53 protein-coding genes and 2 tRNA genes (1 of these 55 cut by a window edge) are annotated in these 55,769 nt (G+C 60.4%); 18 read left to right on the forward strand and 37 right to left on the reverse strand.

The features are described 5' to 3' along the window. Positions 1 to 147: 147 nt before the first annotated feature. The 6 genes from BV106_RS32325 to BV106_RS32350 form a co-directional block, all read right to left on the reverse strand. A complete protein-coding gene (locus BV106_RS32325; protein WP_038171834.1) occupies positions 148 to 519 on the reverse strand; it encodes a hypothetical protein in 372 nt (123 codons plus the stop codon). Between the two features lie 31 nt (positions 520 to 550). Next, positions 551 to 1,024 (reverse strand): hypothetical protein, encoded by a 474-nt coding sequence (locus BV106_RS32330; RefSeq protein ID WP_038171835.1) that lies wholly within the window; start codon positions 1,022 to 1,024, stop codon positions 551 to 553. Positions 1,025 to 1,287: 263 nt separating this feature from the next. Continuing rightward, positions 1,288 to 1,941 carry a prepilin-type N-terminal cleavage/methylation domain-containing protein gene (locus BV106_RS32335; protein WP_038171837.1) on the reverse strand — a complete coding sequence of 218 codons (654 nt, stop codon included), beginning with the start codon at positions 1,939 to 1,941 and terminating at the stop codon, positions 1,288 to 1,290. 101 nt (positions 1,942 to 2,042) lie between these two features. Continuing rightward, positions 2,043 to 3,323: a type II secretion system F family protein gene (locus tag BV106_RS32340; protein ID WP_038171839.1), complete on the reverse strand. Its 1,281-nt coding sequence runs from the start codon at positions 3,321 to 3,323 to the stop codon at positions 2,043 to 2,045. A gap of 124 nt (positions 3,324 to 3,447) precedes the next feature. Further along, positions 3,448 to 5,118 carry a GspE/PulE family protein gene (locus tag BV106_RS32345; protein ID WP_038171841.1) on the reverse strand — a complete coding sequence of 557 codons (1,671 nt, stop codon included), beginning with the start codon at positions 5,116 to 5,118 and terminating at the stop codon, positions 3,448 to 3,450. A gap of 108 nt (positions 5,119 to 5,226) precedes the next feature. Continuing rightward, a complete protein-coding gene (locus tag BV106_RS32350; RefSeq protein ID WP_038171844.1) occupies positions 5,227 to 6,882 on the reverse strand; it encodes a GspE/PulE family protein in 1,656 nt (551 codons plus the stop codon). Positions 6,883 to 7,059: 177 nt separating this feature from the next. Between BV106_RS32350 and BV106_RS37850 the strand changes: the two genes are divergently transcribed. Further along, positions 7,060 to 7,458: a DUF3500 domain-containing protein gene (locus BV106_RS37850; RefSeq protein ID WP_051946717.1), complete on the forward strand. Its 399-nt coding sequence runs from the start codon at positions 7,060 to 7,062 to the stop codon at positions 7,456 to 7,458. Further along, a complete protein-coding gene (locus BV106_RS37855; RefSeq protein ID WP_265596310.1) occupies positions 7,409 to 8,119 on the forward strand; it encodes a DUF3500 domain-containing protein in 711 nt (236 codons plus the stop codon). The genes BV106_RS37850 and BV106_RS37855 overlap by 50 nt, the downstream gene beginning before the upstream one ends. 106 nt (positions 8,120 to 8,225) lie before the next feature. Here the strand turns inward: BV106_RS37855 and BV106_RS32360 are convergent, their stop codons facing one another. Continuing rightward, positions 8,226 to 9,125: a peptidylprolyl isomerase gene (locus tag BV106_RS32360; protein ID WP_038171846.1), complete on the reverse strand. Its 900-nt coding sequence runs from the start codon at positions 9,123 to 9,125 to the stop codon at positions 8,226 to 8,228. A gap of 91 nt (positions 9,126 to 9,216) precedes the next feature. Here BV106_RS32360 and BV106_RS32365 point away from each other — a divergent pair, with 91 nt between their 5' ends. Continuing rightward, positions 9,217 to 10,278 (forward strand): D-alanyl-D-alanine carboxypeptidase family protein, encoded by a 1,062-nt coding sequence (locus BV106_RS32365; RefSeq protein WP_051946723.1) that lies wholly within the window; start codon positions 9,217 to 9,219, stop codon positions 10,276 to 10,278. Positions 10,279 to 10,335: 57 nt separating this feature from the next. Here BV106_RS32365 and BV106_RS32370 read toward each other — a convergent pair whose 3' ends face one another. Next, positions 10,336 to 11,013 carry a YggS family pyridoxal phosphate-dependent enzyme gene (locus BV106_RS32370; protein ID WP_081892516.1) on the reverse strand — a complete coding sequence of 226 codons (678 nt, stop codon included), beginning with the start codon at positions 11,011 to 11,013 and terminating at the stop codon, positions 10,336 to 10,338. A gap of 52 nt (positions 11,014 to 11,065) precedes the next feature. Here BV106_RS32370 and BV106_RS32375 point away from each other — a divergent pair, with 52 nt between their 5' ends. Next, complete coding sequence (locus BV106_RS32375) at positions 11,066 to 11,947, forward strand: LysR family transcriptional regulator (protein ID WP_038171849.1); 882 nt, start codon at positions 11,066 to 11,068, stop codon at positions 11,945 to 11,947. Between the two features lie 17 nt (positions 11,948 to 11,964). After that, positions 11,965 to 12,909, forward strand: a complete 945-nt coding sequence (locus BV106_RS32380) for an endonuclease/exonuclease/phosphatase family protein (protein WP_081892517.1) — start codon at positions 11,965 to 11,967, stop codon at positions 12,907 to 12,909. Positions 12,910 to 12,914: 5 nt separating this feature from the next. Here BV106_RS32380 and BV106_RS32385 read toward each other — a convergent pair whose 3' ends face one another. Continuing rightward, positions 12,915 to 13,592 carry a DUF1080 domain-containing protein gene (locus BV106_RS32385; protein WP_038171853.1) on the reverse strand — a complete coding sequence of 226 codons (678 nt, stop codon included), beginning with the start codon at positions 13,590 to 13,592 and terminating at the stop codon, positions 12,915 to 12,917. Between the two features lie 54 nt (positions 13,593 to 13,646). Here BV106_RS32385 and BV106_RS32390 point away from each other — a divergent pair, with 54 nt between their 5' ends. The 3 genes from BV106_RS32390 (at position 13,647) to BV106_RS32400 (ending at position 15,828) form a co-directional block, all read left to right on the forward strand. Then, positions 13,647 to 14,330, forward strand: a complete 684-nt coding sequence (locus BV106_RS32390; RefSeq protein WP_081892531.1) for a L,D-transpeptidase — start codon at positions 13,647 to 13,649, stop codon at positions 14,328 to 14,330. Between the two features lie 34 nt (positions 14,331 to 14,364). Continuing rightward, entirely contained in the window at positions 14,365 to 15,657 is a 1,293-nt protein-coding gene (locus BV106_RS32395) for a 4-hydroxy-3-methylbut-2-enyl diphosphate reductase (protein ID WP_038171855.1), read from the forward strand. A 96-nt stretch (positions 15,658 to 15,753) separates the two neighbouring features. After that, a tRNA-Val gene (locus BV106_RS32400) sits at positions 15,754 to 15,828 on the forward strand. Positions 15,829 to 15,930: 102 nt separating this feature from the next. Here BV106_RS32400 and BV106_RS32405 read toward each other — a convergent pair. Further along, positions 15,931 to 16,326, reverse strand: coding sequence for a MerR family transcriptional regulator (locus BV106_RS32405; protein ID WP_038171857.1), 396 nt, complete (start codon positions 16,324 to 16,326; stop codon positions 15,931 to 15,933). Between the two features lie 64 nt (positions 16,327 to 16,390). On the opposite strand from BV106_RS32405, the gene BV106_RS32410 reads away from it, so the two are divergent. Then, on the forward strand, positions 16,391 to 17,383 hold the full coding sequence (locus BV106_RS32410) for an aldo/keto reductase (protein WP_051946726.1): 993 nt from the start codon (positions 16,391 to 16,393) through the stop codon (positions 17,381 to 17,383). Positions 17,384 to 17,539: 156 nt separating this feature from the next. Next, positions 17,540 to 18,346, forward strand: a complete 807-nt coding sequence (locus BV106_RS32415; RefSeq protein ID WP_081892518.1) for a thioredoxin family protein — start codon at positions 17,540 to 17,542, stop codon at positions 18,344 to 18,346. Between the two features lie 71 nt (positions 18,347 to 18,417). Here BV106_RS32415 and BV106_RS32420 read toward each other — a convergent pair whose 3' ends face one another. The 6 genes from BV106_RS32420 to BV106_RS32445 form a co-directional block, all read right to left on the reverse strand. Further along, a complete protein-coding gene (locus BV106_RS32420) occupies positions 18,418 to 18,657 on the reverse strand; it encodes a type III secretion system chaperone (RefSeq protein ID WP_038171860.1) in 240 nt (79 codons plus the stop codon). Between the two features lie 291 nt (positions 18,658 to 18,948). Further along, positions 18,949 to 19,803 carry a class I SAM-dependent methyltransferase gene (locus tag BV106_RS32425; protein WP_038171862.1) on the reverse strand — a complete coding sequence of 285 codons (855 nt, stop codon included), beginning with the start codon at positions 19,801 to 19,803 and terminating at the stop codon, positions 18,949 to 18,951. A 25-nt stretch (positions 19,804 to 19,828) separates the two neighbouring features. Next, entirely contained in the window at positions 19,829 to 21,160 is a 1,332-nt protein-coding gene (locus BV106_RS32430) for a leucine-rich repeat-containing protein kinase family protein (RefSeq protein ID WP_038171864.1), read from the reverse strand. 67 nt (positions 21,161 to 21,227) lie between these two features. Then, a complete protein-coding gene (locus BV106_RS32435) occupies positions 21,228 to 22,481 on the reverse strand; it encodes a Gfo/Idh/MocA family oxidoreductase (RefSeq protein WP_038171867.1) in 1,254 nt (417 codons plus the stop codon). 72 nt (positions 22,482 to 22,553) lie between these two features. Further along, positions 22,554 to 22,964 (reverse strand): OsmC family protein, encoded by a 411-nt coding sequence (locus BV106_RS32440; protein ID WP_038171870.1) that lies wholly within the window; start codon positions 22,962 to 22,964, stop codon positions 22,554 to 22,556. Between the two features lie 33 nt (positions 22,965 to 22,997). Next, entirely contained in the window at positions 22,998 to 24,674 is a 1,677-nt protein-coding gene (locus BV106_RS32445; protein WP_265596311.1) for a nucleotidyltransferase family protein, read from the reverse strand. A gap of 145 nt (positions 24,675 to 24,819) precedes the next feature. Here BV106_RS32445 and BV106_RS32450 point away from each other — a divergent pair, with 145 nt between their 5' ends. The 4 genes from BV106_RS32450 to BV106_RS36600 are packed head-to-tail and all read left to right on the forward strand — an operon-like array spanning position 24,820 to position 28,551. Beyond that, positions 24,820 to 25,251 carry a PqqD family protein gene (locus BV106_RS32450; RefSeq protein ID WP_038171873.1) on the forward strand — a complete coding sequence of 144 codons (432 nt, stop codon included), beginning with the start codon at positions 24,820 to 24,822 and terminating at the stop codon, positions 25,249 to 25,251. 8 nt (positions 25,252 to 25,259) lie between these two features. Beyond that, the gene (locus BV106_RS32455; protein ID WP_265596312.1) at positions 25,260 to 26,348 is read left to right on the forward strand and encodes a hypothetical protein; all 1,089 of its coding nucleotides are present in this window, start codon (positions 25,260 to 25,262) and stop codon (positions 26,346 to 26,348) included. A gap of 5 nt (positions 26,349 to 26,353) precedes the next feature. After that, positions 26,354 to 27,445, forward strand: coding sequence for a glycosyltransferase family 4 protein (locus BV106_RS36595; protein ID WP_051946730.1), 1,092 nt, complete (start codon positions 26,354 to 26,356; stop codon positions 27,443 to 27,445). Then, positions 27,442 to 28,551, forward strand: coding sequence for a glycosyltransferase family 4 protein (locus BV106_RS36600; protein WP_051946733.1), 1,110 nt, complete (start codon positions 27,442 to 27,444; stop codon positions 28,549 to 28,551). The genes BV106_RS36595 and BV106_RS36600 overlap by 4 nt, the downstream gene beginning before the upstream one ends. 7 nt (positions 28,552 to 28,558) lie before the next feature. Here the strand turns inward: BV106_RS36600 and BV106_RS36605 are convergent, their stop codons facing one another. From BV106_RS36605 to BV106_RS32520, 11 genes are all read right to left on the reverse strand, one after another. Further along, on the reverse strand, positions 28,559 to 29,287 hold the full coding sequence (locus tag BV106_RS36605) for a glycosyltransferase family A protein (RefSeq protein WP_051946736.1): 729 nt from the start codon (positions 29,285 to 29,287) through the stop codon (positions 28,559 to 28,561). Positions 29,288 to 29,353: 66 nt separating this feature from the next. Then, a complete protein-coding gene (locus tag BV106_RS32475) occupies positions 29,354 to 30,310 on the reverse strand; it encodes a hypothetical protein (protein ID WP_038171878.1) in 957 nt (318 codons plus the stop codon). Positions 30,311 to 30,355: 45 nt separating this feature from the next. Beyond that, positions 30,356 to 31,525, reverse strand: coding sequence for a twin-arginine translocase subunit TatC (gene tatC, locus BV106_RS32480; RefSeq protein ID WP_038171880.1), 1,170 nt, complete (start codon positions 31,523 to 31,525; stop codon positions 30,356 to 30,358). Positions 31,526 to 31,584: 59 nt separating this feature from the next. Beyond that, complete coding sequence (locus tag BV106_RS36610; protein ID WP_051946739.1) at positions 31,585 to 32,904, reverse strand: NUDIX domain-containing protein; 1,320 nt, start codon at positions 32,902 to 32,904, stop codon at positions 31,585 to 31,587. Between the two features lie 65 nt (positions 32,905 to 32,969). Further along, positions 32,970 to 34,337, reverse strand: a complete 1,368-nt coding sequence (argH, locus tag BV106_RS32490) for an argininosuccinate lyase (RefSeq protein WP_038171883.1) — start codon at positions 34,335 to 34,337, stop codon at positions 32,970 to 32,972. A gap of 65 nt (positions 34,338 to 34,402) precedes the next feature. Then, positions 34,403 to 36,952: a DEAD/DEAH box helicase gene (locus BV106_RS32495; RefSeq protein ID WP_038171885.1), complete on the reverse strand. Its 2,550-nt coding sequence runs from the start codon at positions 36,950 to 36,952 to the stop codon at positions 34,403 to 34,405. Positions 36,953 to 37,022: 70 nt separating this feature from the next. Next, entirely contained in the window at positions 37,023 to 38,027 is a 1,005-nt protein-coding gene (locus BV106_RS32500) for an OmpA family protein (protein ID WP_038172052.1), read from the reverse strand. A 57-nt stretch (positions 38,028 to 38,084) separates the two neighbouring features. Then, the gene (locus BV106_RS36615) at positions 38,085 to 39,032 is read right to left on the reverse strand and encodes a hypothetical protein (protein WP_051946745.1); all 948 of its coding nucleotides are present in this window, start codon (positions 39,030 to 39,032) and stop codon (positions 38,085 to 38,087) included. Between the two features lie 243 nt (positions 39,033 to 39,275). Then, positions 39,276 to 39,974, reverse strand: coding sequence for a response regulator transcription factor (locus tag BV106_RS32510; RefSeq protein ID WP_038172056.1), 699 nt, complete (start codon positions 39,972 to 39,974; stop codon positions 39,276 to 39,278). Positions 39,975 to 40,004: 30 nt separating this feature from the next. Then, positions 40,005 to 41,390, reverse strand: coding sequence for an ATP-binding protein (locus BV106_RS32515; RefSeq protein ID WP_265596313.1), 1,386 nt, complete (start codon positions 41,388 to 41,390; stop codon positions 40,005 to 40,007). Between the two features lie 5 nt (positions 41,391 to 41,395). Further along, complete coding sequence (locus BV106_RS32520) at positions 41,396 to 42,418, reverse strand: ABC transporter substrate-binding protein (RefSeq protein WP_038171887.1); 1,023 nt, start codon at positions 42,416 to 42,418, stop codon at positions 41,396 to 41,398. Positions 42,419 to 42,606: 188 nt separating this feature from the next. Here BV106_RS32520 and BV106_RS32525 point away from each other — a divergent pair, with 188 nt between their 5' ends. The 3 genes from BV106_RS32525 to lpxA all read left to right on the forward strand — a co-directional run bounded on the left by BV106_RS32525 (position 42,607) and on the right by lpxA (position 45,272). Then, on the forward strand, positions 42,607 to 43,062 hold the full coding sequence (locus BV106_RS32525; RefSeq protein WP_038171888.1) for a hypothetical protein: 456 nt from the start codon (positions 42,607 to 42,609) through the stop codon (positions 43,060 to 43,062). A gap of 63 nt (positions 43,063 to 43,125) precedes the next feature. After that, complete coding sequence (locus BV106_RS32530) at positions 43,126 to 44,439, forward strand: bifunctional UDP-3-O-[3-hydroxymyristoyl] N-acetylglucosamine deacetylase/3-hydroxyacyl-ACP dehydratase (protein ID WP_038171889.1); 1,314 nt, start codon at positions 43,126 to 43,128, stop codon at positions 44,437 to 44,439. 44 nt (positions 44,440 to 44,483) lie between these two features. Beyond that, on the forward strand, positions 44,484 to 45,272 hold the full coding sequence (gene lpxA, locus BV106_RS32535) for an acyl-ACP--UDP-N-acetylglucosamine O-acyltransferase (protein ID WP_038171890.1): 789 nt from the start codon (positions 44,484 to 44,486) through the stop codon (positions 45,270 to 45,272). A gap of 37 nt (positions 45,273 to 45,309) precedes the next feature. Here lpxA and BV106_RS32540 read toward each other — a convergent pair whose 3' ends face one another. The 9 genes from BV106_RS32540 to BV106_RS32580 all read right to left on the reverse strand — a co-directional run bounded on the left by BV106_RS32540 (position 45,310) and on the right by BV106_RS32580 (position 53,005). Next, entirely contained in the window at positions 45,310 to 45,891 is a 582-nt protein-coding gene (locus BV106_RS32540; RefSeq protein ID WP_038171891.1) for an HNH endonuclease, read from the reverse strand. A gap of 153 nt (positions 45,892 to 46,044) precedes the next feature. Further along, positions 46,045 to 46,683, reverse strand: a complete 639-nt coding sequence (locus BV106_RS32545; protein WP_265596314.1) for a hypothetical protein — start codon at positions 46,681 to 46,683, stop codon at positions 46,045 to 46,047. A 48-nt stretch (positions 46,684 to 46,731) separates the two neighbouring features. Then, entirely contained in the window at positions 46,732 to 47,817 is a 1,086-nt protein-coding gene (locus BV106_RS32550; RefSeq protein ID WP_038171893.1) for a PilT/PilU family type 4a pilus ATPase, read from the reverse strand. A 68-nt stretch (positions 47,818 to 47,885) separates the two neighbouring features. Beyond that, complete coding sequence (locus tag BV106_RS32555; protein ID WP_051946749.1) at positions 47,886 to 48,947, reverse strand: ATPase, T2SS/T4P/T4SS family; 1,062 nt, start codon at positions 48,945 to 48,947, stop codon at positions 47,886 to 47,888. A 418-nt stretch (positions 48,948 to 49,365) separates the two neighbouring features. Beyond that, positions 49,366 to 49,440, reverse strand: a tRNA-Glu gene (locus BV106_RS32560). A 71-nt stretch (positions 49,441 to 49,511) separates the two neighbouring features. Then, complete coding sequence (locus BV106_RS32565; protein ID WP_081892523.1) at positions 49,512 to 50,840, reverse strand: 3-deoxy-D-manno-octulosonic acid transferase; 1,329 nt, start codon at positions 50,838 to 50,840, stop codon at positions 49,512 to 49,514. Beyond that, on the reverse strand, positions 50,728 to 51,408 hold the full coding sequence (gene rsmD, locus BV106_RS36620; RefSeq protein WP_081892524.1) for a 16S rRNA (guanine(966)-N(2))-methyltransferase RsmD: 681 nt from the start codon (positions 51,406 to 51,408) through the stop codon (positions 50,728 to 50,730). Before rsmD ends, BV106_RS32565 begins: the two co-directional genes overlap by 113 nt. Positions 51,409 to 51,496: 88 nt before the next feature. Beyond that, positions 51,497 to 52,477, reverse strand: a complete 981-nt coding sequence (locus tag BV106_RS32575) for a rhomboid family intramembrane serine protease (protein WP_038171894.1) — start codon at positions 52,475 to 52,477, stop codon at positions 51,497 to 51,499. Positions 52,478 to 52,507: 30 nt separating this feature from the next. After that, a complete protein-coding gene (locus BV106_RS32580; RefSeq protein WP_038171895.1) occupies positions 52,508 to 53,005 on the reverse strand; it encodes a YfcE family phosphodiesterase in 498 nt (165 codons plus the stop codon). 146 nt (positions 53,006 to 53,151) lie between these two features. On the opposite strand from BV106_RS32580, the gene BV106_RS32585 reads away from it, so the two are divergent. After that, positions 53,152 to 53,748 carry a hypothetical protein gene (locus BV106_RS32585; protein WP_038171896.1) on the forward strand — a complete coding sequence of 199 codons (597 nt, stop codon included), beginning with the start codon at positions 53,152 to 53,154 and terminating at the stop codon, positions 53,746 to 53,748. A gap of 537 nt (positions 53,749 to 54,285) precedes the next feature. Here BV106_RS32585 and BV106_RS32590 read toward each other — a convergent pair. Beyond that, positions 54,286 to 55,769 carry the 3' portion of a pitrilysin family protein gene (locus tag BV106_RS32590; protein WP_038171897.1) on the reverse strand. The gene runs 1,048 nt beyond the window's last position, so only the last 1,484 of its 2,532 coding nucleotides appear in the window; its start codon lies off the right edge, out of view — the gene reads right to left on this strand; it ends in the stop codon at positions 54,286 to 54,288.

Consider the following 55,769-nt stretch of genomic DNA (forward strand, 5'->3'; position numbering starts at 1 on the left):
TGGAATCCATCGACTCAAACGAGCGCCTTGGGAGAACGACCGGTAGAATCCACAGACCGTTGGCACCTCTCTTGTCCCGCCCCCCCTCGCCGTACCTTCAGACTGGCTGCTGACGTCAGGGGAGTTCATGGTGCACATTCTTCAATCTCAAGCCTGCTTCCGCGCCACGCGCGCCTGGATAAAAGAACGTACACAGAGCACCAGAAAAACAAGGCAAAGAACACCCAAACTTCCCTGCGTCACAATCTTAAGCCAATGCGGCTCTCCCAGCAGGCCTTTGATTGCCATCGTGAGCCCACCAGCCGTACCAAGCAGAGCCACAAGAGCGGCCACATGCATGACATGCTTGTTGGCCCCAGGATACTTTGCCCCCACCAGCCCACAGAGGATCAGTACACCGCCGAAGGCCGACGGAATGATGAGCGCCGTCTTGGCGGCAGCAGTTGCGCCTGCAGCTACCCAGCCGCCCACGCCCAGAAGAACCATCAGAATGCCGAAGAGAATCGAGTATCGTGCCATAGTGCGGGCACGATAACCAGATCCTCCGCGTTTACCAGTTTTTGATCCAGGTTGCCGTCTTCTGGGGGTCCTTCTTGGTGGCGAGATCTCGATTCACCGTTGTCGACTTTTCATCTGCATAGGACCAGACGTCATATGTCGAGTTCACCGCCTCCACATGCCCACCCTTCGTGTATTGGAATGGGCGTCCGTACCCATCGACCAAACAGCGAAGACCGGGCACCTCTTTGGATTTGCTCATAGAGAAGATCATGAAAGGAGGGAGGTTTGAGTTGATCGAATTGACCACCTCCTGCGCATCCACCGTTCCATCTGACGGCGTTCCTTTTGACTCAGCTTTGACATAGTCCGAGCCATCCCCAGTGATTGCCTGATAGAGCATCGCCGCACCCCCGCGATTCATCGTGACCCCGTCAAAAGTCTCGCTGTCGCCCTCAGCCTCCTCCGTGGGCTCGGGGTAGCGCCCGTATTTTTCATAGTACTGCTCCAGACCGGATTTGATCACCGCCAGAGACGCTGTGGTTCTGTTGCGACCTGTCGCTTGGTGGGAACCCGGGAGTCTACCCACCGTCAAATAGACGAGAAGTCCCGCAAGGCCTATGATCCACAACAGGCCCCTCAATGCGCCTCCGCCATTCCGCTGAACATTCCGGCATCGTATTCTGATCGCTTGTTTCATAGAATCAATGCAGCGACTTGAATCGACAGCATAAAGGCCTCGCGTCAGACAACCGACACGAGGCCTCCAATCAAATTCACCAACGCGAACTACCAGTTTTTGATCCAAGTCGCAGTTTCCGTGGCGCTCTTTTTGGCATTCAGATCATCCTTGGGCTTGGTGCCGGAGTCCAAGTGCCCATACGACCAGATGTCATAGGTGGGGTTGATGGCATTCGGATCGCCACCCTTCGTGTATTGGAAGGGCCGACCAAAACCATCGATCAGAAAGCGCAGCCCATCGGTCCCCTTTTTCACACCGCTGGCAAAAATCATCTGGGGAGGCAGGTTGCTGTTGATGGAGTTGGGGATCTCTTCGGCACTGACCTCCCCATCGGACAACGCTGCTGCGGCACCGTTTAGCTTGATGTAGTTGTTGCCGTCTCCGCTCAACGCCTGGTACAGCATAGCTGCGCCACCACGCTTCACGTCCACGCCGCCATACGTCCCCGAATCCGAACCCAGATCATCTGGGACCGCCGGATACTCACCAAACTTTTCTTTGTACTGTTCCAGGCCAGACTTGATGGCTGCGAGCGAAGCGGTTGTCTTGTTACGGCCTGCCGCCTGCTGGGCGTATTGGAAGCCCCCCAGAGTCAGCGCCGCCAGAAGTGCGATGATGGCGATCACCACCAGCAGTTCAATCAGAGTGAAAGCACCTGCCAGACGGCGGTTCAGGTGACGGGAAACGGTGCGAATTTTCATGGCAGTTTACGGGGCAGTTGGGGTTTTTGAAGGAAGCCCCGGCCAGCGCACGTCAGACGGCACCGACCGGGGCATGAATTTCGTCTTCGAGTGCGGTTGAACTAGGTGTTCTGGTTGATGCCCTGGATGATCTGGATCAGCGGCATGAAGAGTGCCAACACGATAACACCGACCACCACGGCGAGAATCACGATCATCAACGGCTCCAACATTGAGGTGAGCGCGGAAACTGAGTTGTCCACTTCATCCTCATACACGTCTGCCACCTTGAGCAGCATCTCTGGAAGCTGACCGGTTTCCTCACCCACGTCCACCATGCTGATGACCATCGGCGGGAAGACCTTGCTGGCCTCCAGCGGCGCAACCATGCTTTCCCCTTCCTTCACCGCGTCATGCACCTTGTTGATGGCGTCGGACACGACCACGTTACCAGCAGTTTCCCGGGTAATATTGAGCGCCTGCAGAATTGGCACACCGCTGGTGACCAGGGTGCCCAGCGTACGGGTAAACCGTGAGATGGCGCTCTTGCGCTGAACATCGCCAAAGAGCGGCATTTTCAGCTTCAGCTGGTCAATGATGCGACGTCCGCCTTTGGTAGATTTCACGATCTGCCAGAGCACAATCAGCCCTGCGGCGATGGCCGCGAGAATGAGCAGGTTGCCCTGAATCCAACGGCTTGTGTTGATCACCCACTTGGTGAGCTCAGGAAGCTTGTCACGGGAACCGAGCATGTCTTCGAAGATCTTCTCGAACTTCGGCACGATGACGGTCATGAGGAAGATCATGATGCCCACGGCGATGATCATCACGATCAACGGGTACACCATGGCGGCCACAATCTTGTTCTTGAGCTTCTGGGCCTTCTCCTGGTACTCAGCAAGACGGTTGAGCACAAGCTCAAGCACACCACCCAGCTCCCCGGCTTTCACCATGTTGATGTAAAGCTTGTTGTAGATGCGCGGGAACTGCTGAAGACTCTCCGAGAACGTGCTGCCGGTCTGCACCGAGTCTGCAAGCGTGTTGATCGTGCGCTTCATGATCGGGTTCGGCTCCTGCCGGCCCAACACCGTCAGACCACGCAACAGCGGAAGACCGGAGTCAATCAGTGTCGCGAGCTGGCGGGTGAAAATCATGAGCGTCTTGCCCGCCACCTTGGCGGAGGCAGAGGCTTTCCCCCCGACTTTCGTCTTGCCCTTGGCAGTTGTGCCGCGCGCACGGCGCTTGATGGCGGCAGCGTCCCCCTTGCCTTCTTCCACGACCTGTGTCGGGTAGAGCTGGCTCCGGCGCAACTGTCCGATGGCTTCCGCCTCATTCGGGGCGTCAATGTCTCCGGCAGTCTCCTGACCGTTCTGGTCGAGGGCGATGTAGTGAAACTTCGGCATGGCTGGGGTTCGTCAGTGAATCAGGATTGTATTAACTCTGGGGAAAAGCTTACTGGTTCCGGCGTCAATTTGTCCACTCTGAAAAAGACGGTTTTTCGCCGGGGGCCAGGAGATGGAGGCGCTACTAGGTGTATTTCAGCACTTCTTCGATGGTCGTAACGCCGTCATAAATATTGCGCAGACCGTCTTCGCGCAGGGTTTGCATCCCCAGTTCGATGGCCTTTTGTCGGAGCACCAGGGTGGGAGCCTTCTGGGTGATCAGTTCCCGGAGGGGATCATTGATGTCCAGAAGCTCGTAGATGCCTTTTCGGCCTTTGTATCCGCTGGTGCCGCAGACGCCGCAGCCAGCTCCCGTGAAGAATTTCTTGTCCCCAATGTCGCTCTGGGACAGCCCCAGCTGGTTGAGCACAATCGGGCTGGGGGTGTACGGGGTGACGCACTCCTTGCAGATGGTCCGCAGAAGACGTTGCGCCAGGATGCCTTCCAAGGTGGCGGCCACCAGGAAGGGCTCCACCCCCATGTCAATAAGACGGGTGACCGCACCGGCGGCATCGTTCGTATGCAACGTACTCAGCACCAAGTGTCCCGTCAGCGACGCCTGAATGGCGATCTGCGCCGTTTCCACGTCACGCATTTCTCCCACCATGATCCGGTCCGGATCCTGACGAAGGAAGGAGCGCAGGGCTTTTCCGAAAGTCAGACCCACCGCCTCATTGATCGGCACCTGCATGATGCCTTCAATGTCGTATTCCACCGGATCTTCTGCCGTCAGCAGCTTCGCATCGATGGTATTGATTTCTTTAAGCGCGGCATATAGCGTCGTGGTCTTGCCTGCACCAGTGGGACCCGTCACAATGAAAATGCCGTTGGGCTTGTGAATCGTGTCCTGAATGTAGTCGTAGAGATACGGAGGCATCCCCAGCGCGGAAAGCGTCAGGTTCACGGAAGAACGGTCCAGCACGCGCAGCACCACGCTCTCCCCGTACTGGGTCGGCAGGGTGGAAACACGCATGTCCACCGGGCGGCCATCCACCACGGTCATGATACGACCATCCTGAGGCACACGGCGCTCAGCGATGTTCATGTTGGACATCACCTTGATACGGGAAATCACCGACATGGCCAGATGCACCGGAGGTGGGGCCATTTCGTAGAGCGAGCCGTCCACCCGGTAGCGGATCTTAAACTCGTGCTCGAACGGTTCGAAGTGAATGTCGGAGGCCTTCTCTTTGATGGCCTGCTCAAGCACCAGATCCACAAAGCGGACGATCGGGGCGCTGTTGGCCTCCGCTTCGACGCTCGCCCTGTCACCTGGCTTGGAGTTGATGCCCAACTGGCCGAAAATGTCCTCAATGCTCTGCGTGCCGCTGCCGTAGTGCTTGTCGATCAGCGCCTGGATCTGCTCCTTCCGGGCCACCACGGGCACGATGCTCTTGCCCAGACCAAACCGGAGGTCTTCCAGCAACTGGGGATTGAGGGGATCCGTGAGGGCCACGTACAAACCATCCGGCCCCAGCTGGATCGGCAGCGCGCCACAGAGACGCGCCATGCCAGCAGGGATCAGCTCCAAGGTGTCCCGGCTTGGCTCGAAGGTCGTCAGATCATAGTGTTCAGCACCAATTTCCTCCGCAACCAGGGCCCAAAATTCGTCCTCGTTGTTGAAGATGCCGTATTCCACCAGGAGATCCACCGGGTCTTTCCCCGTCGTCTTGTGGTCCGACAGGATGTCCGACGCCTGCCCTTCGTCGAGCATGCCCCGGTTGGTCAGCATTTCCACCACGCTTTGCGCTGTCATTGTAAGTGTAAAAGTAAAACTAGTGTCTGTCGTTGTGCTCGATCCAGGGTCTTGCGGGCGTCCGTTTTTCAGACCGGCACCGCCCGGGTCCCTGTGTTCTTCAAATCATCAATTCGCGTCAGACATGGTGGCCTCGATGACTTCCTCGGCGGTGGTCATGCCCGCCAGCACCTTGCGCACGCCGTCTTCACGCAGCGTCCGCATGCCCAACTCACGAGCCTTGCGACGCAGCACCGGAGCCGGCAGCGACTGGTTGATCATGCCGCGAACCTCATCGTCCATCTTGAAGATTTCCACGATGGAGAGACGACCGCGGAATCCATTGCCGCGGCATTTCGGACAACCTGTGGCATCCATGATGGTCGCCCCATAGGCCTGGGAAGCATCCAGCTGGAGAGAGCGCAGTTCCTTCTCGGTCAGCGCGCCCGGTGTCTTGCACTCCGGGCAGAGTTTACGAACCAGACGCTGGGCTTCAATGGCCCGCACCGAGGAAGCGATCAAGAAGGGCTTGATGCCGATGTCCACGAGACGGGAAACGGCGCTTGGCGCATCGTTGGTGTGCAGGGTACTGAAGACCAAGTGGCCCGTGAGGGAGGCGTTAATGGCGATGCTCGCCGTCTCCATGTCTCGAATTTCCCCCAGCATGATGATGTTGGGCGCCTGGCGGAGCATGGCGCGGAGGGCGGCGGCGAAAGTCATGCCGATGTCCTCCTTAACCATCACCTGGTTGATGCCGGGCAGCTCATATTCAACCGGGTCTTCCACCGTGATGATCTTCCGGTCAGGCCGGTTGATGTAGTTCAAGCACGCGTACAGGGTCGTCGTTTTTCCTGAACCCGTGGGACCCGTCACCAGAATGATGCCGTCTGGCAGGGTGATGAGCTTCTCAAACACCTCCTGGTCATCAGAAAGGAAGCCAAGGTCGCTCAAGCCCAAGCGCAGCGAGGACTTGTCAAGAATACGCATGACTACGCTCTCGCCGTTGCTCGTGGGGATGATGCTGACGCGCAGATCCAGCTCCTTGTCCTGGAACTTCATCTGAATACGACCGTCCTGCGGGACGCGCTTCTCATCGATGCTCATCGTTCCCGTCATGATCTTCAGACGGGCGATGATCGAGGAGTGCAGCTTCTTCGGATGATGCTCCACATCGTGCATCACGCCGTCAATGCGGTAGCGAATGCGGAGATCCTTCTCCATCGGCTCGATGTGAATGTCCGAGCCGCGGTTTTTGAAAGCCTCCATCAGGGTGTTCGTCACGAGGCGGATGATCGGCGCATCCGTGTCCGACCCGCCCTCCATCCCCTTCACCACCGTACCCGCCATGTCACCTTCGTTTCCGTAGATGGTGCTGGTCAGCGTGCGAATGGAACCCGGCGTGCTGCAAATGAAATCGATCTCCGTGGAAAGCACGTGGGGCAGTGCATCCAGGGTCTCAAAGTTGTTGGGATCGCTGATCGCGATCTGGAGACGACCATGCTCGAAGCCGATGGGCACCACCTTGTAGCGTCTGGCCACATCCTCGGGCACCACGTTTTTCAGGTCGGGTGACACGGCGTACCCCGTGAGGTCAATAAACTCCATCCCGGAGTTCACGGCCATCGTCTGCGCCACGTCTTCTTCAGAGAGCACCCCTCCTTTGATCAGCCCCTCCATGAGAGTCTCGGAAGCTTTCTTGGTGGTGCGGGCGTGGTGGAGATCCTGCTCGTTCACCATCCCGGATTCCCGGAGAAGTTCGAGCAAAAAGTCTTCGTTGGAATACATGTATGACGAGGCGGTGGCAGTGAATAATTCGAAAATTGGCCCTAAGGCGCGCCAGATTACCCCGCTGCGAGATTTCGTGTCAATACTCTCAGGTTTTTTTGACAAAATCTTGAGAAATAACGCGCTACGAAGCCGTTCGAGTCAGCCGCGAGCACTGTCCGCATCCTCCGTCACCCTATGTCACTCCGCCGCTCCCTGACCACCCTCGTTGCCCTGGGCTGCCTGTCAGCCACCTTCACCCCCTCCCTCCTCCCGGCCCACGAGGCCGGCCAGCAGATGGTGGATACCGCCACCGCCCTGCTGAAGGCGCTGCCGGCTGAATCCCGCACGAAGGCCCAATACCCCTTTGAGTCAGAGGAGCGCTTCAACTGGCACTTCGTCCCCAAGGAACGCAATGGCCTCTCTTTCAAGGAGATGCCACCAGAGGCCCGGCTCTTGGGACACGCCCTGCTCACCACGGGGTTGAGCTATCGCGGCTACGTGAAGGCCACCACCATCATGAGCCTGGAAGAGGTTCTGTTTGGCATTGAGGGCGCAGATCCCACCAAAAGGGGACGCCGCCCGCGCCCGTCGTGATCCCGAGAAGTACTTCATCAGCATTTTTGGTGAGCCCACGATGAAGGGAACCTGGGGCTGGCGCTTGGAGGGCCACCATCTGGCCCTGAACTTCACGGTCAAGGATGGCAGCCTGTTCCGGAGCACCCCTTGCTTCTTCGGCTCCAACCCGGGTGAAATTCGCCAAGGCCCCCGTACCGGCATCCGCCCGCTCTCTGCTGAGGAAGATCTGGGGCGCGCGCTGGCCAAGTCCCTCAACGACGACCAGTGGAAGAAGGCTCTGATCCAGGAGACCGCCTTTAAGGACATCCTCACCGAAGCCAAACGCCAGGTCAGCCCGCTCACACCTGACGGCCTCAGCGACGCCGACTTGACCGCCGACCAGAAGGCCCAGCTTCAGACCCTGCTTAAAGAGCACCTCTTCCGCATCCGCCCCGAGGTGGCAGATGCCGCCTGGCAGGAGATCCTGGCCGGCGGCCCCATCCACTTCGCCTGGGCAGGCAGCCGGGAACCCAACCAAGGGCACTACTACCGGATTCAGGGCAAAAGCTTCGTAGTGGAGTACGACAACACGCAAAACAATGCCAACCACGTCCATACGGCTTGGCGCGACTTCGACTCTGACTTCGGCCTAGACCTGCTCAGCGAGCATCTCAAGACCGCCCATCAGCCAGTGAAGTAAGCCCCGCCACAGCTCCCGGCCAGATCTTCCAAAAAGAAGAGCCCTCTCATCAGAGGGCTCTTTTCGTTTTGAAAACTGGAGATCACAGACGCCTGACAGGCAGGCCTCAGCAGTGGCCCCCGCCGCAGCCGCACTCCTCTTCCGGCTCGGTGTCTTCAATCTTAGCTCCATCCTTGAGGGTCTCGAGGAATTCGTTGAATTTACCATCCCGAAACTCCTCCAGGATGCGGGCGACCACCGCCTCACGCACTTCAGCCAGAGGCTTGGGCACCGCAGGCTTGCGTTCAGCAAGGCGGCAGATGTGGAAACCCAGCTGGGTGGTGAACACCGGGCTGATCTCCCCATCCCGCATGGAGAAGGCGATGGCTTCGAACTCCTCCATAAACTCCCCCTTCTTGAACCAGCCGAGATCGGGCGACATGTCCTTGTTGGAGTTGTGCTCAGCCCCCAGGGCGTTGAAGTCAGCCCCGGCCAGGGCCTGCTCCCGCAGCTCCCTCATGTTCTGGTAAACCTCCGCCCGGCTCCGAGCACCGCTCAGGTTCAAGGAAATGTGCGAAACGCGGATCTGCTCCTCCGTGAGAAAATGCTTCACATTCGCCTCGTAGTAAGCCTGAATATCCGCCTCGGCGGGCTCAGGCTCGGGCGAGTACACATTCTTGAGCATCTTGTCCATCCGCACCCCGTTCGCCAGGTTGTCCTGGAGCAGACTTTCATCCTTGAACGGCATGCCGATGCTCATGTAAAACTGCTCCTCACCCCCCGACTGCTCGATGAGCTTTTCCAGCCTCGCCTTGGTCTCCTCCTCGCCAATTTCTGGGAATCGACGCCGCGACTCCTGCTGGAGCAGTGCCCGGGAGGCGAGATTGTCCTTGGCCATGCCCCGGAATTCCGGGTCTCGCTCACAACACGAAACCTGAAGCGCCCGTTCATAGTGCCCCTTGATGTGACGGAATTCTTCTTCAATAATCTCGTCGTCAATTGTCTCGCCGTTGATGATCAAAGCCATGGCATGAAGTGTGCGTGTCTGGTGAGAAAGAGCAACGGAAATCCCGGTTGTGTATACGCTCCGCTCCCGCCATCGTGATCAAGCTTCTCTCATGAAAACCCCGATCAAGGTGAACCTGGCCGTCCTCGCCTCTATTTTCCTCGTTCAGTGTGCCGACAAACCGGCACCGACACCCGCCTATGGGTACCGGACTGGCACGGGCCTGACGAATCCTGCAGCGGGCTATGCCGCCCCGGCGGCCCCGTCCTACCAGCTGGCTACCTACTCCCAGCCGGCGGCACGGCCGCCCCAGATGCCGCCGCCCCACCCTGTCTCCCTCTCCGTTCCCCAGCAGGGTCCTGGTTACCCCTTCCCCTATGGTGGACCGAACTACGGGGCTCCGCAGGCGATGCTGTTTTCCAGCGGGTCCAACGTCGGCAGCGCCCCTCCCATCCGGGCGGAATCCTTCATCCTCGTGAATGCAGATACCGGCGCCGTCATTGCCGCCCGGAATGCCGACGACCAAAGAGGAGCCGCCAGCACCCAGAAGATCCTCACCGCCCTGATCGTGGCCGAGGCGGGAAATCTCGATCAAAGAGTGAGGATCGCCCCCAGTGATGTGGTGGTGGAGCCCTCCAAGCTGGGCGTGAGACCTGGCGAAGTCTACACCCGGCGGGATCTCCTGATTGCGTTCCTGGTGAAGAGCTCCAACGACGTCGCCAACGTGCTGGCCCGCGACAACGCCGGCAGCGTGGAAGCCTTTGCCAGGAAGATGAATGCCCGCGCCCGCTCCCTCGGCGCGGTCAATTCCTACTTCACCAACCCCCACGGGTTGACCGGAGGCGGCCAACACTCCACCGCGCGCGACCTCTCCCGCATCGCTTGGGCCGCTTACAACAACCCGGTCGTCCGCGATGCAGTACGGCGGAAATACTACACCTTCACCTTCAACAACGGTCGCCGAGTCACGCTGGAGAACACGAATGAGATCCTCGGCAAGATGGCGGAGTGCAACGGCATGAAGACGGGCTACACCGTCGCCGCTGGCCGCTGCCTCATCTCCACCGCACACTCCGGTCGCAAGGACGTGATCCTGGTCCAACTCGGCACCAGGACCAAGTACATCTGGGACGATGGGATGATCATGATGCGCTGGGGCCTCCAGCGCTCCTAGTTCTCTGGCCTCCTCTATATAGATTAGAGGAGGCAGGATGCCGCGTGCGGAGGTCGGTCAGCGCCCACCAAAGATGGCGCTGCCCACCCTCACGATGGTCGCACCCTCCTCAATCGCGGTCTCATAGTCGCCGCTCATGCCCATGCTCAACCCGGGCAGAGACTTGCCCCCCCGGGTCTCCAGCCGATCTCTCAACTCCCGAAGCGCCGCAAAGTGACGCCGGCTTTCCTCCCCTGACTCCCCGATGGGAGGGACCGTCATGAGGCCCACGACGTTAACTTTGTCGAGCCCGAGCAACTCCTCCAGCTCCGCTTCCAGACGGGCGGGCTCAAAGCCGTACTTGCTCGCCTCGCCGGAGACGTTCACCTCGAGGTAGATCTGGGAAACAACTCCCAGCTCCCCGGCGATCCGGTGGATGTTCCGGGCAAGGTCCAGACTGTCCACACTGTGGATGGCCTCCACCACTGGAAGCACCTTGCGAATCTTGTTGGACTGCAGGTGGCCGATGAGATGCCAGCGCACATCAGCCGGCAGCACGGGCACTTTTGACATTAATTCCTGAACCCTGTTCTCACCGAACAAATTTTGTCCCGCCTCGACAGCTTCGTGAATAGTCTCAGGAGAAAATGTCTTTGTTACGGCAATCAGCTCAATTTGGTCTGATTTTCTTCCAGATCTTGTCGCGGCTGCGACAATTTTTGATTTTACAACGCAAAGTTTGTCACGGATAAGCATGCTTAATCAAGTTGCTACTTTATTTGCAAAGTATAATTAATACCCTAACTACATGCAGCTGCAAATCTTCAAAATCTTCTGCGATCTCGTTGAGACCGGCAGCTTCAGCCTCGCCGCCGCCAAGAACAATATCACTCAAAGTGCGGTCAGCCAGCAGATCCGGGTTTTGGAAGAGAAGTACGGCGTGACGTTCTTCGAGCGCGGCGGCAAAAAGTTCTCGATCACCCCCGAAGGCGAGATCTTTGACAAAGCAGCTCGCGAGATCCTGAGCGTGTATGACAGCATCAACTCGCGCCTGAATGAGCTGCGTGATGTGGTGGCAGGCCCGCTCAAGGTGAGCACCGTGTACAGCATTGGTCTGCATGAACTCCCGGCCAAACTGAAGAAGTTCCGCGAATCCCATCCCGAGGTGGACGTTCAGATCGAGTACAAGCGCTCCCCCATGATCTATGACGACGTGGCGGATGGCCGGGCCGATATCGGCCTGGTGGCTTTTCCGGTTCGAGGCAAAGGCATCATCAGCGACGTCTTTGATGAAGACGAGATGGTCGTCATCTGCGCCCCCACCCACCGCCTGGCCAAGAAGCGCAAGGTGAAGCTGAAGGAGCTGCAGGGTGAGAGCTTCGTGGCCTTCGACCCAGACACGCCCACCCGCAAGGCCATTGACCGCGCCTTGAAGGGGCACGCCATCACCTTCCTGCAGCAGCATGAGTTCGACAACATCGAGACCGTGAAGCGCGCCGTCGAGGTCGCAGGCGTTGTTTCCATTGTCCCCCGCCGCACGGTGGACAAAGAGGTCGCCGAGGGCCGTCTCGCCGCCGTGAAGGTGGAAGATGCCTCCCTCAACCGCCCGCTGGGCATTCTTCGCAAGCAGGCCCGCATCACCACGCCAGCCATGCGGGAGTTCATGAACGTGTTGCTGGGCACCAAGTAGTCCCCCCCACGACCAGGATGGTTTCCCGGACCGCCATGGATCGAGCGCTGCGCTGGATGCGCCGCCCGGCCATGGCGGTTCTTCTTTTGGGGATGGTGCTGCACTTGACGGTGCGTGACCGGTACCCTGGCCTGGCCACGGTCTTCTACGGCCTGCCACTGCCCCTCCTCACTCTGGGCTGGCTGGGGGCGGCCCTCGCGGGAAAGCAGGGGCACATCAGTCGCGCCGTCAAACTCAGCCTGGGCCTGGCCTGCGGACTCTGGTGGTATGGCTCCTCGTACCAGAAACATCCAATCGTGGGGGCTCTCCCGGCACAACGTGAGCTGAAGGTCCTGTACTGGAACCTCGCCCACCGCCGCCTGCCACACGAAGGCGTCGGCCGCCTGTTGGCGGAACATCGCCCCGACATTGCAGGGTTCGTTGAAACAGGCCGCATTTCCGGGGACCCCAATCCCTTGGTCAGCCACCTGCCGGACGGCTACCAGATGTTGAAGACCGCCCACGGGGCTGCCGTGCTGGTCCGGGGCAGCGCCCGCGTCCTGCATGCCTACGTCCTGCCATCAAGGAGCAAATACCTCGAACTGGAGCTGACGGTGGACGGCCAGAGCTGGAGCCTGTTCATCGTGGATGGCGTCTCCTCTCCCATCCGCTCCCGTCAGGATGTGCTGGAGCAAGTGCTCGCGCAGGCCCGGAACAAACCTCGAACCCTCATTGTCGGGGACTTCAACACCCCTCGAGAATCCATCTGGCTCATCCCGTGGCGGGAGGCCTTTCATCATGCCTTCGATGAGGCCGGTGCCGGCTGGAGCGAGACCTGGCCCCGCCAATCACCTTTGCCCCTGCTCAGCATCGATCACATCTGGAGCTCCAAGGACCTCCAGCCCCTGACTGCACAGAAGCTGTGGTCACTTGAGTCCGATCATGCCGCCCTGCTGACGACACTCCGGGTGAATCCACCGTGAGGCCGTCAGGATTTCGGCGTAATCGGCGTCAGGACCACGTTCTTGATGGCCGCAGTGGTCTGGTAGGTGCTGAACGAGAGGGGCTGGTAGTCTTCAATCGGACCTGGGCGCACCCCGATCTTCTTGCCAGCGATATCCACGTCGATCACCTTCTCATCGTTGATCCACGCCGTGAGCGACTCTGGTGTGACACGCAGCTTGATCCGGTACCACTTCTTGTCTTCCAGTTTGCGGAAGTGTCCGGTGGAGTTTTCTGACGCGTCGAGCCCGTCGATGCTGGAAATGCCCGTGACGCTGCCGCTCCACCCACCCACCACCAGCGTGGCGCAGGTCTTCAGACTGCCCACGGGGAAGGTGAGCCCGCAGAAGAAGTCGATCCCCTCCACCCGCTGTGCCTCAAGGGTGATTTCATAGTTCGTCAGCGGGAGGTCCTTGGCCTTTTGATAGATTATGCCGGTGATAGACTCCCCCAGGCCGATGATCATCTGGCCATCTTTGACGGTGATCTCGCCACTGCCGCCCGCGTCATAGGCCTTCCAGTTATTGAGACTCTTGCCATCAAAGAGCACCACGCTCTTTTCGGCCGCCGCCGCCGCACCGGCGGCTGGCGCGGGCTCCGCCTTCCCGGTCAGGGGTGCGAGCATGGCAACGGCGGAGAGAATTGGAGCAAGCAGGACCTTCATGGACGGATGAAAACGGTGGAGAGTGGCGAGGTTGTGTGCTACGAAACAATCGCCATGAGTCTTCCGAGTCAACTCCCCAAATTCGTCATCCTGGCCCTCGTGGGGCTGTCAGCACTGGGACTCTCCAGCTGCAAAACCCTTAAAGTGGCCAAGCAGGACGACTATGACTCGCCCGCCTACCGCCCGCAGAGCCTGTCCAACGTGCGGGTCAAGGTGAGCCTGAACAAGCAGATGGTCTACGTCATGGAGGGTGACAAGCCCCTCCTGGTGACCGCAACCTGCGTGGGCACCCCCAGCAACCCCACCCCCAGGGGGAATTTCAAGGTTTACAACAAGATCGAGAAGAAGCGCTCCATGAGCTACGGCTTTGCCGTCCAAGGAAACGCCATCACCCCCATCAAGGCCACGAACATGCGCGGCGGACGTTATGTGGGCTACCCGATGCCCTACTGGGTGGAGTTCTCCCCGGCGTACGGCTTCCACCAGGGTTATGTGTGGAATGTCCCCCGCTCCCACGGCTGCCTGCGCCTGCACAAGAACGTGGCCCCCAAGTTCTTCGCTCTCACCCGCCTGGGCACCCCGGTGAACATTGCCTACACCCAGCCTGAGGACAACACCTTGGGCGCCACCGCCACCCGGCCCGGCGCGGAACATTATCTTGCGCCTGACCCGCCGAACAGCGTACTTATCACCGAGGCCGCCTTCAAGGCCCCTGACAAGCCGCTCTTCGCCAACTGATCCGGCCCTGAGCCCCGTTTCCTGACTCTGATTCATGTCCGACGCCTCCAGCCCTGTGTCCGCCCCAGCTCCCGCCGCCAAATCCCGCCGAGTCAATGTCCGCACCCCGGAGGTGATGGAGCGGGTTCAAGCGGAGGTGGAGACACACTACCGCAGCGTGCTGGTGGAGAACCTGCGGAAGGCTGGCGGATTCATGACGGCGGGAAACACCACCATCCGTCTGGCGCGGGATTTCGGCTTCTGCTACGGGGTGGAGCGCGCCATCGACCTCGCCTATGCCGCCCGTCGGGTCTTCGCCGACCGGCGGGTATTCCTGCTGGGGGAGATCATTCACAATCCAGAGGTCAACCGTCAGCTCACGGAGATGGGGATTGTCAGCATCCCCATCAGCCAGCATCTCGACGCCGTTTCCAAGCTGGGACCGGAAGATGTGGTGATCGTGCCCGCCTTTGGTGCGGAGACCCAGTTGATGAACGTCATCAGCGAACGCGGCTGCCTGGTGGTGGATACCACCTGCGGCGATGTCATGAGCGTCTGGAAGCGCGTCCGCGGCTACGCCAAGCAGGGCTTCACCTCCATCATCCATGGCAAGGCCTCCCATGAGGAGACCCGGGCGACTTCCTCCCGTGCTCAGGGCGATGACGGGAAGGGTAACTTTGTGGTCGTGCTCACCCTGGGCGATGTGGACTACGTCTGCGACTACATCCGCCACGGTGGCAACCGGGAGGAGTTCCTGAAGCGCTTCGAAGGAGCCATGTCGCCGGGTTTTGATCCTGACCAGCATCTCAAGCGGGTCGGTGTGGCCAACCAGACCACCATGCTGAAGTCGGAGACGGAGGAACTCCAGCGCCGGGTGCAGCAGGCCGTGATCGACCGGGACGGTCCAGAGCCGGCCCAGCAGAACTTCCAGGTCTTTGACACCATCTGTGGTGCCACGCAGGAGCGTCAGGACTCCCTTTTCGAGATGCTCCGCAAGCCGCTCGACATTCTTCTCGTGGTCGGTGGTTACAACAGCTCCAACACGACTCACCTCGTGGAAATCGGTGAGAAAGAGCTGCCCACCTTCTTCATTCGCACCGCTGAGTTGCTGAAGAGCTTCACCGAGATTGTGCACTTTGATCTCCACCTGAAGGCGGAAAAGACCAGCTACTCTGCGAAGCTGGCCAGTGAGGAGCCCATCGTGGTGGGCATCACCGCTGGTGCCTCCTGCCCCAACAACCTGATCGAGGACACGATCCTCCGGGTGTTTGAACTCCGGGGCGTTGCCCCCGATCTGGTAAAGCAGGAAGTCGCCCGAGCCGCCGAGGCCCAACAGCGGCCAGAGTGATTTGAGGTCTCAGGCAGAAGGGCAAAAAAACATTTGCGTCCTGCACCACCTCATTGTATCAAGCAGGCCGCTTCCAAATACGAGGAAGCACCGTTTGCGCGGTTAGCTCAGTGGTAGAGCACCTCCCTGACACGGAGGGGGTCACAGGTTCGAACCCTGTATCGCGCACCATTTTTTAGCCTCCCCGGCAGAGTGGTTCTTTCGATTGAGACCGCATCAGCGGCTGAGATCCCAGGTCCCTCTTGAATGGCCGTCGTTGCTGGATCGAACCCTTCAGCAGTAGTAGTCGTTCAAACGAGGGGTGTCACCGGGCTTGCCAGCCTCGATCCATTGGAGTTTGTCGCGCAGGAAGGCCAGGGCGTTTTCCACCTGGGCCTGCTTCTCCTCAAGTTTCCCGATCTGGGTGCGCATGATCTGAGCCGTTCGCTTGGGGGACCGCATTCCCTTTCGATACTCGTCATTGAGCGCGGAGATCTCTCTCAACGTGTAGCCCAAGGATTGTTGCAGCCGGATCATGCGTGCCGCAGTGACATCGTCCTCGTTGAAGATCTGGTAGGCATTTGAGCCTCCCTTCTCGGATCGTCGCGGCTTGAGCAGACCCTTGCCGATGTAGAACCGGATGGTGTCTTGCGTGAGGCCGGTGGCCTTGGCGAATTCTGAGATGAGCATGATTACCCCCTTGACCCTGGAGTATGGTCCAGACCCATAGTGCCTGTCAAAAGTGATTCCACCCATGACCAGCCACACCCATCCCCCACTGCCTCAGCCCCAAATTCAACTCGGCAAGGACGGCCCTCTGGTGGGCGTGCAAGGCCTCGGCTGCATGGGCATGAGCGAGTTCTACGGCACGACCGATGAGACAGAAGCCCGGGCAACCCTTGAGCGGGCCCTCGAACTGGGCGTCACCATGTTTGACACTGCGGACATGTATGGCCTGGGTGCCAACGAAACCTTCTTGAAACCCTTCCTGCAGGCCCATCGCGACGAAGTGTTCATTGCCACGAAGTTCGGCTACACGCGCACTCCTGAGAATCCGCATGACTGGAGCGTCGACAATCGTCCCGAGCACATTCGGTCCGCAGTGGACCGCTCCCTCCAGCGTCTCGGGATCGACACCATCGATCTCTACTACATGCACCGGCGTCATGAGGCCGTCCCGCTTGAGGATTCTGTGGGCACCATGGCAGAGCTTGTGCGCCTGGGCAAAGTCAGATGGCTCGGACTGTCTGCCGTCACCGCCAGTGAATTGCGCGCTGCCTCTGCCATTCATCCCATCACCGCCTTGCAGTCCGAATGGTCGGTCTTCACTCGCGAGATCGAGTTGAAGGTGATTCCCGCCGCAGTGGAGCTCGGCACAGCCCTGGTTCCCTACTCGCCTCTCGGGAGAGGGATGCTCACCGGAAAAGGATTCACGGCCAGCCTGTCTGAACAGGATGCCAGACAGATGTTTCCTCGATTCTCTCCGGAAAACCTGTCTACCAATCTGAAGTTGGTCGCCCGGATCGAAGAAGCAGCGGCAGCGCTGGGAGCAACCACCGCCCAGGTCGCCCTGGCCTGGATCTATGCCCAGTCTCGCAAACTCGGCGCCACGGCAGTTCCCATCCCCGGCACCCGCAAGAGGAGCCGCCTGGAGGAGAACCTCGCAGCCACCACTCTCACTCTCAGTGATGACGTCATGGCCATGCTAGAACCGCTCGGCAGGTCAGTCCAAGGAGTCGCCGTTTGAGATCCACAGCCCGAGGAAACATCCTCCACGTTCCACTGCGGACAGATCAGAAAAATCTTGGCACGAGTGTCCATTCGTCTGGACGCGATTCGTCAAGAGTCTGAAGCCTGCCGGCGGGGAAGATCCTGCCAGCTCAACGAAACAGGAGATAAGACCATGAGTACCAACACCATCGAACGCCCCGCCTCCCAGAAAGACTCCTCTGCCGAGCCGATCCTGACGGGTCATCCCGTCGTCTCACGTGCCGAGTGGATCGAAGCCCGCAAGGAGTTGATCAAGAAAGAAAAGGCGGCCCTGAAAGTGCAGGACGAAGTAGCAGAGGAACGCCGCAAACTGCCATGGGTGAAGGTGGAGAAGGACTATGTCTTCGACACCCCGACAGGAAAGAAATCACTGGCCGAGCTCTTCGCCGGCAACAGCCAGCTCATCGTGTACCACTTCATGTTTGGACCCGGCTGGAAGGAGGGGTGCCCCGGCTGCTCCTTCATGGTGGATCACTTTGATGGACCGCACATCCATCTCTTCCACCATGATGTCACTCTCGTCGCCGTGTCACGCGCAACCCTGCCTGAGTTGGAGAAATACAAAACCCGCATGGGCTGGAAGTTCCCCTGGGTGTCCGCTCACGACACGGACTTCAACGAGGACTACCACGTCTCCGCCACTACAGAAGACAAAGCGCGCGGCAAGATGCAGTACAACTTCGAGGACGCAGATCTTGAGATCGATGAACTGCCCGGAGTGAGCGTCTTCTACAAGGACGAAGACGGGAATGTCTTCCACACTTATTCCGACTATGCCCGTCAAACAGAGTCGTTACTGGGCGCCTATCACTTCCTCGATCTCACCCCAAAGGGACGCAATGAGAACGGTCCGAATTTCAATCTCGGCGACTGGGTCGAGCGCCACGACGAGTACACCGATGTGAAGGCCGCAGCTCCGACATGCTGCGCCAGCCATTGATCCTCCATCCTGCATTGCATCTGCCCGTCCTCTTTTCGACGGCGGGCGGAGATGCAGTCGTGACAGACGGATCACGCGCGAATGAAGCTGAAGGGCGAAAAGTCGTCCGGCAGGTTCTGCATCGCCTCGATAGCAGGCTCCTCTGCAAGCTGTTCCTGCCAGTGGGCCGCCCAGCTCACAAACTCCTCGAGTATTTCAAAGAACCCTTCCGGTCCCTTCTCAGCCAGCAACACCTGCGTCTGGGCCAGGATCTCCCCGGCATCTGCATCCAGGCCAAAGCGAAGCCCCGCGCCAAGTTCCGCACCGAACAACTGTGCGACGCCCTTTCCATCACTGACTCAAATCCGGACTTCCCCAGCAAAGTGTCCACCGTCACCCGGGATCCCCGCTCTTCCACCTTCGGCCCCAGCTCGACAAAGGTATGAGGAGACAATCCGGTCGAACGCCCTGATATGCCGGTGAAGTTGGACATGACTCGAAGCGTGAAGACGGAAGCCCCCTTGGTCAGCATCCCGCGGGTCGGCCGCTCCATTATCAGGGCGAACCGCCCGCTTGAAGTCAGTTTTGCGCGACAAGGTTGTCACATCCCCTGACCACCTGTTTTATCCCGCGGCCTTGGTGGCCAGCACCCGGTACATGAGTGGCATCGTGGGCATCCCCTTGGGGGGCACCATCCGCCGGCCGCCGGAGTCCCACATGCCCTCAAACAAGGCGCAGCCGTTGGCGTACGGGTACTCGTCCAGACGGACAATCACCAGCCCTGCCTTGGCGAGTGAGGTGATAACATCCCCCACGCCCCAGGCGAACTCATGGGCCGGGTGAGGATTCACAAAGTTCTCGATACCGGTGAGATACTCTCCCAGAGCCAGGCCGTTGCCCGACTGGGCGACATAGTCTGACACGCCGGGAGAGGAGATTGGACCGTTGGGGAAATAGTCGTAGTGAAACTTCCACGCCTCATCAAAGATCATGGTGAAAGGGTGAAACTCGACAAATACGAACCGGCCTCCGGGCCGCAACAAAGCGTGAATGCCCTGACCCCAAGCCCCGATGTCCGACAGCCAGCAGATGGTGCCGTAGGAGGCAAAGATCACATCATACTGCACGCCCGTTTCGACCGCTGTGGTGAAGTAATCGTAAACGTCCATTCGGTGGAACGTCGCTGGCAGCCCCGAGTCCGCCGAGAGCTTTGTGGCGAAGCGGATGGCCTCGTCCGAGATGTCTACCCCCGTCACCCTGCCGCCCAATTGCACCAGGCCCAACGTGTCCTGCCCCGAGTTGCACTGAAGATGGAGCACCTCCAGCCCTGTCAGATCTCCAAGCAGTTCCTTCTCTTCAGGAAACAACGTACTGCCTCCATCACGAAAGTAGACCGCCTGATCGCCCTTGTGGCTGTTGTGCGCCACCGTCGCCGCATTCCAGGAAAGACGATTGGTTTCGTGTGAATGGGATTGCATGGGGGAAAGATAGCGGGGACCAGGGCTAGTTCGCAAGAGCGGACAACCTGGACTTCAGCTCAAGAAATGACGGACGTGCGGCGACGTCTGGCAGGCAGCACACATCCCTCATTCGAATGAGCTCAGCGATGCCGTCATCTGCTTGCGGTGCGGATTCGACCACGAACTCGACCAGCTCCTCCAGTAGGTATCCAAAGGCCCGGACTTCCACACGCTCCAGATCACGAGCCAGCGTCAAATTCCCACGATCATAAAACGCGGCAGCACCAAAATCGCTCAGCAGACACCCACCGTCCGGCTTGTAGAGGATATTGTGAGCATAGAGATCCCCATGGAGAATGCCCTTCTCGTGGAGCTGCACCGCCGCGGAAGCAATACCGTGCACCAGATGCACAGCAGCCTCTGCAGACAGCCTCACCCCTTCCGAGTACACATCCCGGGTGCAGGTCTCGAAACTGGGCGGTCCCGCGAGATTGGCGTAGGCCGGATCAATGAGACGCATCACGATGCCTTCCGCACCGTCAGGATGCCCGCCAATCCTGCCCAAAACCCGAGTGAGATGGGGATGCTCCCCCACTCCCAGACTGGCGGCCATTTCACTGGCAGGAAGCCCGTCGGAGGTCATCGCGCCCTTGAAGATCTTCACCGCCACCTCCTTGTCGGAATCAGCGGGAATTCCACGTTGCCACTCTGCCCGATGAATCACTCCAGAGGCCCCCTCCCCGAGTTGCTGATTCAATACCAGCTCCGACCATGGGATAGTGGCAATGTCGCCCTCTCCTTCCAGGTCTGGATTTGCTTCCGTCATGGGGTTGCCGGCCAGGGCCAGCCAGGCCAGCCGTGGCAGGCGGAGCAACCACTCTGGCAACGCGCCAAACCGGTTGGCGGCCAGTCGGAGCAGTTCGAGGTTTTCACAATTGGCCATCTCCGCCGGCAGGGTCGCCAGGGCGTTTCCAGAGAGCATCAGCTTTTGCAGCCGCTGGCATTTCCCCAGCGCAGTGGGCAGCTCCCGCAGCCGGTTTTCCGTGAGGATGAGCCACTGGAGATCCTGCGGTAGCGCCCCTTCTTCGATCTCCTCAATCTGGTTTGCGCGAAAGCCCACCATGGTCAGGCTGGGGCAGGTGCCCAGCACCGCTGGCAGCCGGGTGAACTGGTTGTTCGAGCAGAAGAGGATGCGCAGCTTCTTCAGGCGCCCCAAGTCATCCGGCAGGGAGGAAAGCCGGTTGCCCGTGAGGTTCAGTACTTCCAGCGTGTCTGCGTGATCGAACACCTCCCGCGGGAACTCGGTAAGTCCCGCGGCAAGATCAATGCGCGTCGTAGGTGGGGCAAGGGAACTGGCAGGGTCTCTTTCAGACATCGGGGAGGCGTGAGAACGCCTTCCCTACGCCAAGACCCCGGCCAGCGCAATGCGACAACCGCGCCCCCTAAATACCCACTTCCCAGCCCTTGCGGTACTTGCGCCCCAGATACTTCTCCGCTTCCGGATTCCCCGTGATCTTCTTCGTCTTGGGGTCGAAATGCACCATACTGCCCGTTCGGTAGGCGATGTTGCCCAGGTGGCAGAGCAGGGTGCTCTTTTGCCCTTCATCGATGGGCGAGTTGAGTTTCTCGTTGCCACGGATCGCCTCCAGGAAGTTGCCGATATGTTCCACGTCGCCCCCTTTGCCTTTGCCCTTGGCGATCTCGGTGCCCTTGAGGTCATAGAACGTGTATGCCGCCCCGGTGGTGTGCAGCGAGCCTCCTTCTGCATAGAAGATGCACTCACCCGTCTTTTCCACAGGACGCGGATGGCAGCTGCTCTGCTCCCAGCTCATGCCGACCTTGCCGAAATCATACACTGCGGATCCCGTGTCCGGCGTCTCCTGCTTGTCGTCATACCAGTACCGGCCACCATTGTAAGTCACACGCAGCGGGTAGTCCACCTGCAGGCCCCAGCGAAGGACATCGAGGTGATGGATGCCGTTATTTCCCAGTTCCCCGTTGCCCCAGTGCCACAGCCAGTGCCAGTCATAGTGCACATAGGACTCCATATCCCGCTCGGCCGTCATCGGCCCCTGCCAGAGGTCCATGTCGATCTCTGGTGAAGCCGGATTGGCCTTCTGGCCGATGGCCTTGCGGTTGGCATTGTAGAAGGCACGTGCGTAGTGAACTTTGCCAATCTTCCCCTCATGGAGAAGGGCAATGGGCTCCTTGAGCCAGGTGCGGCGCTGGTTGCCCATCTGCACCACGCGGTCATATTTCTTTGCGGCATCAACGATCAGCTCCGCCTCCTGCATGTTCTGGCTGCCGGGCTTCTCCACGTACACGTGCTTGCCCGCTTTCATGGCCAGCACGGCGGCGGGTGTGTGCCAGAAGTTGGGCGTGGCAATGAAGACTGCGTCCAGTTCCTTGTCATCGAGGAAGGTTCGGAAGTCCTTTACCCCCACACAAGAGACCTGCTGTTTCTCAGCCACGACCTTCAGTCCCCGGTCAAGACGGACGGGGTCCACCTCAGCCAGGTACTTGATCTCCACATTGGGGATTTGCAGTAGTGCCTGCACATGTCCCATGCCCCGCCCCAGTGCGACCACGGCGACCTTCAGCTTTCGCGTGTCCCGCGCCTCCTGGGCCTGGACTGCGGAGATGGCGAGACCGGCCCCGAGGGCCGAAGTGTGCTTGAGGAGAGATCGACGGTTCATAGGAAACAATGCACGAGATCGTAGATGCCGGTTGCCTCAGTATTCCCCCTGAGGCCGGGGTCACTGGGCCGGTTAGCCATTCCAGACGAACTCAATCGGTGCCTGCACATCCGGATGGAGGCTGCGATGCACGGGGCAGCCCCGTCCCGCGCCTTCCAGCAGTTCCCGGTCCGGATGATCCTCCGGTAGCGGGATGGTCACCACCACCGGCAGGCGCTCGATGCGGCGCGGGGGCGCTGAGGTCATGTGTTTTTCCACATGCACCGTCATCGGAGGAAGGTCATACCCCTTGCGATTGGCCACGATGGCCATGGTCGTGGCAATACACGTGGCCAGGGCGGTCGCTACAAGATCCGTCGGGGAAAAGGCCTCGCCCTTGCCCATGTTGTCCTTCGGAGCATCCGTCGTCAGTTCCACTCCGGAGGGACCATGTTTGGCGCGGCATCGCAAGCCGCCGTCATACGTCACATTTACTTCAACCATAGGGCTCTTACGCAAGAGCCTGTCATGGATCTTTCAAGGGGCATCTGCCGGTTTCACCTGCGCTCCAGACAAAGCATCATCCGGGGCCTTCGTCCCTGGCTTGGACGGTCGGACCGCCGCCACTTCCATGGAGAGCACGGGCAACCCCAAAGCTCGCGCATCACCAGCGACAACGTGCGGCAGGCAGGTCCAGGAAAGCTCCACGGTGCGCCCATCCTGCCCCTCCGCCCCGCTGAGGTTGATCGAAAGGGCCAACACTCCCTGTTTGCCTTTCACGCTCGACTGCGGGAGTGGCACTCCATCCACACAAAATTGAAGGTGCGCACTGAGGTCTGAGGCCCAGGCGCGCAGCCTGCCCATATCTATCCACACCTTGAAGGAAAGCCCCGCAGGAAATGTGAGTCGCACCCTTGCCTCGGGTCTGGACCAGCGCAGCAGACGATCCACATACGGCTCCAGTGGATAGAAGCCTTTCAAGTCAGCTTCCTCAAACCGGCCCACACTCCCGACCTCGCGACCCCGGAGCAGTCTCGGTATCCTGCGCACATACCAGGGGAGCCAGTTCCTGAACCAATAGGCAGCCTGCGCCCGATAGTGCGAGGTGAATTGACCTGGCAAAAGATTGTTGGCATGGCGGAAATAGACTGGAAATCCGCTCAACTGTCGCCATAGGCCGTGCCCACGAGCGCAACGAAGGTGATGACTAAAGTCCAGCGGCATCCTGTGCAGGGGGGATGGGAGACTCCTGCCCAGCAGGCGCGCTTCCCATCGCTCTTGAAAGGTAGGCCTCAACTCCCCCATGCGTCGGAACGCCTCAGCCGGAACCTCCACCTCCAGGTGCTTCTGCAAATAGTCCAGAGTGCCCTGCACTCCTTGAACCGCTCCGATCGCGGGAGCATGCTCCGCCACGCGCCGCCAGTCGATCTGCCTGCCCGCCTGCTGAACGAGGAAATAAGCATCGGCGATCCAGCGCACCGGTGACACCGACTTGTACTGGGGCCCATGCGCGCAGGTGTGCAGGAACTGGTCCGTGGCACAAGGCACTCCGGCAGGTTCACCATGCAGTTCCAGAGACTGTCGCCCTTCCCACAAGGTGCGATCAAAATCCTTTCCTGCCGGCAGGTGGCAGAGGCGCCAGTGCAGATCGATCGCCGCGTTTGAGTCATCCTTGAACGAACAGGCATGGATGCTGGCGGGCAGATCGCGCGGAGAATGAACCTGCGAATGCCAACCCAACCCTTCCAGGACGTCCATCGCCTCCCCCACCCGGGAAAGAGGCACCAGCAGATCGAAGTCATCCATGGGGCGGACCCCGTGGTCCCGATAGACCGTAAGCGTCAATCCTGCTCCTTTAAGCAGCATGCAGGGGATCTCCCGTGCGGCCAAGGCCTTCAGCACTGCCGCTTTTCGGCCCAATACCATCTGGTTCTTTGTCCAAAAATTACGATAAATCCCCTTCAGCCTCGGCAGCAGAGGATCAGCCGCATCCACCCCCACCCTTACGAGATTGCGATAGAGCAGGCCCATGAGCCGGAAAGTGCCCGCCTCCAGATAGTCCAGGTCATTCACCGCCTTCCACTCTTCCCAGGCGGATAGGGCTGGTCCCGCCTCCAGCAGAGCCGCCCGCAGCAGCAAGGTTTGCCCGGGCGTGGGCCAGCATCCTCCGGTCAGCAATACGGTGGTGGTAGCAGTTGGGACGGAGGTGGGCATGAGACGGGGAGCGGCGCGGAGATTCCCGCACCGGGTTTTCGCTGCGAAAGCGAACCATGCAAACATTTCATCCCTAGACAAAAATTTTGGCTGGAATTCTGCCTCTGCTGGTGAAGCCTGCCATTTCTCCTCCCGCTCAAACCACATGTCTGCCCGCTACCGCCTCAACGAACCCGATGTCAGTGCCGAAGTCTTCGACGAAGAGGTGTTGGCCATCAATCTGAAGACCGGGCACTATCACAGCCTGCGGGAGTCCGGCGTTTTCCTCTGGCAGACTTTGATGCAGGGCCACTCCCTTGAAGAGACGGCATCACTGCTGGCCGCTAGATTTCCAGACATCGCAGCACAATCCCGGATCGAGGCAGAAAATTTCGCCCAGCAACTGGTGGAAGCGGGACTCGTCGTGGAGGCCCCCGATGCGACAAGCCCCTCGGGTGCGGCTCCCGCCGAGCCAGTAGGCAAGCCCTACGTCAGTCCTTTGATCGAGAGCTACACGGACATGCAGGAGTTGCTCCTCATCGACCCGATCCATGAAGTGGACGTGTACACCGGCTGGCCCCAGAAGCCCGCATCCTGAATCCGGGCATGGCAGTGACTTCTTCCCCAGTCGGACCTTCGGAGATCCGCAGCCGTCTGGACACCTACTTTGATTCGCTCCTGGCTGCATACGAGGAGGCAACCAGGAGAGCCCCGTCACACACCCATACGGGAGCTCTGGCTGAACGACGTCTCGTCGTTCGCACGGTCGGCCAGACACTTCAGCAGGTGTTCACGCCATCGCTCACCCACCTCCCGACCCTTTCCACCTACCTCTCCGGCGGACTGGAGGTGCTCGCGTGGGATGAGGCCGTCACCGGCGTTGCACTCCCCGCTCCGCCCTGGACACCCCCTCCGGCAGGCACCGCCACTTCCGCCCCCAGACTCACGTTGCCTGAAGGCGGTGAAGGCTACCGCATCAATCTGGCCGAGCAGGACAGCCTGTTCATCCTCTACTCCATCGAACGAGGGCAGGCTGTGATCTGGGTGCGGAATGCCGCCCAGCTCCCCACCTACGTACATTCCGCCCCCTTCCCCACGCTGATGCATTGGTGGTCTCAGCAGCAGGGGTTGAGGTTGCTGCATGCCGGATGTGTGGGCACCTCCTCAGGGGCTGCCTTGATCGTCGGAAAGAGCGGCTCGGGAAAGTCCACCACGTCACTGCACTGCGCCCTGAGCGGCTTCTCCTACCTGAGCGACGATCTGTGCCTGGTGCGAACGCAGCCGACTCCCCACGCCTACTGTGTCTTCAACAGTGGCAAGCTTTTGCCCGACAGTCTGGCACGGTTTCCAGACCTCGCCGCACGATCCCGGGACCCTCTGCCCGGCGTGGAAGGCAAGCCGGTCATTTTCATGCACGAGCACTTTCCGGAAAGAGTCGCCGTCGACCTCCCTCTGAAAGTGCTGGTCGCCCCCCGCGTGGCGGGAACAGAGAGCACGAGGTTCATGCCCATCCCGCCCGGAGAGGCGCTCAAGGCCCTGGCTCCCAGCACGCTGCTGCCGCGGGCCAACCCGGAACCCGCCTCCTTTCATGACATGGCCCGGCTCGTGCGATCCCTCCCGTGTTATCGCATCGAACTCGGCACCCGGCTCGATGAGGTCTCCGCAGTATTGCGCCACCTCATCGAAATTTCCTAAAACCCATGCGCATCCTCCACTGGAACGACGGCTACTACCCGCGCATCGGTGGCACGGAGACGCTGGTCCGCGACCTGTGCCATGCGCAACAGGCTGCCGGATACCAGGTCACCGTGGTGGGACGCGCCCTGCCCGGCTCTCCCGCGGAGGAAGTCATGGACGGCATCCAGGTCTGGCGACGCCCGGTGCTGGATGAGGATCTGATCCATCAACCGGGGCTGCTAACCCGGCAGATCAAGGCCTGTGCGGAGTACAAACAAAGATTCCGGCCCGAAATCATCCACATCCATGGCTGCCACATGGCGGGCTGGCTGCACCTGCTAAGCCGCAGTGCCGCCCCCTGCCCCGCCGTGCTCACACTGCACGCCCCCCTTCACCTTCCCGCCGCGCTGCAACGTCGCGTGCTGGAGGAGGTGGAGATCCTCGCCGCAGTGTCCGCCAGCATGCTGGCCTCGTTTTCGTCCCAGCTCGAAAATCGGAAAGGTCCCTCTCACGTCGTCCACAACGGTCTCGCGCTGCCTGAGCCTGCCCCCGCGCCCCCGAAGGAAGTCACTACGGTCTTGTGTCTGGGACGCATGGTCAATGAGAAGGGTTTCGACATCGCCCTGCGTGCACTCGCCCTGGTGCCGGGCGTCCGGTTGATCATGGCGGGCGATGGGATCGAGCTTCCTCATTTACAGCAACTGTCTGCCGACCTCGGATTGGATCAGCGGGTGGAGTTTCGGGGCTGGGTCCATCCGACCGCCGTGCCGGACCTCATCGCCAGCGCAGACGTGGTCCTCATGCCTTCGCGCTGGGAGGAGCCGTTTGGACTGGTCGCCCTGCAGGCAGCTCAGATGTCGCGCCCCATCATTGCCAGCCGCATCGGCGGACTGCCGGAGATCGTTCTGCACGACACCACGGGAATCCTGGTCCCACCAGAAGATCCTGCTGCCATGGCTGCGGCACTCCAGTCACTCCGCGACCACCCGGAAATTGTCACCCGCATGGGTGGCCAGGCCAGATCCCATGCGGAGCAAGCATTCTCGATCGCGGCGTGCGCGGCGGCGTATGACAACCTCTACACCTCGGCATCTGCCGGCATCAGAGCCCCATGAAAATTCTGGTCTGGCCCGAGTTGTTTCATCCGCACATCGGCGGGATCGAGGTTCGCAGCGGCGAGCTGGTGGCAGAACTCTGCCGGAGAGGACACGAGTGCACGGTCATCACCAGCCGCATTCCCGAGACGCTCCCTGCTGAAGACATGTGGCACAGCGCCCCGGTCCATCGGTTGCAGTTCAGACGAGCCATCGCAACGGGCAATCTGCGGGAGCTCCAGCAGGCTCTAGCCATCATCCGGGCGGTCAAGGCGTCCTTCCAGCCCGATGTTGAACTCGTCTTTGTCTCGGGGCCGCTGATCGCCCTGCAACGCATTGCCTGCCGGCAGTCCCCGTGCCCCACCATCGCGAGTCTGCAAGGGCGTATTGAAGAGTACACCACGCCAGGCGGGGCCGTTCGCCAGCATCTGCATTCCTGCAATCTCATCGTCACCGTGTCCCACTTTCTGCATCAGGCAGTGTGCAGGAACATGCCCGAGCTAGCTCCGAAAACGATCCCACTCCTCAACAGTCTGCCTGTTTCAGGTATCCCCCTTTTGCCCTTGCCGCAGGAGCCTCCAGTCATCATGACGCTCGGCCGCCTGATCCCAGACAAAGGCTTTGACCTCGCCCTTCGGGCCATGCAGCAAGTGCGTGAGAAACATCCCGCCGCGCAGATGATCGTGGCAGGGGACGGGCCCGAACGCCAGCCGCTGGAGACGCTCGCTCATGAACTGGGCTTGGAAAACTGCGTCCAGTTCCCGGGCTGGATTCCTCCCACTGAGGTCCCCAGCTTTCTCAACCGCGCGTCCGTGGTGGTGATGCCTTCACGGTGGGAGGAGGCGTTTGGACTGGTCAGCCTGCAGGCGGCGCAGATGGGACGCCCCGTGGTGGGGACGCGAGTTGGAGCCCTGCCGGAAATCGTGGTTCATGGAAAAACGGGACTCCTCGCGGACAACGAAGATGTGACGGGACTGGCAGAAGCGCTGGACCAACTCCTCAGCAACCCTGCTCTCATGCAAGAGATGGGAAATCAAGCCAGAGCACGTGCCCTGACAGACTTCGGCTTCCAGCGCTATGTGACCCTGTACGAGGAACTGTTTGACCGGGCGGTTCGGCCCGCGTGAACCCAGATCACCCCGGCTCCACGCCTTGTCCCGTCACGGCCGCGGCGCCGGCAGCGCGTTTTCTCCTGAGGTGCTGCTGAATCATCTGCAGGTATCCCGGTGCCAGGGTGGGTTTGGTCAGCACTGAGTTCGAGCCATGCACCCTGCGCAACACCACCAGCTCCTCGGTGGTGGCAAAGTTCAACCCGGCATGCCGGGCGCGTGAGATCCATTCCACGAACTCCGCATTCGGAAGGGTTTCATCAAACCCGCCCACTTGATCGAAGCAAGTCCGGCGGAACGCCACCGCCCCAGCCTGCCAGCCCTGCACCGCCTTCCCGGTCAGATCACCGGGATTCTGCCCGGCCCAGCCCATCGCCTCATGCGGCACATTCACCATCCGTGCACAGGCGCCATCCGCTTCCGGGCTGGAGGCCAGTGTATTCATCAGCGCCTGAAGCGCCCCTGGCAGCCAGACGTCATCACTATCGAGGAAACAAACCACCCCTTCCTTCACCATTCCCAACCCCGTATTCCTCGCCTTGGCCGTGCCCCCCCTGTCTTCATGGCGCACGTATCGAACCTTGCTGCTGTACGTCTCAACTACCTGCGGGGTATCATCGTCTGAAGCATCATCCACCACGATCACCGTCATCGCAGGCCAGTCCTGAGCAAAGACGCTGTCGAGAGCGTCCTTCAAGAATCTGCCATAGTTTCGGGTAGGGATGATGACGGATACCGTTTGCGCAAGGGTCATGAGGAGGAAATAAGATCGCCACGAGAGGTGGGAAACACCCATCGGCCCTCGGGGACTAGGAATCAACTACCGGGTGGCGGACTTTTCAACAGCCGGGCTGGCTTCCAGCTTCATCTGGAAATGACTGGTGAAGTAACTGGCGAGCGCATCGCTCACGGCGCGAGACAGCTCCACCCGTTTGACCGCCGTGTCTCGATAGGCACCCGGCGTTTCCATTTGGATCGCATCCAGCCCCACCCCGTCGCGGGACCCGTGGGTTTCCGTGCTATATCCACCGTTGAAGTAAAGATCATCCGGCTCCAGCTGGCTGGAGGGTGACGGCACGCAAGAGAAACCACGCTGCTCAAGCAGGGCACCGAAGCTGGTGGAACCCCGGATCAACGCTGCAAAACTCACGTTGGCTTGTCCGGCCAGCAAGCGGATGCTGCTGCGCGTCACCATGTCCGGCGCGTTGAGCTGTTGGTCACTCTGTTGCAGCTCTTTGGACTTGAGCAGGTACCCCAGCTCAATCCGCGCCTTGGGATGAGCATGCCCATGAATATCGAGGAAGATGCCCTTGCCGTACTGACTCATCACGGCCGACTCCGCATCACGCAGGAAGCCATGGTATTCCTCCCAGGCGGTCTGCCCCTTGGAGTTGCCCTGCGCTGCCTCGCGCACCTCACGATTGCAGTCGAGCTTCACTCTCGCCAACTGGCACACTACCAGATGCGGTGCCCGGCCATATTGCTTGAGCATGGCAGCCCGCATCTCCACCGCGAGTTCCAGGGTGCCCGTGTCTCGCAACAGCTTGCCATAGGGCCGGTTGGGAATGTCCTTGGGGAGCAATCGCCCTCCATGCGGAGCCGCAAGGACGACTGGCAGCTCTCCCGGCCAGTATTGGATGTAGCCCGTTGTGCCGACTTTGGGATTCTCGGGCAAAGGGCTGTCCGCGCAGACTGGCACTGGGCTCGAAAGCAGCGTGACCAGCAGAGCAAGAAAAACCCCTGCTGGAGTGGTTAGGCCAACAGGGGTGCGTTTCATCGGTCTATGAAATGACGGTGCGGGAATGGCCGCAAGCTTCGCTGACTAGTCCGTGTCCCGCTTGTCAGCGGTTGGATCGGTCTCAGGCTTTGCTTCAGGCTTGGGCTCCTCAGGGGAAGTGTCCGCAGCGGTCACCGAGTCGTCAGGCTTGGGAGCAAAGTCATTTGCCGTGGAGGATTCAGTGATGATGCTGCTCGAAGGCGCTGGGGTCGGAGCGGGTGCCGCTACAGCCTGCTTTACCTTCCGCTTGGCTTCATCGTTTTCCTCTTCCTCGTCGTCGGAGTCACCGGTGTTCCAGGGATTGTAGTTCTCGTTGTCCCAGTCATCCGCCACTTCCACGGCCTTGGACTCTTCATCCTGTTCCTTGTAGTACTCGGGATAGAGCTGGCGGTCCTTCTTCTCCATGTAGTAGGCCAGCCAGATGCAGATCTCGTAGAGGGCATACATCGGCACCGCCAGAAGGCCCAGCGTCAGAGCATCTTGAGTGGGGGTGATGACCGCAGCGACCACGCAGATGATGATGGCAGCCCACGCGCGGGAGGTCTTCATGACCTTGTAGTTGAGCACGTCCATCTTCACCAGAGCCATGACCACTACGGGGAGCTCAAAGCACGCACCGAAGATCAGGACGAACTGGCAGACGAACTTCACGTACTCCACCCGTTCCCAGATCAACTTGTCAGGGGGGGCCGTCCCTCCCTGGCTGGCACTGAGCTGGTCCATGCTCACGCTGAACTCGTAGAAGAACAACAACGCCCGGGGACACACCACGAAGTAGGCAAACAACACCCCGGTAAGGAAAAGCCCGCCACCCACCGCCAAGGCAGGGAAGATCACTTTCTTCTCAGTGGTCCGCAGGCCCGGGAGGATGAACTGGAGCAGGAAATAGAGCAGCAAGGGGAAGGCTAGAATTACCCCCGCTACCAACGAGATGTTCATCACCGTCATGAATCCCCCGGTGACCTTGAGGTTCTGAAGGCTGATCTTGTCCCGAATCCCCGCCATCACAAGTGGGTGCTCGATGATCTTGATCAGGTACTCGTAGAAAAAGAAGGTCCCCAGGGTCACCACGAGGAGGGTGATCGTCATGTTGACGATCATCTTCCTCAGGTCATCCAGGTGATCCAGGAACGGCTTTTCTTCATCGGCACCGCCGAGATCCACTGCGACTTTTTCACGCAGGGTAACGACTTTTTTGAAGATCCAGTTGAACATGGGTGGGAATTCGCGGGAATGAGAAAACGATAAATACGCAGGGTTCGCGTGACAGGGGGCTAGACCATGCCATGAGCGGCCATCCTTGCAAACAGGGCGAGGGTAAGCGCATCCTGAATCACATGGCTGGCGACCATCTGGCGCAATTCTGCCCCGGTCACAAGCCGCACTTCGCCAATGTGCTCCCCTCCGACAGGCTGGGGAGTCCGGACGATTCGCACTGGATGAGCGGCAAACAAATAAACGTGCTCATTGGTAAATCCTTGCGAGCCAAAAAACCAGCCCAAAGGAGTCAGCGTGCCTTCTGGGGCCACCACGCACCCCGCCTCCTCGTCCAGCTCCCGGTGCACCGTCTCCAGGATGGCCTCGTGAGTTTCCCCGTCATCCAGCTGTCCGGCAGGGAATTCCCAGAGGGTCCGCTGCACGGGCAGACGCTCCTGGTGAATGAGGATGAATTTTCCGTCATCCGTGATCGGAGCCACCGCAATCGCCGATTTCCGGTGCGCCACCGTCCAGTGCACCGGCGTCTCCGGCCGGGCAGGCGTGAGGTAGGCACACTCCTCGATCTGGACGTACTTGCCCGGGTACACCATCTCCCCCGGGAGCTTCTTCCAGTCGTCGTGGTCTCTGATCTCGCACAGGGGGAAGGGTGGTACGACAGGTTTGCAACCTGTCTGCTGGACAGGATTGCATCCTGTTCCCTCCGCGCCGCCACCGGCACCTGCCCCTTGGACCACGCTTCCGTCGCTCTCTGTTTTCATCACGTTTCGAAGTTCCACACTGTATTCTGCCACCGGCAAACCGGCCTTCCGCGGATTCTTCAGGATGTAATCGCGATATTTCTCAAGTTCCACTGCATCACGCACAATCCGATCGTGACTTTCCTCCATCCATAGAGCACCGGAACGGCCCAGAATCTTGTGAATCTCCCGGGCTGAGTGCCGTTTCCAGCCGCCGACCATGTCGGACAGCTCAATTCCGGGCAACGGCTTCACCAACACGTGGACGTGGTTGGGCATGACCACATAGCTATCCAAGAGATAGCGTTCTCCATGAAAGTGGAGGAGGGAATCCACCACCACCTTTCGAAGTTGGGATTGCGCCAGCAAACACTCGCCGAATCCCCGGTCAAACCACTCCTCTCTCCCATCCACGAACCTGGCTTGATATTCCGCAATCGTCTTTCCCTTCCACGGCTCAGGGTACAGACGGAGCCAAACTTCCAGTTCTTCACGCAATTGGGCCAGGATGTGGGCTGGAAGCGAATCCCCGAGACGAAACGTCACAAAGTACGTCGCGCCCTCCTGCCGCCAGTGGGGCAGATGGCGCTGTTTGACCGTGATGGCTTTGTCCCAATCTAGAGGGACAAAGATGTCCACAGCGGCAGCTGAGGCAGGATAAAATCCTGCCCCACCGACAGGTTGAAAACCTGTCCTACCCGCACTCACGCCCCCAGCCTCTCCCGCCAGTGCTGCAACCTCCCTGCCACATTGGCAGGCGAGGGCGCACCGATACCCTTGCGGGCGGCGAGAGCGGTATCCATCTTGAGCACAGCGAAGACGTCCTCACTAAAGGCATCACTGAACTGGCGGTAGTCTTCCAGAGCCAGCTCGGGGAAGGGACGGCCGGTGCTGAGGCAGTGCGCCACCAGCTTGCCGATGACCTCATGCGCCTGGCGGAAGGGCACGCCCTTGAGCACCAGGTAGTCTGCCAGATCAGTCGCCAGCAGGAGCGGATCGCTGGCCGCTGCGGCCGCACGGTCACGGTTCACATCCATGCCGCGGACCATCTCGGTGAAGACTTCCAGGGCCAGGGTGATCGTTTCCAGGGAGTCAAACAGGGGCTCTTTGTCTTCCTGCATGTCTCGGTTGTAGGTCATGGGCAGCCCCTTGAGGAGGGTCAGCAGCGCCATGAGATTCCCCACCAGACGGCCGGACTTGCCGCGCGTCAGCTCCGCCACGTCCGGATTCTTCTTCTGCGGCATGAGGCTGGAGCCCGTGGTGTGGGCATCGCTCAGGTGAATGAAGCCAAACTCCGCGCTCGCCCACAGGATGACGTCCTCGCTCAGGCGGGACAAATGCACCCCTTGCAAAGCGATCGTGAAGAGCAGTTCCGCCACGAAGTCACGGTCGCTCACCGCGTCCATCGAGTTCTGCGTCACACCGTTGAAACCCAGCTCCCGGGCCACGAACTCGCGATCCAGGATGATCGTGGATCCCGCCAGCGCGCCAGAGCCGAGCGGCATCACATTCACCCGCTTCCGGGCATCGACCAGACGCTCGGCATCACGGGAGAACATCTCCACATAGGCCAGAAGGTGGTGGGCGAACAGCACGGGCTGGCCACGCTGGAGGTGGGTGTACCCCGGCATCACGGCATCCGCACCACGCTCAGCGCACTCCACGAGAGCACGCTGGAGTTCGTTGGTCAGACCGATCAGGGAATCAATCGCATCCCGGGAATAGAGGCGTACATCCGTGGCCACCTGGTCATTGCGACTGCGGGCGGTGTGGAGCTTGGCCCCAGCGGGTCCGATCCGTTTGGTCAGCGTGGACTCGATGTTCATGTGCACGTCTTCCAGCTCCTGGCTCCAGGCGAAGTCACCACCAGCGATTTCATCGCGGATCTGCAAGAGCCCGCGCTCGATGGCTTCGCGTTCGGCCGTCGTCAGGATGCCAGCCTTCTCCAGGCCCTTGGCATGGGCGATCGAGCCGCGAATGTCGTGAGCATAAAGTCTCCAGTCAAAGGAGACAGATTCGCCGTAGCGCTGCACGAGCGCACTGGTGGGTTGTTGGAAGCGTCCTTTCCACATGGCAATAAGAGGGCGGAATGTCTAAATGAAAGCACCGGGGAGGGCAATGGGGACTTTGTGCCGAATCAGTCCGCCACCACTGGCCCGACTGACACCAGCGTGAGGGTAGGTTTCCCCTCCTCCCTCGCCTGGGCCAGATCCACCCGGAACTCCGCCTGCCAGTCGTTGACGGCCTCTGCATCCACGAGCACCTGGCAGACCCGCCAGACCCGCCCGTCTTCCACAGCCTCGACATAGGTGTGCCGTCCGTTGCGAGCCTCCGCATCCAGCAGGATGCGATCATGCTGGTCGTAGTACGGGTCCATGACCGCGGCCAGTTTGTCAGCGTTCCACTCCGCAGGCGGCGCGCCGAGTGCCAGCGTGGCTGCACCGTAGCTCTCTGAGGCCAGGGGGCGCAGGAACTTGAAGATCTCCGTCCGGATCAGGGCCGTGAACTCCCGGCGGTTGCGAGTAATGTCAGGTGCCTCTTCCGGTTTTTTCTCGTCGTCATCTTCGCCCGGCTTCCAGTTGGGATCGCGGAGCCGTTCCCATTCGTCGAGCAGGCTGGAGTCCGTTCCACGCAGCACCCCCGTGAGCCAGGCCTCCATCTCCTGCACCGGCTCCGTCTTAAACTGATCCGGCACCGTCTGGGCCAGCACTTTGTGCACGGAGGAGAGATGGCGCAGCAGCACCCCTTCCGCCCGGTGCAGTTCGTAGTCGTTGATGTAGTCCGTGAAGGAGCGAAAATTCTCGTACATCTCCCTCGCGATGCTTTTGGGCCGGATGTTCTCCTGTCCCACCCACGGGTGTGTCGCGGAGAACTCGTTGAAGGTGTTGTACACAAAGTCACGGCAGGGCTTGGGGTACTCCAGCTCGTCCAGCCTTTCGATACGCTCCTCATAGGGCACCCCCTCCTCCTTCATCGCCGCCATCGCCTCATCCTTCACCTTGCTCAACTGACGACGCAGAATGGTGTCTGGATTCTCCAGGATGGATTCACACAGGGTCATCACATCCGCCGCATAACCCGGTGAATTCGGATCGATCAGCGACAGGGTGTCAATGAGGTAGAGCGACAGCGTGTAGTTCAAGGAAAAATCATCCTGAAGCGCCACATTCACCCGCAGTTTCTGCCCGCCCCTCTGATCAACTTTGGGGAGGATCTCGATGATCTTGCGCGTGACCAGAGCCCGGAAGAGCTGCCAGGCCCGGTCCCGGTGCTGCTTCTTCGCCGCCACCGTATCATGAGAATCGCGGATGAGCTTCTGCATGGCGCGACAGCCATCCCCCTCCCGGCTCAGCACCTGCAACAACATGCCGTGTGATACCTGAAACCGAGACTGCAGCGGCTCCGGCGCAGCCGTCTGCAGCTTCTTAAAGGTGTCCTCACTCCATCCCACAAAACCTTCCGGAGGCTTCTTCTTCACCATCTTGCGGAGCTTCTTGGGGTCACCGCCCGCCTTGGCATCCATCTTGGCGTTTTCGATGATATGCTCCGGGGCTTGGGCCACCACAAACCCAATGTCATCGAACCCACGGCGCCCCGCACGGCCGGTGATCTGGTGGAAGTCCCGCGCCGAAAGAGTGGCCACCTTCTGGCCGCCATATTTACTCAGGCGCGTGAGCAACACCGTACGAATGGGGACATTCACGCCCACCCCCAGGGTATCGGTGCCGCAGATCACCTTGAGCAGCCCCTTCTGAGCCAGCTGCTCCACCAACACGCGATACTTGGGCAGCAACCCGGCGTGGTGAATCCCCACGCCGTGACTCAGATACTTCTTCACCTCCTTGCCATAGGGGCTGGCAAACTTCACCCCCACGAGCTGTTCCTTGATGGAAGCCTTCTCCGCCTGCGAACAGAAATTCAGGCTCATCAGATCCTGCGCCGCCTGCGCCGCGTCATTTTGCGTGAAATGCACCAGGTACACAGGGGCCTTGTTCGCCGCCACCAGTTCCTGGAGGGTCACGTCCACCGAGGTATCGGCGTAGGTGAACTCAAGCGGCACCGGCCGGGTCTGGGAGGAGATGATGGTGGTCTCCGTCTGGGTCAGCCGGTCCAGCTCACCTTTGAAAAACTCCGTGGACCCCATGGTGGCCGACATGAGCAGAAAGCGCGACTTCGCCATGGTGAGCAGAGGCACCTGCCAGGCCACGCCCCGCTCGCGATCCGCGTAGTAGTGGAACTCGTCCATGATCACCTCACGGAACGGGGCATTCTCCCCGTCACGCAGGGCGTAGTTGGAGAGGATCTCCGCTGTGCAGCACAGGATGGGCGCGTTCCGGTTCACTGTCGCGTCCCCAGTGGCCATTCCTACATTATCGGGACCAAAGTCACGGCACAGGGCCAGGAATTTTTCATTCACCAGCGCCTTGATCGGGCAGGTGTACACCGAGCGCCGCCCCTTGGCCAGGGAGCGAAAGTGCAACGCCGTAGCCACCAGTGATTTGCCGGATCCCGTCGGGGTGTTGAGGATCACGTTCTGGTCCTCAAAGAGCGCCAGGACCGCCTCCTCCTGTGCGGGATACAGTTCCAGCTTCTTCTCCGCCACATAGTCCAGGAAGCGGTCCAACAGTTCGTCGTTGGAGCAATCAGGCGTGGCAGGAAGGCGGCGCAGCAGAGGATGGTCGGACATGGGGCGGCCCGCAGTGTCGCCAGAAGCGGCCTGCGGGCAACGAGAGAGTGCAAGGGACCACTCCCCTCACTCACATCTTCACCAGCTCCACCCGGCGATTCTGGGCCCGCCCTTCCTCGGTGGAGTTGGTCGCCGCTGGCGCGGCATAGCTCACGCCGAAGGAGAACAACCGCTCCCCGGTGATGCCATACCTGGCCTTCAGTTCCTGCACCACCGCCGCCGCGCGACGCTCGGAGAGACTGCGATTGGGCTCGAAACCGCCCACGGTATCGGTATGCCCCACCACCAGCACCTTGAGGGTCGGATCCTGGGTCATCAGCTTGGCCACTTCATCCAGGGCGGGTTTGCTCTCGGGTTTCACCTCGGTGCGGTTTGTATCGAAGAACACGCCATGCAGCGTCACCCGGCCCTTCACGTTGAGCCCGCTGGACAATTCTGCGGCAGTCTGGGTCACCATCCGCTGCTCGCGAGGCCGGGCATCCACCACGTCCACCTGCACAATGGTCTGGCCTTTTTTGACCTCCACCTTGGGAGTGTAGCCGTCATAGTACTGGGTCACGAACACCGCGACCGCCACCTCTCCCTCAGGCCGGATCTGACGCGCTGCCAGATAGTGAGCGGCCTGGGAACTGTATTCAAACAACTGTCCGCCCACGCCACCATAGCGCTGGCCAAACTCGTAGCCGGTGTCAGGAGCCTTGGCCGACCAGAGAATCTCAAATCCCTGGGCCTTGAGCTCCTCCGTGTAGTTCTCAAAAACCTCCAGCGCAGAGCGGCCCATCGGCACCACGTACGACATGCGGGAGACCTGCCCACGGAGCACCGTCTCTTTCTCGATTTTTTTCCCGTCGCTCACCGCCGCATTCAGAGCCTTGCCCAGCGCAATGGGATACTCGGCAAACGCCTGCTGGGAATAGACTGCGATCTCCGCGCCATCGTAGCGTTTGATCAGCGGGTGATCCGCAGAACCTTCGACGTCTGCCGCATGGGTCATGACCAGCGGCAGGGAGCAAATGGAACCAAGGGCAAATGCCGCAATCATGCGGCCACAACGGATGGCAAAGGTGGGACTCATGCTGTCTGCATGTGCCCGCATCCCCTGCCGTGACGGAGCAAACCCAATATCTTTTATTCAATCCAATTCCAGATTTTTTCCAGCAACACGCCTCTGCCCCTGCCGCCTCCGAAGCCGCGGAACCGCCGTTGCCTGTTCAAAGTCATCCGCCTCCCGGAGTCCACCGATCATCTTTCCATCCATGTGGGCCTGCATGGCATAAACGGAGCGGCGAAAGATGTAAGCCTGGTTTGCCCCTCCTCGTGGCATGGAGTGCAGTGCAGATTCCCCCATCAAGAGCTTGCGAAGCCTTAGTGCCGGATGATCCAGAGCCAATCCCGCGCCCGTGCGGATGGCAGACATGAACTCCAGGCACTTTTCTGCATCGATCTCATAGTAGAGCACGGCGGCGGCCAGGAATGAGGCCTGAGAGATGCCCTTGACGCTCTTCTCCCCCATGAAGTCGGTGATGGCAATGATGGCCACTTTATGCGTTTCCAGCGCCTGCTTCACCACACTGTCTGGCGGAGTGCTGCCGCTGTTGCTGGACACGGTACGACGCGCCAGGCAGGTGGAAATCTCCACCCACTTCCGATTGCGCACCTGCCCGGAGAGATAGAGTGCGTCAAAGAGGCTGCGCCGGCGCTGACGGTCCACTTTTTCCTGCGCCGCCACAGGCAGCCCCGTCGTGATGACCATGGGCACCGTGAGTCCGGATTTGACGATGGCCGACAAACGGTGCTGTCCATCCACCAAAGTGCCCTCTGCATCGAACCCCACCGCGGCGGGCGTCAGCCTCCATTCATCATTCAATATTTCCTCGACATACTTTTCTACCACCTGGTCGGAGAGTTTCCGGTTGCGCACATTGCGCGCCAGCATCGCCTTGGCCTTCTCAGGGCTCAAATACACGGCCACCGACTTCACGCCGGGGACCTGTTCCAGTTCAGAGAGCTCAATCCGGGGATATTTCCCGTTGAGATGAAAGCCCCCATCTACGGAGGATGCCGGGAGTGCGAATTGCATGGGAACTAGGAAAAACAGGTGGTGAATGCCCCTGCATCATCCATCACAGCCTCTGTTGTCGCCATTGGTCGTGCGGTTTACCGTCTCAACAGGGATCACGGAAAATGCCCTAAAGATCCTGCTTACCAGGATCTGGACCCACAAATGAGGCGGAAGGCTATTTCCTCGATGCCACGCTTGAATCCAGCGAAGAAAGAATTGTCACCTTCAATTCATGACACCAGAGGCACAGCATTGAGCGCCCTACTCCGCGGCCCCGTGCTTCCGGGCTTCTGCCCAGCGGATGGCATAGCGTGTCACGGCCGCCCCGTCCTCCAGATTCAGCTTGTTCTTGATGTTCATGCGGTGCACGTCCACCGTCTTCGGGCTGATCCGCATGGACTCTGCCACCTGGTGGGTGCTCTTGCCCTCGCCAAGATGTTGAAATACTTCGAATTCCCGGTCGCTCAGGCTGTGCAGACCACTTTCCGGCCGCGGTTGCACGCCAGAAGAGAACGCCATCAGGACCCGGTCAGCCATCTTGTGGCTGACCGCCACACCTCCTTGCGCAATTCGGACCAACGCACTCTCGAACACATCGTGCGGCGCGTTTTTCATGATGTAACCCTTCGCTCCCGCTTTCAGGGCCCGCTCTGCATAGAGATCCTCCTCGTGCATGGAGACCACCAGCACATTCATCTGGTTGTGCGTGGCATGCAGGTCTTTGATCAACTCCAATCCGCTCCGGTCGGGGAGCGTGATGTCAACAATCAACACATTCGGTTCATCCTGTGAGATCTTCTCCACCGCCTCGGCCGCCGTGCCCGCCACCCAGGCACATTCAAATCCTGAAAGACTCTCTACAAAAATCTTCATACCTTCCTGCATGAAGGTATGATCTTCCACAATGCCGACACGGCAGGTTGGATCGCTCTTCCGGCGGCTAAAATCGGCAGATTGCATGGTCATCCACCTTTATTAGCGGTTCCGGAATTAATGATCAAGCCTTGGTGCCACCGGCACCACACACACGACCACCGTTCCACCGCCCGGTTCATCGCGTTCAAGGAACAACAATCTGCCGCTCAGCGCCCGGACCCGCTGGTTTACCAGTTGCAGCCCCATTCCGGTCATCGGCCCTGAATCCATTTCAAAGCGTCTGCCGTCACTCTCCACCTTCAACTCCAAAAACCTGTCGCGAAATGCCAGGCTGATGTTGATGAAGGAAGCTCTGGCGTGCTTCGCAGCATTAGTGGCAAGCTCTTGGGCAATACGGAACAAGTGCACCTGCGTGGGATCGGGCAATTCCAGCACCCTCGGGTCGGTGTCATGATGCATGGGCACCCCGAAAGCTTTGGTCAGGTGACCTGTCATATCTCTCAGCGCCGCGTTCAACCCATCACGATCCAGCGTGGCCGGTGCCAGCCCACGGGCGTACCCACGCGCGATATCCGCAGCATCCGAAAGCTGCTCTGCCACTTGCTTGGCCAGCACGCTGTGTGGCGAATTTTCCCTCGCCAGGGACACTCCCAGCACCCCTGCTTTGAGCTGCGCGGCAGCAATTCTCTGGCAGATGTCATCATGCAGATCCATGCCCAGTCGCCAGCGCTCCTGCTCCGCGGCCTCCAGCAGTTGTTTCTCCGTACTCCGGAGCTGCCCCACGGTGTCGGCGAACGCCTGCCCCACCGCACCGATTTCATCTGCGCCCGTCGCTGGGACGCCAGGGCTGCGACCTGATGCCACCTGCTTCGCATAGGTCAGAATCCGGGCAATACGCCGGGTGATCAGGGCATCCAGCATCATCCAGAGCACGAGGGATCCCCCCAGCAGCCCCAGACTCTGTGAAATGGACTCGTGCCTCGCCAACCGGGTGGCCTCTTTCTTCGGCCCCACCAGATCATAGGACAACACCACCACAAAGGGGGTCGTGGTGCTACGCTCGAAAAATGGAAACACCGCCCAGAGCTGCTCACCGTCAGGGAAGATGGCCACCTGGCCGTTCAGCTCTTTGCGGATGCCCGCCAGCCGTGGCACGATGGCCTCCAGTGGAGTCTCCTTCAGCGACACCCCACGCCACTGGATCTGGCTCGCATGCCGCACGACATCATCGCCATCACAGATCACCGCCAGAGCCAGGTGCGGGGAAAGCGCCACATAGCTCAACTCCAGGTCTGCCGCCTGCACCAGCCCCTTGCGCAACAGATGCTGGGCTATATGTGACAACCGCGTGCCTTCCCGGTAGGCGTTGTCCCATAATTCTTTCCGCGAACGCTCCCGGAGCTGCTGCTCATTACGCAGATAACCCACCACGATGAGGGCCATGCCAAAGCAGGCCACCGCGGCCGGCACGAGAAGATGCAGGGTCATCAATCGTTTCATCGAACTTACTCTTTCAGGCATTCCGCCGTCATCCAGTCTTCTGCTTTTGGCGAAGCGGCCAGCAGTTTCTGCCGCACCATCTTCTTCGCCACACTGTCTGCCAGCAGTCCCAATGGTGGCACCTCGCCCTCAAGCAGGCGAAGGTTCTCAGCGGAATCCGGCATGTCCATGTTGGACATCACCACCTTGAAGTCGTCATCCGAGAGCCCCAGTCGGCGCTTCACCACTGTCAGGGCCTTCGCCTCCCCACCGGCCAGGAGAGACTGTCTCGCCTTGAAATGCGCCGCCACCAGCCGCTCAATGTCGTCGGGTCGTTCGCTCAACACCTCCTCCCGGACTACCAGCACGCGACACACCTCCCGGTTCATTCGTCGGCTGCTAAAGAGTTCCACCGCTCCCTTCGCCTTCAGCCTTGTCGTCCAGGGCTCGCCGGTCACCACCGTGTCCAGCTCACCCGCCAGGTAAGCAGTCTCCATCTCCGCCAGATTCATCGCCACGGTCTCCAGGGAGCCCTCAGACATTCCGGCTTCCTCCAGTGCGGTGCTCAAGACAAAGGAGCCAACGGAGTTCATCTCAACTCCTGTCCGCTTCCCCTTCAACTCCGGCAGGGTCGCGACTCCCGGACGCGTCAGCAGGGCGTCCCCCCCCTTCGAGAAACCGACCACCATCACCACCCTGACATCGTTCCTGCTCTCCAGCAGCCGCAAGACCTCATCCAGGGAAACGACAGCGGCATCCACCACCCGGTTCGCGAAAGCCACCTTAGTGGCAGAGGACCACGACATTTCGACCAGCTGCACCTCCTCCCGGGGCAGGAGTCCTGTTTCCCTGGCATAAATGAGTGTCTCCGAGCCCGGCCAGACTCCAATGGCCACCTTCAGCGGTCGAACCTCATCAGGAGGGTGCCACGTAAGGGTGCCATAGAGCAAGAATGCCGACGCCGCCAGCAACCCGCCCACTCCCCAGATCCAAACCGGTAGGGGGCTCTCCCCTGCTTTGCCGGAAGTCTTCTGCTTCTTCTCCTTCATCGACACACCCCTTCCCATGCCCGGTGCCAGCACTCCCGGGTGCCTTCTGGATGTTCTCGATGGTGGTCGAACGCGTTCTTCACCCCTTCAGTCAATCGGAAGCCATCGCCATGGAAAACCCCTTTTCTTGCTGATGGGCAAAATTTGGACTTTAGTGGGGCTCCTACCCGTCGCCTGTCGCGCCTGCCATGAAGCTCCTTTCCACCGGTGTCCCGGCTCTCCTCCTGGCCCTTGCCAGCTGTACCCGCATGCCGCCTCCCGCTCCGGGCAGCGGCATGTATTCCGGGCCGGGCGAGGCGGCCTACCGCGGAGGTTACCACCACGGCTTCCAGGACGGCCGCCGTGGGCGGGACAGCGACTACGAACGCTACTACTACGAGTACAACACCCGCACGGAAAAGCCCTTTGAGAAGGGCTACGACCTCGGGTTTGAGGCGGGAGAGGACCAGGCCGAAGCCAGGGAGGTGGACCGCGACGCCGCCCAAAACCAGGGCTACGACGCCGGGCGGACTGACGCCGAAAACGGCCAGCCCCCCAGCCACCAGCGCCACCGACAGGCCTACACGCTGGACACCGAGACCACCTTTGCCAAGGCCTACGAAAAAGGCTACCGCGAAGGGCGTGCCGCCGCGCGCGGAGAATGACCGGGAAGTGAAGTGCTCTCAAGGCTTGACCTCTCCGCATGGCGCGGCTAACTCCCGCGTTCCATGTCAGACCGCCAACACACGATCGCCAAAGCCGCCTCCCTGGAAGGGACCTCCCTGCATACCGGGGAAAAGGTCACCCTGACGCTGCAACCTGCTCCGGCAGACTTTGGGATCAAGTTCCGTCGCGTAGACTTGGAGGACCGCCCGTTCATCCCAGCCTCGGTGGAAAAAGTGCAGAAGGTGGAGCGCGCCACCACCATCGCAGAAGGCGGCGTGAACGTCCACACGGTGGAGCACGTCATCAGCGCACTCGTCGGCATGGGTGTGGACAATTGCATCGTGGAGATGGATGCCAATGAGCCCCCCATCGCAGACGGCAGTTCCCTTCCGTTCGTCGAGCTCATCAAGAAAGCCGGACTCCAGCAGCAGGATGAGCCCCGCCGCGTTTTCGAAGTGCGTGAGCCCCTGCACCTTGAGTCCCGGGATGGCAGCCTGCTGACCATCGTGCCGGACAAGAAATTCCGTATTTCCTGCACCCACGTGGGCCCAGAGGGACGCACCACCCAGTTCTACTCCACGGAGATCAACCCGACGACCTACGAGAAGGAGATCGCCCCGGCCCGCACCTTTGTGTTCTACGAGGACATCGCCCCCCTCATGGAGAAAGGCCTCATCAAGGGCGGCACACTGGAAAGCGCCGTCGTCATCCGTGGCGACACCGCCCTGAGCAAGCATCCCCTGCGGTTCAAGGAAGAATTCGTCCGTCACAAGATCCTCGACATCGTCGGCGATCTGGCCCTCTTCGGCCGCCGCATCAAGGGCCACGTCATCGCCGTGCGCCCCGGTCACGGCCCCAATACCGAGATGGCCCGCGAGCTGCTGCGCACCTACAATGAGATGCGCGCCATGGTGCCGGTGCCGATCCAGATCCCCTCAGGCGAAGCCGTCCTCAACATCAACGAGGTGATGAAGATTCTTCCTCACCGCTACCCGTTCCTCATGGTGGACCGCATCGTGGGCTTCGAAGGCGAAAGCAAGTGCACGGGCGTCAAGAACGTCACCATCAACGAGCCGTTCTTCCAGGGCCACTTCCCCGGGCATCCCATCATGCCCGGCGTGCTTCAGCTGGAAGCCATGGCCCAGGTGGCCTCCATCCAGCTCCTCCGCTCTCCGGAAAACCAGGGCAAGATCGGTTACTTCATGAGCGCCGACAATGTGAAGTGGCGTCGCCCCGTCCTCCCAGGAGACATCCTCTTCATCGAGACGGAGCTGCTCAAGGTCAAACGCTCCATCGGCACGGCCAGAGGACGCTGCATCGTCAATGGACAGGTGGTGAGTGAAGCCGACCTCATGTTCGCTTTGATGGACCGTTGATGCCCTGATCCGATCCGATTCGATTCGATCCGACTTGCTGCCACATGCCTGAGTCACAGATTCATCCCACCGCCGTCATTGCCCCTTCCGCCCGGTTGGGCGCAGGAGTGGTCGTAGGTCCCTACTGCATCATCGGCCCGGACGTTGAGCTCGGCGACGGCTGCTGGCTGCAAAATCACGTCACCCTCTGCGGCCCCAGCCGCATCGGTGCGAGGAACAAGTTCTACGCCTACACTTCCATCGGGCAGCAGACGCAGGACCTCAAGTATGCTGGTGAGCCCACCTGGCTGGAGGTCGGAGACGACAACGTCTTCCGCGAGTTCTGCACGGTGAATCGCGGCACCCTGCCCCACACGAAGACCACGGTGGGCAGTCACAACAACTTCCTCGCGTACTGCCACATCGCCCACGATTGCGTGGTCGGCAGCCACGTCATTTTTTCCAACAACGGCACGCTGGCGGGTCATGTCACCGTGGAGGATCACGTCATTCTGGGCGGCCTCACCGCCGTGCACCAGTTCTGCCGACTCGGCCAGCACGCCATCACCGGCGGTTGCTCGAAAATCGTGCAGGACGTCGTGCCTTTCACGATCGTGGACGGCAACCCCGCCCGCGCCCGTGGCGTCAATATGGTTGGCCTCCAGCGGCACGGACGGAGCGAGACCCAAATTCGCAATCTCCGTCAGGCGTACAAGACCCTCTACCGCAGCAAGCTCAACATCAGTCAGGCACTGGAACAGCTTCGGCAGGACACGACCGACCCAGATCTGGAGCATTTTGTGACTTTCGTCGCCAGCAGCCAGCGCGGCATCGTCGGGGCGGGCAAGGAATAACGACTGTCAGGCGGGTTTTTCCCCCAGCCCGCTCTCATTACTCCAGGAACATCTCCCAATCCGGAACGCCATGGACGTTCCGGATGAAATAAGTGGAAGGCATCTCCCGCGGCGTGCCCGGCTTGCGCTGGAGCTTCAGCCCCACCTCCTCAGGAGTCCGGTCGGCCTTGCGGCTGTTGATCCTTTTATCCGCCAGCACGCAGTTGTCCCAACTCGTCTTCCCACCGCGCGACCGCGGCATGATGTGGTCGATATTCCCCTCATCCCGGGTGAGTTTCCTCCCCGTGTACTGACAGACACCCCCGTCCCGATCCCAGATCCCCCTGCTGCTCAGCTTGGGCCGTCGCTTGGGCACCTTGTCATATCGGGCCAGCACCAGCACGGTGGGGATGCGGACCGGTCCATGCACGGTCAGCACCGCATTGTCACTGTCCCGCACCGGTAGGAGCAGCCATTCAGGCCACTTGGTGGGGCTCATGTTGTCCCCCGGAGCGATGTCCAAAGCCGTAGCTGTCCCAGCGGCCATCATGCAAAAAGCATCAGCCGGCGTTTTGATGTCGATCGCCTGCCAGTTGCGGTTAAGCACCAGCACCGTCGTCTTATGGAGGACATCGCCCATGGCTGGGACTACTTGGTGCTAGAGACACGGCAATTAGTCAACCTGTTTGATCTGAGTAAAGCTTCACACAAGAATCACACTCGCGAAGCTCACCGGGAATGCCCCCCACGGAGGCAGTAATTCCCACATCCATCAAAAAAACCAAAGCGCACCCTAATCCCCAGAGCGGGAAGCAAGGTAGATGGATTCGAGAGTCGCCTTGGGCAGAGCTCCGGCGCGCTCAAATTTGCGCGCGGCATCTGTCATTTCTTTGGTGAGGCGATCCGTCTGCGCGTCCCGCACACAAGAGGGCAGCAGCACGAGATTGATCAGATGATTGGAGAGTTCCGGTGCGTGGACGGGCGGGATCACCACCCCCACCGCAACGGGCTCACCCTGCCACCCAACCAGAGCGATCAGAGCAGCCTGCCCCTGCTCCAGCCGGACCATGTTCATCGGATCATCAAAGACTTTCAGTTTCCGCGCCGTCTCGTAGTTGGCGATGAGGGCGTCCTGAATCAGGCCCCGCTTATCGCCAGTGATGCTGAGCTTTTCGCAGGCAGCGCCCACCATCGCTTGCAGATCACGCCCTTCCATCTCCGCCTTCCGCATGAAATGCAAGATCTTGAAGAAGGCCCCCTCATCCGGGGAGCCCGGACTGGCGATGACTATCCGCCCATTCGCCTGGGCGTCGAGCACCTTGGAGCATTGCAAGGCCCACCCATCCTCAATCTTTTGGGCACGATCCCGCTGGAGCAGAATCCAGCCGGAATACATACCGACGGCAACGATGATGATGGAAAGCAATCTCATGGCTCTGCTGCGATCTTAAGGCGTTTCCTGAGGTGGAGCAAGCAGCCATCAACGACGCATCGCCTGCTGTCGTTGATGATTGGCCTGATGCATCATGTTCTTGTCGCGACAACGCACCAGGGCGTCGTCTAGCGAGATGAATCCGTGACGGAGCAAGTGGCTGAGGCTGTCGTCAATCGTGTGCATGCCGTCATTGCCCCCGATCTGGATGAGGCCCGGAAGTTGCGCGAAACGACGGCTGCGAATGCACGCGGAGATCCCGTGGTTGTTTGTCATGACTTCCGTAGCCAACACCCGGCCGGGTTGATCCAGACGGGTGATGAGATGCTGACAGACCACCCCGATCAGGCTGTGAGCCAGCTGGGAGCTCACATAGTCCTGAATTTCCTCCGGAAAGGCATCCAGAATTCGCGCCACCGTGGTGCTGGCATCCGTGGTGTGCAGCGTGCCAATGACGAGGTGCCCTGTCTCCGCCGCCGTGATGGCAATCCGGATGCTCTCCAGGTCGCGCATCTCCCCAATGACGATCACGTCCGCGTCAGCACGGAGGGCACTGCGCAGTGCATGGACGAAGCTTTGTGTATCCGCCCCCACCTGTCTCTGGCGCACCACCCCGCGGTGATGCTTGAAGACGTACTCCACGGGATCCTCAATGGAGACGATGTTCCCCCCACGCTCCCGCGCGACCTTTTGGATCATGCTCGCGAGAGTGGTCGTCTTCCCTGAGCCACTCGTCCCTGCGATGAGGATGAGCCCGTGCTCCCGGTCAGTCATTCTCTCCACATTGGGCCCGTGGCCGAGGTCCGCCAGATCAGGAATGTGTTCTGGGACATGCCGGAAAGACGCTTCCAGATGACTGGTGACGTAGTACGCCGTCCCGCGGAAGCGCCCCAGATTCTCCACCTCGATGGCAAAGTCCAGCTCCCACTCCTGCTCAAGGCGGGAGCGCTGGGATTCCTTCAGACCGCCCAGGATGATCTCGCGGCAGGTTTCGGAATCCAACACTTCGTCAGTCAGAGGCTGTAGAATGCCGTTCAATCTCATCATCGGAGGAGATTCCGCACTGAGATGCAGGTCCGAGCCGCCATACTGGCAGACGAGGTTGAGGTAGTCGATGAGATCGTGCTGAGCCATGAGGAAGAGATTGAGGAGGTAAATTGAGAAGTCCGGCTGGCTGCCCTATCGGCAGACGCTGGGAGCCGTCAGCCACGGATACCGCGGGCCGCCCGGCGGAACTCGGTCTCACTGCCCAGCGCTTCCACCGCCGTGGCCTCGTTGATGAGGCCGGAGTCAAAGGCCGCCATCGTGCTGTGGACGAAGGCCCTTGTCGATGCATCAGAGCCTTTGCGTAGGAAATCCTGGATGTGGGCGGAGTCTCGCTGGGAGATCCAATCCCTCACCGCCCCCACGTTTTCAATGTGCTCCACGAGGAGGTGCAGCCCCCCATCCGTTCTCGGAACCAGCTTCTGGCAGAGCACCCCTACCAACTGGCTGGAAAGCATGTGCGTGCCCACCCCAGCTTGATCCTTGGGGAAGAGATTCAAAAAGCGCTCCATCGTATCACTCACCCTCTCAGAGTGCAGTGTCGCCAGCACGAGGTGCCCTGTCTCAGACGCCTGCAAAGCCGTCAGAGCAGTGTCGAAGTCGCGAATTTCCCCCACAAAAATCGCATCCGGCGCCTGGCGCATGGCTCCGCGCAACCCCTGGGCGAAAGAGCCGGTGTCCCGACCCACTTCCCGCTGGGTAAAGTGGCTCATGTCATTGGTGAAGACGTACTCCACCGGGTCCTCGATCGTGACCACGTGTCTGGCCAGGCTCTGATTCACCCACTGCAGCAGGGAGGCGATCGTGGTGGACTTCCCTGTTCCCGTCGGCCCTGTCACCAGCACCAGGCCAAAGTTCCTAGAGGCCCACCTTGTGAGCAAATCCATGGGCACACCGAGAGTCTCCAGGGAAGGGATCTGCGTCTTGATCCGCCGCAACACCGCCCCCAGGCGGCCCATGGTGCGGTGCAGGTTCACGCGGAAGCGCACATGATTCTGGGAGATCAGGCCTGAATCACGGTCCATGTCGGTGGCGGGATCCGCGCCACAGGCCTGCCAGAGCGCCAGAATCTGCGGCAAGCTCAGCGGCTCGTCCCCATACACCATCAGCTGTTCATTGATCTTGAATCGCGGCAGTTCCCCCTCCTGAAGGAACAGGTCGCTGACCTGGTGCTGTTCCGCGGCCTCGAGAAGGGAGTCAATGCTCAGAGTAGATGACATGAAGGACGGCGTTTTATCACAGGGTCAGACAGGCTGGCAACGGCATTTGTGGAACGACTCTGACCTCTAGTTGCCAGACACTCCTCCACAAACCCCCGGACGGACCTGAAGTTGCAGGTTTTGCCGGGAACGGCGGGAACGAAATACGCCAGGCGCCCCACCCTGGACCAGGCCAGCCCTTCCCGCCCACGCCGCCCCGCCATCCCGGGCCGCCGGCCTGAGCTCAATGAAACAACCAAGCCCGACGGCTGGAGGGCACCAAAGGTTTCAGGAAACAGAATCCTGCGTCGAAAGTTGCGGAAAACTGGAGGGGTTGCCCGGGGTGATGCAAAAATTCACCTGCCTGGCGAGGGGTTCTATCCGCCAACTTTATTTTGACCTGCTGGTCCTGCCACTGTTCTCATTCTTGGAGAAAGAGTGGCGACCCCTACGAGAATCGAACTCGTGTCGCATCCGTGAAAGGGATGTGTCCTAACCGCTAGACGAAGGGGTCGTTTGTGCGGGCTGTTATTGTGCCCGGGATCCGAAAATGTGCAACTAGATTTTGCTCATTTTCTTCAACTTTTATTGCCGAAGAAGGCGGGAGGCCGTGCGGGCCGTCGCACCCTCGTGGTTGCGCAAAGCTGCCCTTCCCGCTTGGGCCATGATCTGCGCCTCCTGCGGGTGCCGCAGGAGGTGGTCCAGGCGTCCCTGAAGGGCGGCAAAGTCCGCCACTTGAGCCGCCCCCTGCCTCATCAACAGCACACGCACGAGGGCGCTGAAGTTTTCCATGTGCGGGCCAAACAGCACCGGCTTGCCCAGCATGGCAGCCTCCGCAGGATTCTGTCCGCCAGTAGCGAGGAAACTCTTCCCCACCACCACCAGCGTGGCCAGCCCCTGCCAGGCCTTCAATTCCCCGGTCGTATCCACCAGCAGACAATCGGGAGCAATGCTCTGCTCCCGGTCCACCAGGCTCCGCCGCCGCACCTTCAGCTCCATGGAACCCAGGCGCTGCTGGATCTCCACCGCCCGTTCCACATGGCGCGGCACCAGGATCAAGAAGAGGGCTGGATGCGCCCCACGCAACCGGAGGTACACCCGGGCAATTTCCTCTTCCTCACCCGCATGGGTGCTGGCAGCCAGCAGGACGGGGCGTGACGGACTGATTCCCGCACGCTCCATGATCTGGCGGAACTCGGCCATCTGCTCCACCGGCTCGCGGTCGCCCGCCTCATCAAACTTGATGCTGCCCGTCCACACCACCCGCTTGGCATCCAGCCCCAGGGACAGCCAGCGCTCCACATCCTCCGGCTCCTGCACCATCACCTCCGTCAGCAAGGTAAAGATCGGTTGCACCAGCGTACGGAGCTGCCGGTAGCGCCTTTCGGAGCGCGGGGACAGGCGTGCGTTCACGAGCCGCACCGGGATGCCCCGGCGGGAGGCGGCCTGCACCAGATTGGGCCACACTTCCGCCTCCACCAGCACGATTTGCCTGGGTCGGATGACTGAGAGGCAACGGCGTACCACGAACCAGCCATCCAGCGGACTGTAGAGGGGAATCACCGCACCCGGCAACTCAGCCGCCAGTTTCTGGGCCTGGGCCATCCCCGTTGGAGTGGTGGTGGTGATCACCACACCCACCTGAGGACGCTGCCGCACCAGCTCATGCACCAGCTTCACCGCGATGCCCACCTCCCCCACGCTCACCGCGTGCATCCAGATCACTTCAGCATGGGACCGGTGCAGCGCATCCAGCTCTGCCCGCGCTGATTCGGAAAAGAAGCCCAGTCTCTGCCACAGATCACGCCAGCGGCCGCCCCGGGCTCGCATCTTCTTGATCGCCCCCGGCAGCATCACCAGGAGCATGATCGGCAGGATCAGATTGTAACACAGCAGCACCAGGGTTCTCAGCATCGGATATCGTCGGAAGTTGCAGCAGCAGAATGCGGGTGGAGCCGTAGGAGCGATCACGCACTACCTCCCAGTTCGGGATAACCCCGCTGTCTCGTTTTGTCACCATGCTTTCCAGCACCAGCCACCCTCCGGGTGCCAGCACCTTGGGGAGGGATTCGTCGGCCAGCAGCAGGGCGGAAAAGTCCGTGTCCCCCGGTTTCTTGGTGTAAGGCGGGTCAGCAAATACGAGATCAAACTGTGCGCCTGCATCAGCCAGTCGACGCAGTGCGGCAAAGGCATCCGCCTTCGTGATCTTGCCCCCAGAAAGCTTGGTTTTGCCCAAGTTCTCCTGAATGAGCGTGGCAGCGGGACCGTGCTGCTCCACAAACAGCGCCTCCTTGGCCCCCCGGCTCAGGCACTCCAGCCCCAAAGCTCCGGAACCCGCAAAAAGATCCAGCACCCGGGCTCCATCCACCAGATCTCCCAGCATGGAAAACAGCGCCTCCCGCACCCGATCAGCGGTGGGGCGGGCCACCATGGCGGGGACTTTAAGGTGAATACCGCCAGCGCGGCCTGCGATGATTCTCATGAGATGGGGCGGAAAAGCTCCACCCCTATACCGGGATGCCCCGTCGTTCAATACGAGGCTACTGCCTTCGCCAAACCCATCCCACCACTCAGGCCTTGCCCTTGCCTTTGCTCTCACGCTCCATGATTTCCTGGCGCGCCCGCTCCAGCAGTTCCCGCTCTTCATGAGTCAGGCTGCCCAGCCCCTGGGTGGCAATCTTGTCCAGAATGGGATCGATCTCCCGCTCGATAAACTCTTTCTTGGTGAGCGAGGGGACAAACGTGTCCGAATCCGGCTCATTCACATCCACCACGCGGCGACGACGGCGGACGTTCGTGGCCGCCACGGCCGGGCGACCAGCCTCGCGACGCTGCCTTTCATGCCAGAGGCGCTCGTACGTCACCGGCGTGCCTCCATACCCCAGGATACGCATGAACCACATGCCGGTGAGCGCGCCCCCCAAGTGGGCAAAGTGTGCGATGCCCGTATCGATCACGCGCAGCGTTTCCAGAATGCCCAGCACGGTACTCACCCCGATGACCACCAACGCCAGCGTCCACATACGTACCCGGACCGGAATGATCAGTGAAATCATGGCCGTGACCACCTCCTGGGGAAGCATGACAGCCATGGCCACAAACACCCCGATCACGGCCGCGGACGCGCCGATCACGGCATGAGGCTGGCCCACCATCCAGCCCACGAGCACCTCCAGGAGGGCACCTCCCAAGCCGGCGATGAAATAGACGTAGAGGAAGTAGCGCGGTCCCACCAGAGACTGCAGCCCCTTGCCAGAGAAGAAAAGCATCAGGCAGTTGCACACCAGGTGGAACAGGTTCCCGTGCACAAACATGTGGGTGACCAGCGTCCACACCCGCCCCTGCAGCAGGGCCTGTAAGGAGAATGCCCCCCAAGGCAGACGCTCGGATGTGCCATCAGGCATGACGATCACCGATGACCCCACGCCAAAGACCTGCAGCACGAACACCGCCACATTGATGATTACCAGAAGCGTTACGGCATCCGGCCACATGACCTCCAACCAGCGGGAGGGCTGGGGGCCACGCATGTAGTCACGATCACTCAGCATATCGCTATTTCTGCTATACCATAAAACGACTCACAACACCAAGTCCACGTGAGAAAATTGCCCGGATCCAGTATCGTACAGTCCAAACCCGGGACTTCCAAAGCGGCCCATCAGCTCTCCAGGGTTCGCCCACAGCGTCTTGCCAATCTGGTGAATGTAGCGCTGATGGTCGTGCCCGCTGAACACCGCATCGTACGCCCCGCTCTCAGCCAGGCGGCGGGAAATGTCCGGATAGTGGTTCAGCGCAATCCTCTTCCCGTCCAGTTCCAGTTCTGCGAGCAGACCGTGCAACGTGACATGGGAGTGTTTCCCCGCCACCCGGGAAAGCAGAAACTGGTCCCCATCATTGTTGCCAAACACAACATGAATGGGCCCGGAAAAACTTTCCGCCAGTTGGGCCAGGGTGAAAGGGGCGCAAAAGTCACCGAGAAACAGCAAAGCCTCCGCCTTCAACTCCCCAACCTGCCGCGTGGCGGCGGTCAAATGGTGCAGATGATCGTGAATGTCACTGAGAACAGCAATCTTCATGGTGGCAAGGGACAGACTTTCGGAGGACTCACGCGTTCGACATGAGACGATTTCTCATTTGACGCGCATTTCAGCGGAGGCTAGGAACTAGCACGAACAAACTTTTGCTGTTCGGGTCAAACGTTTTCGCATCCCCTTCTTTCTGTATGAATTTGCGCGCCTTCCTGGCCTCCGCCGCCGTTGCCCTGCTTTTTACTGCTGGTATCCGTGCTGAAAACCTTCCGCTTGATCATCCAACGGCAAAAGTCGTGAACGCTTATCTCGAAGCGGTGGTGAAGCAGGACTGGAAGACAGCCTCCACAATGCTGCTTCCCGTTTCTCTGGAGCGTCGCAAAACCCAGATGATCACTTCGGTCAAAAACTCGACCACCATGACCGAAGAGGCCGCCAAGCTGAACATGCTGGGCGTCAAGGACGTGGCGGAGCTTCAGAAGATGACTCCTCAGGAAGCGTATGTCGCCGATCGCGCCGCTGTGCACAGCCGGATGAAGGTGAGCCCGGAGACGATCAAGAAGAAGCAGGAGACCCTTAAGATCAACATTCTGGGCCTCGTTTCCGAAGAGTCAGGGAAGATTGTCCACGCCGTGGTCCGCACTCGTCAGGAAACAACTGATGTGGCCATCGAAGAGCTCCTCCTTATTTCCCTGACCCAGGACAAGCTCGACACGAAGAAGTGGCACGTGGTCCCGGACATGCAGCAGCCCATCACCACGCCTCTGGCAGCCGCCAAGGCCGCCCCCTGATCCAGGGCTCGATCAAAGAAGTTTCCCAAAACCGGTGTGGCGAAAGTCGCACCGGTTTTTTTGTGGTTGGCCCGCTGCGCGTGAGACGAAAGGCATCAAGACAGGAGACCAAAGACATGACCTGACGCCAAGGGCGTCAAACAAAGTAGCCCAGGGTCAGGCGAGGCACGAGCCGCCACCCTGGGTACATGGATGGGTGGACCAGAACTCCGAAGTGAGTTCTACAAACTGTGAACGCACCCCTGACGTGTCCACCACGTGAAACACGGTCGTCTCCGGGTGATCTGGACGGTTTGTAGAACTCCCTTGGAGTTCCAGTACCAAACCATCGATACCCGGGGTGGCGACCGCTTCGCGATCTGACCCCGGGCTATTTTGTATCACGCCGTTGGCGTGAGACGCTCGCCATGAGAAGATCGTCATGGCCTCCATGCACTTCGGCGAAACCAAAGACACAACCCAACACCTCTCGCGAAGCGTCAGGTCTTGTGTCTTTCCTTCTTGTGTCTTGTGTCTGGCCGCTCCGCGGCCTCCGGCTTACGGCCTCACCGTCACCACAAACGCCTTGGCGGGGTCAAAGAACCGCGCGGCGGTCTCCTTCACCTGAGCATCCGTCACGGAAGCCATGAGTTGCGGCAGCTTCTGATGATGCCCAAAACCGAAGCCGTTTAGCTCATCCCAGCCCAGCGCATCCGCCATGGCACCGTTCCCCTGTTGCTGACGCAACCAGGAGGATTTCCACGTCGTCTTGGCGCGTTGCAGTTCGTCGGACTCCAGACCTTCCTTGGCGAGGCTGGCGATCTCCTTCATGAGCTCCGCCTCCACCAGATCCAGTTTCTTCGGATCCGTGCCAACATAGAAGTAGAACGCCCCTGAACCCAGGGCATGGAAGGCCTGCGTGCCCACATAGTAGGCCAGCCCCATCTCTTCACGAATGCGGTTGAAGAGACGTGAGCCCATGTCACTGCAGGCCTCGTCGATGAGTTGCAGTGCTGGCGCATAGGCATCCTGCATGCCGACCGTGGGGAACCCCACGACTAGCACACCCTGTTCCTTGTCGAGCTTGAGATCCCAGCGGGCTGCGTCCGCAGTGGGATACTCAGGCTCAAAGCCAGCCGTGGACTTCGTTCCTGACGCCAGCTTGCCGAGGCGCTCTTCCACGAGCGCGAGCACCTCCACGGCCTTCACATCTCCAAAGACCGACACCACCCCGTTGCCTCCCTGAACCGTGCGTTCCCAGTGGGCGCGGCACACTTCTTCATTCAAGCTGGCCACCGACTGCTGGGTCCCGAGCGCCGTGCGCTCGAAGGCCAGGCCGGCAAACATCTCCCGGCGCGCGCGGCGCAAGGCCACGGTGAGCGGGTCTTCCAACTCTTCACGAATGGAGGCCTGCTGGCGTTTTTGGATCTTGGGCAGGTGACCTGCCGGGAACACAGGCTGCGTGAGAATCTCTGTCAGCAGATCCAGCGCCACCACTTCGTCCCCCTTCACCACATCCGCCCCCACCACCAATCGGTGGGCGTCTCCCGTGGAGAGCAGCGATCCGCCGCGATCTTCCAGCACCGCAGCGATCTGCTCATCCGTGCGGCTCTGGGTGCCCTTCACCAGCCACTGGGCGGTGATCTGGGTCACCCCGGCGTTCTCATCCGTTTCCACCGGCACCCCGGCCAGGAACTGAATGCGGGTGGAAATCAGAGGCAGGCGCGGGTTCTCGCCCACCAGCAGCGTCATGCCGTTGCTCAGGGTGAAGCGTTGTGCCTCCTCCCGGTTCACCCGGGCATTGGCCTGGCTCGCCTTCTTCAGCGTGCCCTGCGGATGCAGGGAAACCCGGCAGCGACGATTCGGCTGAATGTAGGTCCGGGCGGCGTTGGTCACGGCTTCCACCGTCAGGGTCCGGATGCGCTCCAGGTAGGTGCGATCCTGGTCGAGGTTCCCCACCGTGAGCCAGCTGTGCCCGAGGCTGTTGGCCATGCCACGCGTCGTGCTGCGCAGGCGCAACTGATGACTGAGGGTGGCACGCA

Source organism: Verrucomicrobium sp. BvORR106 (assembly GCF_000739655.1).
GTDB lineage: Bacteria > Verrucomicrobiota > Verrucomicrobiia > Verrucomicrobiales > Verrucomicrobiaceae > Verrucomicrobium.

What these genes read in the sequence shown, in the direction of transcription:
- BV106_RS32325 (WP_038171834.1), bottom strand. Translation starts at nt 519, where the DNA reads ATGGCACGATACTCGATTCTCTTCGGCATTCTGATGGTTCTTCTGGGC.
- BV106_RS32335 (WP_038171837.1), bottom strand. Translation starts at nt 1,941, where the DNA reads ATGAAAATTCGCACCGTTTCCCGTCACCTGAACCGCCGTCTGGCAGGT.
- BV106_RS32340 (WP_038171839.1), bottom strand. Translation starts at nt 3,323, where the DNA reads ATGCCGAAGTTTCACTACATCGCCCTCGACCAGAACGGTCAGGAGACT.
- BV106_RS32345 (WP_038171841.1), bottom strand. Translation starts at nt 5,118, where the DNA reads ATGACAGCGCAAAGCGTGGTGGAAATGCTGACCAACCGGGGCATGCTC.
- BV106_RS32350 (WP_038171844.1), bottom strand. Translation starts at nt 6,882, where the DNA reads ATGTATTCCAACGAAGACTTTTTGCTCGAACTTCTCCGGGAATCCGGG.
- BV106_RS37850 (WP_051946717.1), top strand. Translation starts at nt 7,060, where the DNA reads ATGTCACTCCGCCGCTCCCTGACCACCCTCGTTGCCCTGGGCTGCCTG.
- BV106_RS32360 (WP_038171846.1), bottom strand. Translation starts at nt 9,125, where the DNA reads ATGGCTTTGATCATCAACGGCGAGACAATTGACGACGAGATTATTGAA.
- BV106_RS32365 (WP_051946723.1), top strand. Translation starts at nt 9,217, where the DNA reads ATGAAAACCCCGATCAAGGTGAACCTGGCCGTCCTCGCCTCTATTTTC.
- BV106_RS32370 (WP_081892516.1), bottom strand. Translation starts at nt 11,013, where the DNA reads ATGCTTATCCGTGACAAACTTTGCGTTGTAAAATCAAAAATTGTCGCA.
- BV106_RS32375 (WP_038171849.1), top strand. Translation starts at nt 11,066, where the DNA reads ATGCAGCTGCAAATCTTCAAAATCTTCTGCGATCTCGTTGAGACCGGC.
- BV106_RS32380 (WP_081892517.1), top strand. Translation starts at nt 11,965, where the DNA reads ATGGTTTCCCGGACCGCCATGGATCGAGCGCTGCGCTGGATGCGCCGC.
- BV106_RS32385 (WP_038171853.1), bottom strand. Translation starts at nt 13,592, where the DNA reads ATGAAGGTCCTGCTTGCTCCAATTCTCTCCGCCGTTGCCATGCTCGCA.
- BV106_RS32390 (WP_081892531.1), top strand. Translation starts at nt 13,647, where the DNA reads ATGAGTCTTCCGAGTCAACTCCCCAAATTCGTCATCCTGGCCCTCGTG.
- BV106_RS32395 (WP_038171855.1), top strand. Translation starts at nt 14,365, where the DNA reads ATGTCCGACGCCTCCAGCCCTGTGTCCGCCCCAGCTCCCGCCGCCAAA.
- BV106_RS32405 (WP_038171857.1), bottom strand. Translation starts at nt 16,326, where the DNA reads ATGCTCATCTCAGAATTCGCCAAGGCCACCGGCCTCACGCAAGACACC.
- BV106_RS32410 (WP_051946726.1), top strand. Translation starts at nt 16,391, where the DNA reads ATGACCAGCCACACCCATCCCCCACTGCCTCAGCCCCAAATTCAACTC.
- BV106_RS32415 (WP_081892518.1), top strand. Translation starts at nt 17,540, where the DNA reads ATGAGTACCAACACCATCGAACGCCCCGCCTCCCAGAAAGACTCCTCT.
- BV106_RS32425 (WP_038171862.1), bottom strand. Translation starts at nt 19,803, where the DNA reads ATGCAATCCCATTCACACGAAACCAATCGTCTTTCCTGGAATGCGGCG.
- BV106_RS32430 (WP_038171864.1), bottom strand. Translation starts at nt 21,160, where the DNA reads ATGTCTGAAAGAGACCCTGCCAGTTCCCTTGCCCCACCTACGACGCGC.
- BV106_RS32435 (WP_038171867.1), bottom strand. Translation starts at nt 22,481, where the DNA reads ATGAACCGTCGATCTCTCCTCAAGCACACTTCGGCCCTCGGGGCCGGT.
- BV106_RS32440 (WP_038171870.1), bottom strand. Translation starts at nt 22,964, where the DNA reads ATGGTTGAAGTAAATGTGACGTATGACGGCGGCTTGCGATGCCGCGCC.
- BV106_RS32445 (WP_265596311.1), bottom strand. Translation starts at nt 24,674, where the DNA reads ATGCCCACCTCCGTCCCAACTGCTACCACCACCGTATTGCTGACCGGA.
- BV106_RS32450 (WP_038171873.1), top strand. Translation starts at nt 24,820, where the DNA reads ATGTCTGCCCGCTACCGCCTCAACGAACCCGATGTCAGTGCCGAAGTC.
- BV106_RS32455 (WP_265596312.1), top strand. Translation starts at nt 25,260, where the DNA reads ATGGCAGTGACTTCTTCCCCAGTCGGACCTTCGGAGATCCGCAGCCGT.
- BV106_RS36595 (WP_051946730.1), top strand. Translation starts at nt 26,354, where the DNA reads ATGCGCATCCTCCACTGGAACGACGGCTACTACCCGCGCATCGGTGGC.
- BV106_RS36600 (WP_051946733.1), top strand. Translation starts at nt 27,442, where the DNA reads ATGAAAATTCTGGTCTGGCCCGAGTTGTTTCATCCGCACATCGGCGGG.
- BV106_RS36605 (WP_051946736.1), bottom strand. Translation starts at nt 29,287, where the DNA reads ATGACCCTTGCGCAAACGGTATCCGTCATCATCCCTACCCGAAACTAT.
- BV106_RS32475 (WP_038171878.1), bottom strand. Translation starts at nt 30,310, where the DNA reads ATGAAACGCACCCCTGTTGGCCTAACCACTCCAGCAGGGGTTTTTCTT.
- tatC (WP_038171880.1), bottom strand. Translation starts at nt 31,525, where the DNA reads ATGTTCAACTGGATCTTCAAAAAAGTCGTTACCCTGCGTGAAAAAGTC.
- argH (WP_038171883.1), bottom strand. Translation starts at nt 34,337, where the DNA reads ATGTGGAAAGGACGCTTCCAACAACCCACCAGTGCGCTCGTGCAGCGC.
- BV106_RS32495 (WP_038171885.1), bottom strand. Translation starts at nt 36,952, where the DNA reads ATGTCCGACCATCCTCTGCTGCGCCGCCTTCCTGCCACGCCTGATTGC.
- BV106_RS32500 (WP_038172052.1), bottom strand. Translation starts at nt 38,027, where the DNA reads ATGAGTCCCACCTTTGCCATCCGTTGTGGCCGCATGATTGCGGCATTT.
- BV106_RS36615 (WP_051946745.1), bottom strand. Translation starts at nt 39,032, where the DNA reads ATGCAATTCGCACTCCCGGCATCCTCCGTAGATGGGGGCTTTCATCTC.
- BV106_RS32510 (WP_038172056.1), bottom strand. Translation starts at nt 39,974, where the DNA reads ATGCAATCTGCCGATTTTAGCCGCCGGAAGAGCGATCCAACCTGCCGT.
- BV106_RS32515 (WP_265596313.1), bottom strand. Translation starts at nt 41,390, where the DNA reads ATGAAACGATTGATGACCCTGCATCTTCTCGTGCCGGCCGCGGTGGCC.
- BV106_RS32520 (WP_038171887.1), bottom strand. Translation starts at nt 42,418, where the DNA reads ATGAAGGAGAAGAAGCAGAAGACTTCCGGCAAAGCAGGGGAGAGCCCC.
- BV106_RS32525 (WP_038171888.1), top strand. Translation starts at nt 42,607, where the DNA reads ATGAAGCTCCTTTCCACCGGTGTCCCGGCTCTCCTCCTGGCCCTTGCC.
- BV106_RS32530 (WP_038171889.1), top strand. Translation starts at nt 43,126, where the DNA reads ATGTCAGACCGCCAACACACGATCGCCAAAGCCGCCTCCCTGGAAGGG.
- lpxA (WP_038171890.1), top strand. Translation starts at nt 44,484, where the DNA reads ATGCCTGAGTCACAGATTCATCCCACCGCCGTCATTGCCCCTTCCGCC.
- BV106_RS32540 (WP_038171891.1), bottom strand. Translation starts at nt 45,891, where the DNA reads ATGGGCGATGTCCTCCATAAGACGACGGTGCTGGTGCTTAACCGCAAC.
- BV106_RS32545 (WP_265596314.1), bottom strand. Translation starts at nt 46,683, where the DNA reads ATGAGATTGCTTTCCATCATCATCGTTGCCGTCGGTATGTATTCCGGC.
- BV106_RS32550 (WP_038171893.1), bottom strand. Translation starts at nt 47,817, where the DNA reads ATGGCTCAGCACGATCTCATCGACTACCTCAACCTCGTCTGCCAGTAT.
- BV106_RS32555 (WP_051946749.1), bottom strand. Translation starts at nt 48,947, where the DNA reads ATGTCATCTACTCTGAGCATTGACTCCCTTCTCGAGGCCGCGGAACAG.
- BV106_RS32565 (WP_081892523.1), bottom strand. Translation starts at nt 50,840, where the DNA reads ATGCTGAGAACCCTGGTGCTGCTGTGTTACAATCTGATCCTGCCGATC.
- rsmD (WP_081892524.1), bottom strand. Translation starts at nt 51,408, where the DNA reads ATGAGAATCATCGCAGGCCGCGCTGGCGGTATTCACCTTAAAGTCCCC.
- BV106_RS32575 (WP_038171894.1), bottom strand. Translation starts at nt 52,477, where the DNA reads ATGCTGAGTGATCGTGACTACATGCGTGGCCCCCAGCCCTCCCGCTGG.
- BV106_RS32580 (WP_038171895.1), bottom strand. Translation starts at nt 53,005, where the DNA reads ATGAAGATTGCTGTTCTCAGTGACATTCACGATCATCTGCACCATTTG.
- BV106_RS32585 (WP_038171896.1), top strand. Translation starts at nt 53,152, where the DNA reads ATGAATTTGCGCGCCTTCCTGGCCTCCGCCGCCGTTGCCCTGCTTTTT.